Below are 57,671 nucleotides of genomic sequence, written 5' to 3'. Positions count from 1 at the left end.
ATTGCGGCAGGCGGATGGCACCGCAATGCCAGACTCGGCAGCCGCGCTGAGCAAATCCTGGGTCGGCGAGGCCGTGAACTCCAATCCCGAGGGTCGCAGGGTGATCCGCCGGCGGGCGTCGGCCATGTCAGGCGCCAGGCTCCGACACCGGGTCACCGTCGATACCCAGCTGTGCCCACAGCTCATCCACCCGTGAACGCACCGTCTCGGTCATAGCAATAGGCGTCCCCCACTCGCGATCGGTCTCACCGGGCCACTTGCTGGTGGCGTCGAGCCCCATCTTGGAGCCCAACCCGGCCACCGGCGAGGCAAAATCCAGGTAATCAATGGGCGTATTTTCCACCAGGGTGGTGTCCCGTGCCGGGTCCATCCGGGTGGTGATGGCCCAGATCACATCGTTCCAGTCCCGGGCATTGACATCATCGTCAGTGACAATGACGAACTTGGTGTACATGAACTGCCGCAGGAACGACCATACCCCCATCATCACCCGTTTGGCATGGCCAGCGTATTGCTTCTTCATGGTCACCACCGCCAGCCGATAGGAACACCCTTCCGGCGGCAGGTAGAAGTCGACCACTTCCGGGAACTGCTTTTGCAGGATCGGAACAAACACCTCATTGAGCGCCACGCCGAGAATCGCCGGCTCGTCCGGCGGCCGTCCGGTGTAGGTACTGTGGTAGATCGGATTCTTGCGGTGGGTGATACGCTCCACGGTAAACACCGGGAACTGCTCCACCTCATTGTAGTAACCGGTGTGGTCACCAAACGGCCCTTCCGGCGCCATATCGTCCGGATAGATGAAGCCTTCCAGCACGATCTCGGCGCTGGCCGGCACCTGCAGTTCGCTCAGGCCGGCCGTCACCAACTCGGTGCGACTGCCACGCAGCAGACCGGCGAAAGCGTATTCCGACAGCGTATCGGGAACCGGCGTCACCGCCCCAAGGATGGTGGCCGGATCGGCCCCGAGCGCTACCGCGACCGGGAACGGTTCGCCCGGATGGGCTTGCTGCCATTCCTGGAAATCCAGCGCCCCACCACGGTGACTCAGCCAGCGCATGATCAACCGGTTGCGACCGATCAGCTGCTGGCGATAGATGCCCAGGTTCTGGCGCTCCTTATGGGGCCCGCGGGTGATCACCAGCGGCCAGGTCACCAGCGGAGCGGCGTCGCCAGGCCAACAGTGCTGGATGGGAATCTGGTACAGGTCGACCTCGTCCTTCTCGACCACCACTGCCTGACAGGGCGCCGAGCGCAGCACTTTCGGGCTCATTCGCATGACCTGGCGAAACACCGGCAATTTTTCGAGGGCGTCCTTGAACCCCTTGGGGGGATCTGGCTCCTTGAGAAACGCCAGCAACTTGCCGATCTCCCGCAGCGCCTCGACGTTGTCCTGCCCCATGCCCATGGCGACACGTTTCGGCGTGCCAAACAGGTTAGCCAGCACCGGCATGGTGTGTCCCTTGGGGTTTTCAAACAGCAGCGCAGGACCACCGGCACGCAGGGTGCGGTCACAGATTTCCGTCATCTCGAGGTAGGGGTCGACTTCCACAGGAATTCGTTTCAGCTCACCCTGCTGTTCGAGTTGCTCGATAAAATCACGCAGATCGCGGTATTTCATACGAAGTGAACGCCTTTTACCTGTCCTGTTGAATCCGAAAGCAAGATGTTCGGATAGTGGCGAAGAACGAGTTGCGGAGCGGCCCTCATGCGGGCCTGCACAAAGTCAGGAGGTACCGCCGGGGACACCTTTCCCGGACCTGCCGTGGCCAGAGATGGCAACTGAGCGCCTACCTGGAGTATTCACAGCGTGTCCGGTGAAGTGTCCCCGACGGTGCCAGCCCCGGCGCTCGCGAGCCGACCGGGCTGGCCAAGAGCGTGCCGTTACCGACGCTTCATCGACAGGAAGAATTCGTCGTTGGTCTTGGTTTCCCGCAGCTTGTCGAGCAGGAATTCCAACGCGCCGGTGTCGTCGTCCATGGAGTGCAGCAGTTTGCGCAGAATCCACACCCGCTGGATATCGGCTTCCGCCATCAGCAGATCCTCGCGACGGGTGCCGGAGCGACGGATGTTGATGGCCGGGTAAACCCGTTTTTCGGCGATGCGGCGATCCAGATGGACCTCCATGTTGCCGGTGCCCTTGAATTCTTCGTAGATCACCTCGTCCATCTTCGAACCGGTGTCCACCAGAGCCGTGGCGAGGATGGTCAGACTGCCGCCCTCTTCCACATTACGGGCCGCGCCGAAAAAGCGCTTGGGTTTCTCCAGCGCATGGGCGTCGACACCACCGGTCAGCACCTTGCCGGAGGACGGGATCACCGTGTTGTAGGCACGGGCCAGACGGGTGATGGAATCCAGCAGGATCACCACGTCCTTTTTGTGCTCAACCAGACGCTTGGCTTTCTCGATCACCATCTCGGCCACCTGCACGTGACGGGCCGGCGGCTCATCGAAGGTGGACGCGATCACCTCGCCGCGCACGGTGCGCTGCATCTCGGTCACTTCCTCCGGCCGCTCATCGATCAGCAGCACCATCACATGGCATTCCGGATTGTTACGGGTGATGGACTGGGCGATGTTCTGCATCAGCAGCGTCTTACCGGCCTTGGGCGGTGATACGATCAGGCCACGCTGGCCCTTGCCGATGGGCGCCACCAGGTCCAGTACCCGCGAGGACAGATCCTCGGTACTGCCATTACCGGCTTCCAGCGCCAACCGCTCTTCGGGGAACAGCGGCGTCAGGTTTTCAAACAGAATTTTGTTGCGGGCGTTCTCCGGCTTGTCAAAGTTGATCTCATTGACCTTCAGCAGGGCAAAGTAACGCTCGCCATCTTTCGGGGGACGAATCTTACCGGCAATGGTATCGCCAGTACGGAGATTGAAACGACGAATCTGGCTCGGCGACACGTATATATCATCCGGGCCAGCCAGGTAGGACGCATCCGCCGAACGCAGAAAGCCGAAACCGTCCTGCAGGATTTCCAGCACACCGTCGCCGTAGATGTCTTCACCGCTTTTGGCGTGCTTCTTGAGAATCGAGAAAATGACGTCCTGCTTGCGGGAACGGGCGAGGTTATCGAGCCCCATTTCCTGCGCGATATCGAGCAGTTCGGGCACGGACTTCTGCTTGAGTTCAGTAAGATTCATAAGTTGTTAGACATTCAAGAATGGGAATAATCAGGGTTAGTTAGATAGGACAGGGGAATACACACTGGCCGACCGGGCCATGTTCTGGGGCCACGAAATCAAGAATAAGGAGCTAGGGCCAGAGGCTGAGAGAGTCATCAACCCTCGATTAAGAGTCATCAACCCTCGATCAAGAGTCATCAACCCTCGATTAAGAGTCATCAACTCTCGATCAAGAGTCTTCAACCTTCGAACAAGAGTCGTTAACTCGTGAACAAGAGTTATCAGCCGGTCAGACAGATTGATATTTCACCAGGTCATCGGACAATGTCAAGTACTGGCGACATCAAAGTGCTGATCATTATAGCAACAACCCGGGGCAATACCAGCCCTTCCAATCCCGCCCCGTGATCGGGATACTGAGAGCTTAAGCTAACAGAGCCGCCACGACAAGGCCATCTCCTGCCCGAGCCATACAACCTTTGGAGCACAACACCGGATGACCAGCACCACCCAGCCCGAGACAACTCCTCTTAACATTGCCCTGCTGACCGTTTCCGACAGTCGCGGCGAGGCCGAAGACAGCTCCGGCCACTACCTACAGGAACAGATTCTGGCGGCTGGCCACCGGCTGATCGCGCGTCGCATTCTACCCGACGATGTCTACCTGGTGCGGGCGCTGATTTCCGACTGGATAGCCGCGCCCGATATCCACGCGATCATCATCACCGGCGGCACCGGTTTCCACGAGCGGGACAGCACGCCAGAGGCGGTCACCCCGCTGCTGGACAAGACCATCGACGGCTTCGGCGAAGAGTTCCGACGCTTGTCCCAGAGCGACATCGGCAGTTCCACCATCCAGTCGCGGGCGTTCGGCGGGCTGGCCAATCACACCGTCATCTTCTGCCTGCCGGGCTCAACCGGTGCCTGCCAGACCGGCTGGGAAGGCATCCTGCGGGAGCAATTGACCAGCAGCCACAAGCCCTGCAACTTCAGCGGCCTGGTGCGACGCAAACCGGAACGGCCGGTGCACCGGCTCAACCAGACCATTGGCAAGGTGGCGGAGCGCTGATGGCCGACACCAGTCTAACCCCGGTGGATGAGGCGATCGCGCTGCTGCTGAATCAGGCCAAGCCGCTGACCGACACCGAAACCATTTCCCTGCAGCAAGCGCTGCATCGGGTACTGGCACAAGACATCCGCGTCCCCGCCGACGTCCCGCCTGCCGACAACAGCGCGGTGGACGGCTATGCGGTGCGGCTGGCCGATCTGGCAGCGGGTCAGCCACTGCCGGTGCGCACACGCATTGCCGCCGGCCAGGCGCCGGAGGCCCTGGCGACGGGCACTGCGGCGCGCATTTTTACCGGCTCGGAAGTGCCGGCGGGGGCGGACGCGGTCATCATGCAGGAACAGGCGATGCTGGAAGACGGCACCGTGTCCACCACTGCCAAACCCAGTGCGGGCCAGAATATCCGCCGCCGCGGCCAGGACCTGCGCCGGGGCGACACCGCCCTGGCCCGTGGCACCCGGCTTCGCCCCCAGGAACTGGGCCTGATCGGCTCCCTGGGCATGGCCCAGGTGCCGGTGATCCGACGCCTGCGGGTGGCGGTGCTGACCACCGGCGACGAGCTGGTGGAGCCGGGCCAGCCGCTGGCCGCCGGCCAGATCTACAATTCCAACCGCTTCACCCTGCTGGGCCTGCTGGCCGAAGCCGGCTGTGACGTAGTGCTGTGCCAGCGGGTCGCTGACAGCCGACTGCAAACCGAGCAGGCACTGACACAAGCGGCGCGAGACGCGGATCTGATCATCACCAGCGGTGGCGTCTCGGTGGGCGAGGAGGATCATGTCCGCGCGGTGCTGGAGCAACAGGGCGAGTTAACGCTCTGGCGCCTGGCCATCAAACCCGGCAAGCCGCTGGCGTTCGGGCAGTTCAACAACACGCCACTGCTCGGGCTGCCCGGCAATCCGGCCGCAGTGCTGGTCACCGGGCTGATGGTGGCCCTGCCCTACATCCAGCGCTGTCAGGGCCGCCACCGCCGCCCGCTCAATGGCCAGCCACTACCGGCAGGGTTCGACTCGCCGCGGCCGTCGATCCGCCGGGAATACGTGCGGGCCCGCCTGGAACACCGCGATGGCCTCACCCGAATAGCCGCCTACCCCAACCAGAGTTCCGGCATGCTCAGCTCGGCTTGCTGGGCGGACGGCCTGGCGGTGATCCCGGAGCACACCGCGATATCGACAGGTGATACCATTGTCTATTATTCGTTCGCCGAGCTGCTGGACTGACCATGACCAACCACGCTTCCACCGTGACCGTGAAATATTTTGCCCGCCTGCGGGAACATCTGGGCATCGATACGGAACAGCTCGCCATTGCCGAGCAGAGCCGGGTCAGCGATGTCCTCGCCACCCTGTCCAGGCGCGGCGGCCCCTGGCAGGAGCTGGACAGTGACCGGCCGCTGCTGGTGGCGGTCAACCAGGCAATGGCCAAGACCAGCACAACCCTGGCCGATGGCGACGAAGTTGCGTTCTTCCCGCCGGTAACCGGAGGCTGAGATGGTTATTATCCAGACCAATGACTTCGACCACGCCGCACAGTACCAGGCGCTGCGCGCCGCCGGCCCGACCACCGGCGCCGTCGCCACCTTCACCGGACTGGTGCGGGACTTCGGCGACCAGAGCCAGGTCAGCGGGTTGTTTCTGGAGCATTATCCGGGCATGACCGAACGGGTCATCGAAGATTTGATCCGGCAAGCCTCACAACGCTGGGACGTGCAGGCGGTGCGGGTGATCCATCGGGTGGGCGAACTGGCCCTGGGCGACCAGATCGTGTTCGTCGGCGTCAGCAGCGCCCATCGGGGCGACGCCTTCGCCGCCTGCCAATTCATCATGGACGCGCTGAAAACCACCGCGCCGTTCTGGAAAAAGGAACTGGCGGCAGACGGGGACCACTGGGTGGAGCAGAAGGACAGCGACCTGGAACAGGCGCAGCAGTGGCAAGACGACACCCCCTAGCGGGTCAGTCGCCCAAATTTTCCAGCCGGTTACGATTAACCAGCGCCTCGGCGAAGGCATCGCAGTCCACCGCCCTGGCGGCGGCGACTTTCGCAAAACCCATCACCCGCCGGTCACCGGCCCTCAGCTGCCGCTCCAGCGCCCGCTGCAGCGCCACCGGGTAAACCCCATGTAGCGGGTGACTGCGCCCCTTGCAGCAGGCAATCACCGGCCGCCCGGGCTCAGCCTGATAGGCCGCCAGCAGCGCCTGGAACAGCGCTGCCGAAACCGCCGGGGTATCGCACGGGCACACCAATACCGCCTCCAGACCCTTGGCGTCGGCCGCCCGCAACCCCGCCAGCAGCCCAGCCAGCGGCCCTTGACCGACAAACTCCGCCGGGTCCGCCACTAACTGCGGCGCCAGGGTCCGGTAGAACGCTTCGGAGCGCCCGGTACTGATCACCACCGCCGGCACCACCGCAGCCAGGGCGTCCACCACCCAGGCTGCCATCGGCCGGCCACGCCAGAGCTGACGCCCCTTGTCGAGCCCGCCCATGCGGTGGGCCTCGCCACCGGCCAACATCAACCCCGCAATCGACATGTGCTACTCCGGATCACAAAAAAGCCGCCGGTGACCTGGGTCAAGGGCGGCTTTTGACTTCGGGCGGTTCCAATCAGAGGTTGCTATCGAGGAACGCAGCCAGCTGGGATTTGGACAGTGCGCCAACCTTGGTGGCGTCCACGTTGCCGTTCTTGAACAGCATCAGGGTCGGAATACCACGGATGTTGAACTTGGGCGGAGTCTGCTCGTTCTCGTCGATATTGAGCTTGCACACCTTCAGCTTGCCCTCGTACTCTTCGGCAATTTCTTCCAGTACCGGCGCAATCATTTTGCAGGGACCACACCACTCGGCCCAGTAGTCCACCAGTACCGGAGTATCTGCCTGCAGTACGTCCTGCTCAAATGACGCATCGGTTACGTTTACGATATTTCCGCTCATTGCCTTTTCCTGATTCCGGCACACTCGCGACAACACAATGAAACCATCACATTGTCCGCCATGTGCGTTGACTGGGTTGACAGCATACCGGCCATGGCCGGTCACCGCCCATTCTCGTTACGCGTTACTTTACGCGATTGATCCGCCGAATGTGAAGAGCTTCCTGGCTGCCGCTCACCGACCCGGGATCTCTCGCGACGTTGATCCAGCGCTGTTTGGGCCGCCTTGCCGCACCGCCCTTACTGACAGCCCACCGATATTTCGCTTATAGTTAGCGCAAAGGACCGCCGGCCGGGGCTCTGTAAGCCCAAGCCGATATGTGTACGCTCAAGTCAATATATGGCCTGGCAAGAGGATTTCAAGACACGTGACGGAACCAGACACCGCCACCCCGCCCGAACTGCTTGCGGCAATTGACCTGGGCTCGAACAGCTTTCACATGGTGGTTGCCCGCCTGGTCCACGGCGAGATTCGCACCCTGGAAAAGATGGGTGAGAAGGTTCAGCTCGGTGCCGGCCTGGACGACCGCAACCGACTGACCGAAGAAGCCCAGCAACGAGCCCTGGCATGCCTGAGTCGATTCGCCCAGCGGCTGAGCGGTATGCCGTCCGCTGGCGTCCAGATTGTCGGTACCAACGCCCTGCGCGTTGCCCGCAACGCCGGTGAGTTCCTGCAGCGAGCCGAGCAAGTCCTCGGCTTCCCGGTGGAGGTGATCGCCGGCCGGGAAGAGGCTCGCCTGATTTACCTGGGCGTCTCCCATACCCTGGCGGACGACGCCGGCCGCCGCCTGGTCATCGACATCGGTGGCGGCAGCACCGAATTCATCATCGGCGAGCGCTTTGAAGCCCGGGAGCTGGAAAGCCTGCACATGGGCTGCGTGTCGTTCCGCAATCGCTATTTTCGGGATGGCCAAATCAGCCGTCGTCAGATGGACCGGGCCGTCACCCATGCGGCCCAGGAACTGCTGCACATTCGCCATCGCTATCGCAGGCTGGGCTGGCGCAGTGCCGTTGGCTCATCCGGCTCCATCAAGGCCATCGCCAACGCCCTGGCCGCGCTGAAGATCACCGACGGCACCCTGACCTACCCGGCCATGAAGGAATTGCGCAAGCGACTGGTGAACTTGGGCCACATCGACCGACTCTCGGAAATGGGCGTGCGCGTCGAACGTCACAGCATCTTCCCTGCCGGCTTCGCCATTCTGATGGCGGCCTTCGAATCCCTGGGTATCGAAGAAATGAGCTACGCCGACGGCGCACTGCGGGAAGGTTTGCTGTACGACATTGTCGGCCGCATTCGCCATGAAGATGTGCGGGAAAGGACCATCCAGGCGTTGCAAGAGCGCTACCGCCTCGACCAGGACCACGGTCGGGCGGTGGAGGAAACCGCCATCGCCGCCTGGCAGCAGGTGGCTAGCGACTGGAACATCAACACCCCCACGGACGAGGATGTGCTGCGCTGGGCCTGTCGTCTGCACGAAATCGGTCTGACCATTTCCCACAGCCAGTACCACAAGCACGGTGCTTACCTGCTGCAGTACTCCGACCTGCCCGGCTTCAGTCAACAGCTTCAGCACGACCTGGCCACCCTGGTCCGCGGACATCGGCGCAAGTTTTCCAGCACGGTGTTCGACGGCACCGACCCGGAAGACTACCTGCGGTTGCGCAACCTGTGTGCGCTGATCCGGCTGGCGGTATTGGTGCAGCATTCCCATAACCAGGAGCCACCACCGGAGTTTCGCCTTGCGGCCGAGCCGAACCGGCTGACACTCACCTTCCCCAAGGGCTGGCTAGAGGAGCGACCGCTGACGCTGGCAGACCTGAAAAATGAGCGTGACTACCTCGCCAGACAGGAGCTGGAGCTGATTATCCGTTAGCCCCGCAAGAGCCTAGCCCAGGTTGGCCGCCATCGATTCGACGGTTTCACTGACCTCCAGCCACTCCATCTCCACCGCCTCCAGCTGGCTTCTGTGCTCAGCCTGGCTGGCCAGTAACGACTTCAACCGATCCTTGCTGGCGACCTCGTACAGATCCGGTTCGGCCAAGGCCTGCTCCAGCTCCGTCAGCGCCTGCTGGATGGTCTCCATGTCACGCTCCAGGGCGGTCTGGCGCTTTCGGAACGGGCTTAGCTGCTGGCGCAACGCCGCTTCGGCCCGCTTTCGGGCCTTGCGTTCATCCGCACTCAAACCGCCGATCGCATTTGCCGCTGCAGGCTCACTAGCCACACCCGTTCCGGCGGGACGAGGCGCCTCGTCCTTGCGCCGCTCCGCAAGCCAGCGCTCGTAATCGTCGAGATCGCCGTCGTAGGGCTGAACCCGGCCCTCATGAACCAGCCAGAACTCGTCCACCGTGTTGCGTAGCAGGTGGCGATCGTGGGAAACCACCACAATGGCGCCGTCAAAGTTCTGCAAGGCCATGGTCAAGGCCTGACGCATTTCCAGGTCCAGGTGGTTGGTGGGCTCATCCAGCAACAGCAGGTTGGGTCGTTGCCAGGCAATGGTCGCCAGCGCCACCCGCGCCTTTTCGCCGCCGGAGAAGGCGCGAATCGGCGACAGTGCCTCGTCACCGTGGAAGTCGAAACCGCCCAGGAAATTGCGGATGCTCTGCTCCGACGCCCTGGGGGACAAACGCTGCAGATGCAGGAACGGGCTCGCGTCCAGATCCAGCGCCTCGAGCTGGTGCTGGGCGAAGTAGCCCACCGCCAGATTCTCACCGGCGGTACGTTCCCCGCCCAGTAGCCTAGCCTCGCCGCGCAGGGCGTCGATCAGCGTCGACTTACCGGCGCCATTGGGGCCCAGCAGACCAATTCGGCTGCCTGGCAGCAGGCTCAGGGTGAGCCCGGAAAGCACCTCACGACCACCATGGCCGGCCACCCCGTGACGAATCGACAACAATGGACTGGAGACTTTCTCGGCCGCCGGAAACTCAAACGTGAACGGCGAATCCACATGGGCCGGGGCGATCTGTTCCATCCGCTCCAGCGCCTTGACCCGACTCTGGGCCTGCCGGGCCTTGGTTGCCTTCGCCTTGAAACGATCGATAAAGCGCTGAATCTCGGCAATACGGGCCTGCTGGCGTTCGTAGCCGGCCTGTTGCTGGGCCAGCCGCTCACTGCGCTGACGCTCAAAGGCCGAATAGTTGCCGGTGTACTGCTCCAGCTTTTGCCGGTCGAAGTGCACCACATGGCTGGCAACCCGGTCCATGAAGTCACGGTCGTGGGAGATGAACAACAGGGTACCCGGATACTTGCGCAACCAGCCTTCCAGCCACAGGCAGGCATCCAGATCCAGGTGGTTGGTGGGCTCGTCCAACAGCAACAAGTCCGACGGGCACATCAACGCCTGGGCCAGGTTCAGGCGAATCCGCCAGCCGCCACTGAAGGCCGAAACCGGTCGATCGACGTCGCTGTCGGCAAACCCCAACCCCCGGATCAGCGCCTCCGCTCGACGGGGCGCAGCCCAGGCCTCGTGCAGATCCAGCTCTCCGTGCAGCCGCGCCTGGGCATGATCATCGCCGTCGGCCTCCGCCTGCCGAAGCTCGGCTTCCAGCCGGCGTAGCACCCGATCACCATCGAGTACGAAATCCCTGGCGCTGCGGCTCGACGCCTCCAGCTCCTGGGCCATATGGGCAATCCGACAGCCGCCGGGCAGACTGACGTCGCCCTGTTCCTGGGCGAGCTGGCCCAGCAGAAGCTGAAACAGGCTGGACTTGCCGGCACCGTTGGCTCCGACGATCGCCACCCGTTCGCCACTCTGAACGCTGATGGTGGCGCGCTCTAGCAACCACACACCACCCCGTTGTAAACTGAGATCTGTTATCGTAAGCATGCGGGCATTCTATCAGGGATTCAGCGCCATCGGTTATCGTCAGCTATCCGTGGCTACCCGGATACACGTCCCCCCTGATCGCTATGCAAGAATGACCGCTTGAGGTTGCCATGGATGCCGATCCGGCCAATGCAACAGTACCACCCGAGCTCGACAATCCGTTGTGGCAGTACGCGCTAGCGCTGTGGTCCGACTCGACCATTGAAGCCTTGTGCCTGGCACTGCAGCAACGGGGGTGGAGCGTCACCCGAATTCTCTGCGCCTGCTGGCTCGCCAGCCGAGGCAGGATGTACAGCCAGGAACCGGCACCGGTTAACCAGTGGCGACAGCGGATCACCCAGCCACTGCGTGCCCTGCGGCAACATTTGCCCCGCAACGATGCCACCGTCTCTCGCCTGCGCAGCCGGGTGGCCATGGCCGAACTGGAAGCCGAGCGGGTTGAACTTGCCCTCGCCTACGGCGCATTGCCGGAGGCCAGCGAAGCGGCAGATGCAGCGGCTGCGGATGCCGTGATCTGGTCAAACCTGCGGGCTGCAGCACCCCAACATGACATCGACGCGGACACCAGAGAACTGATGACAGCCCTGATTCAACATTTGTCGCTCCATTCAACAGCGCACAGCGTCGACGGGACAACTCCATGCGCTGGTTGATCCGCCTGGCTTTTCCCGCCCTCGCCCTGTTGCTGCTGCTGATCACCTTCGGCATCAACGATCCCGACGCGGTCCCCGAAACCGCAGAATCGCCGCAACGCATCCCCGCGTTCGAAGGCCTGGTGCCGCCACCAACCCCCCAAGCCGGCCCGGAAATCATTTTCAAATGGCAGGACAGCGACGGCGGCTGGCACTACGCCGACCGGCCGCCAGAACAAGGCCAGTGGAACGCCCTGGCCATCGAGCCGGAGCAGCAACTCTTTGGCCAACAGGACAACGCCGGCAACAGCAATTGGCAGGAGCCCTACCGCGCCCCTTTTTCTTTAACCCCCCGCAACGATAGCTAATCCCTATTGCCTGTACCCGCTCGTCGCAGCCTACTAGAACAGCTCAAGGCCCCTTCGGTCGTTTTCTTAACGCAAGTTCAGTGGCATCTAGACCTCGAACCGGTTACCTTTGCTGTCACGAACTCATTGATTCAAGACAACAATCGATTCAAGACAAGAAAGGATGATTCCATGAAGAAGACATTAATCGCCCTGGCGGCGGCCGGTGTGCTCGGCGGCTGCAGCGCCACCACTCAGACCACCCCAGAGCCCGCGCTGGATTCCAACAGCGAAAAAGTGAGCTACGGCATGGGCCTGGTGCTGGGCGAGCGCATGCGCAATGATCTCCCCGACCTCCAGATGGCGCAGTTCCTGCAGGGCATCGAACATGGCCACGGCGGCGACGAGACCGTTAACCGCATGAGCCGTGAAGAAATCCAGGAAGCCCTGATGGCTTACCAGCAGCAGATGCAGGAAGAGCAAGTTGCCCAGATGGAACAGTTGGCGGAAGAGAACAAGACGGCCGGCGAAACCTTCCTCGCCGAAAACCGCCAGCGTGACGGGGTCATGACCACCGAATCCGGACTGCAATACGAAGTTCTGGAGGAAGGTTCCGGCGACAAACCCAGTGCCGAGGATCAGGTGCAGGTGCACTACACTGGCGAGTTGATTTCAGGTGATGTTTTCGACAGCTCCCGCCAACGCGGCGAGCCGGTCACTTTCGGCCTCAGCCAGGTGATTCCGGGCTGGACCGAAGGCCTGCAGCTGATGCCGGAAGGCAGTCGCTACAAGCTGTACATCCCGTCTGACCTGGCCTACGGCCCAGGCGGCAGCCGCAGCATCGGTCCGAACGAGACCCTGATCTTTGACGTTGAATTGCTGGCCATCAATCCGGAGTAAGCTCCGGCCTGCAAGCAACTCCGGCGCGCTCGTCCAGGCGCCGGATGCCAAAACCGCTCCGAGACCTTGGGAGCGGAGGTCGTCCGCCGCCTAGACCGAGGACGACAAGACCTTCTCTGCATGAACGTTGTGCAACTGTTCGATCAGGAAATCTTCCATTTCGAACCGGCTTTCGAGGGTCTCACCCAGCCGTGACAGCTCCTGAAACAGCTCTCGAAGATCATCACTGGTGAGCTTGTTGCCATCCAGGCGGTCATTGAAGTTCAAAGCCACCTCGGTGGTTTGCGCTAACCGGGGATAAACCTTGGCCGCCAGTTCCAGACCGCCATCGTTGAACTCCTTGGCCTCGCGGATCAGCTGCTCGTAGACTTCGAAGTGGCCGGCGGACACGTAATCCACCAGGATCTCGCACAAACGAACGAACTTATCCACCAGCCCGTTTTCGCTGGTCTGGCTATCCGTGCCGGAGAGTTCGCAAAAGTGAACGATCAGTTCCTGTCGCTCCTTCAGCCAGCGATCAATCAGATCGCTAACCCCACCCCAACGCTCCTTGGCACTGCGGCAATTCTCTAACATGATGCCTCCCGATTGCGGCCTTTTCGGTTATTGTTCTCGGTGTCTTTCAAATTACCCCAAGCCAACCGTCACCCGCAACAGCCCCGACGGGATATTTTCCAGGCCGTCAGCGAGTACCACCTGGACGCAGCAGCATGACCAACCCAGCCACCACCAGAACGCTAAAGAACACCGCCGTCCAGCCCGGGATACTCAGCCCCAGGAAACGCCACACCACCTCGGCGCAATCGCCGGTACCCTGCAAGGCGGTCTTTAACACCTCCAGCCAGGGTAAAACCTCCAGCATGTATTCCACCGATGGTCCGCAGGCCGGCACCTGATCCGCCGGCAGGCTCTGCAGCCAGAGCTGACGCCCGGCCAGCCCCAGGCCGACAGCGGCAAACAGGGTCAGCAGCAGGCCATAGACTCTTCGACCCACCGCAACCGGGTTGTGCAGTATCGCCAACAGACTAACCACAGCCACCGCCAGGAAGGCGTACCGCTGCAGCCAGCACAGTGGACAGGGCTCCAGCCCCATCACATATTCCATGTAAAAGGCCGTACCCAACAGCGCGGCACAAACCACAAATATCAGGGTAAATACCAACCGCTCACTCAAACGTGCGCCCTCATCCCAAACCTCTCCCTCGTGACGATGCTGCAAGCCAGGCCGCAGCCTGTTATTCTGACGATGCCAGCCAGCTCCGACTGGTCACTAAACCTCAAACCTGCAAGAACATCAAGCCTATGAACGTAATGTCATTATTGCGCCTGCTGGCCCTGGTTTGCCTGCTGCCCATCATCGCTGTCCCCGCGCTCGCACAGGACGGTGACGAGCCGGACAGCGAAGCCCGGGTGACCGATTACATCGAAATGGAGCCCGCCTTTGTCACCCACGTCGGGATACCGGACCAGAAAATCCAATACCTGAAGGCGGCGGTGACGTTACGGGCCACTCGGGAAACCACCCGCGCCGTTCTGGAGGTCCACATGCCTCGACTACGGCATGAGCTGGTGATGCTGTTCGGGGAACAGACCGATATGGAGCAGCTAAGTTCGGTCGAGGGCAAGCAGGCGTTGCGGGACGAGGCCCTGAAGCGGATCAATGCCGTGCTGGCAGAACAGCAGACGGGAGAAACCGTGGCCGACGTGATCTTCACCACCTTCGTAGTACAGCGCTAGATAGTACAGCGATAAATAGTGCAGCAATAAATAGTGCAGTGATAAACAGCACCGCGTTAAGTAACACAACGCCAGGCCCAGCAAAGCCAGGCAGTGCAATGCTCAATAGCACAACGCCAGGTGGTGTCACCGCAACAGGCGGGAAGACTTAACAGGGGCCGGCCCGGGTCTGCGGAATCAGGCAATACGGGACAGCAGGTCGCGGTTGGCGACGGCCTCCCGCGCCGTCTCTCGGGCATCTTCCCAGCCGGCTTCCCAGGCCGCGATGACGACCGCGCCACGATAGGGACAACGATCACACCCCATCCCCATGGCTGCGGCCATATGGCCCTGCCGATAGGCCTTGTTGAGCGTCTCCACATCCCAACCCAGATTGATTTCCCTGGCCATGCCCCCTCCCTTTCCCTTTCCCTTTCCCTATCCCTGACCGCGGCCGCGGCCGCGACAACAGTGCCGACCCAGGCAACTTCGGGCCGGACAGGCAGTAACAAAAGCTAACAGTGGCTTCCTGACATGACAAGCCGCTGTTCATTATTTGTGCGACAGGTCCGTTTTCTGCGTGACCTGGGGCCTACGAACCTCACAACAGCGGCGGCACCAGGCCGGCCGGGTAAATGCTGGCGACCACATGCGAGGCAATGTGGTCAGGCCAGGGACTGCGGCCATGGGCGACGGCTCACCGATCCGCCAGGTATTGCTCCAGGAAGCGGTCGAACGGCAGCGAATCGCTCTGCTCCAGTTCCGCCTGGCCGACCAGCGACTCCCGACTCATGGTATCGAACGCCTGCTGCACGTCTGCGGGCAGCGGCCGGGCCCGGAACTCGGCTTGTTGCTGTTTAGCCTGGGCCAGCGCCCAGTCCCGATGCCCCAGACCACTGGCCGTCATGGCCTCCATGACGCGGGCCGAAGGCAGATGGCCAGGATGCGCCAGCTTGTCCAGCTGCACCGCCAGAGCCTTGCGATACCGCTCGTCGCCGGTCAAGCCGTCCAGCTGTTCGGCCAGCGGCGTCAATCGGTCCAGCAGTGCCCGGGCCGCCGCTAACACCGGCTGCGCGCCGGCGCAGGAGGTCAGCATCAGATCCTCGGCACGACCACGACTGACCACGTCTTTGTAGCAATCGTCCAAATGCGCACACTCTTCGTCATCGATGCGCGGGCTGTCGGCGAGCAGGCAGTCAAGCAGGAACAGGTCGAGGAAATCCAGCTGCTCGGCGGTGACGCCGACCGGCGAGAACGGATCAAGGTCGAGGCAGCGAACTTCCACATATTCCACGCCACGGGCGTTGAGCGCCTCGATGGGTTTCTCTTCCCGCTCGGTGGTGCGCTTCGGCCGGATGGCGCTGTAGTACTCGTTCTCGATCTGCAGAATGCTGGTGCTGATCTGGATAAACTGACCATCCCGGCGTACGCCGAGTTTCTCGTAGTCCGGCCACGGCGTACGCAAGGCCCCAGCCAGGGTGGCGGTGTAAGTCTGCAGTTCATTGAAACAGATATTGAGCGAAGCCTGAGCGTTGTTATGGTAGCCTAGGTCGCCCATACGCAGCGAAGTGGCGTCGGCCCCATACCAGGTGGCTTCGTCCAGCCGCTTGAGGCCATGCTTCACATCGGCAACGAAGCTGGCATCCAGTGCCGGCGAGGCGCCGAACAGCAACATCAGCAGCCAGCTGCGACGACGGAAGTTACGAACCAGCCAGAAGTATTGCTCGGAACGGAAGTCCCGCAGGCTCTGACCATCTCCCAACGCCTGCTGCCAGCCCTGCCAGAAGCTGTCCGGCAAGGACAGGTTGTAATGGGCGCCGGCAATGCTCTGCATGATTCGGCCGTAACGCACGGCCAGGCCCTGACGATAAACGTGCTTGAGGCGGCCAATGTTGGAGCTGCCGTACTCGGCAATGGGAATACTGGCGTCGCCATCCAGCGCACAGGGCATACTGGCAGGCCACAGCACCTCGTCCCCGAGATGCTGGTGAACGTAGTGATGAATATCGTACAGGGTGTCGAGCAGTTCCCCGGTGCTGTTGCACACCGGGGTGATCAGCTCCAGCAGGGCCTCGGAGTAATCGGTGGTAATGCGGGGATGGGTCAGGGTCGAGCCCAACGCCCGTGGATGCGGCGTCTGCGCAATGAAGCCGTTGCGATCGACGCGCAGACCTTCCTTCTCAACCCCTTTGCGAAATCCGCTCCAGTGATTAGCGGACAGTTGGCGAAAAAGCTGGTGACGGGATTCCCCCATGCCAGACTCCTGCTGCACCGCGACCGGCACCGACGGTGGTACGGCCACGTTGAATGAATGGATGAGGTCTCGCGGAGCCTCGGCATAGCGCCTCCTGCGCCCCTGCGGTCAAGGCAAGGGCGATACAGGGGCGTTACTCAGAGCGACCTTAACGCCCCTTGCGCGCGGCAGCCATGGCCTGCGCCAGGGCACCGGCCATGGCCCCCTTCGGTTCGGGCTGACGTCCCTGCTGGCCTGAACGCTGCCCGGTGCGCGCGCCGGCACGGCTGCTGCCACGCTTGTCCTCTGCGTTTTTCTCTCCGGGCTGGTCGTCCATCCGCATCGACAGCGCGATACGTTTGCGCGGGATGTCCACATCCATCACCTTGACCTTGACGATGTCGCCGGCCTTAACCACATCCCTCGGGTCCTTGACGAACTCGTGAGACAGGGCGGAGATATGCACCAGCCCGTCCTGATGGACGCCGATATCGACGAAGGCGCCAAAGTTGGTGACGTTGGTCACCGTGCCCTCCAGCACCATGCCGTCCTTCAGGTCGGCGAGGGTTTCAACGCCCTCCTCGAAGCTGGCAAAGCGGAATTCCGGACGTGGGTCCCGCCCCGGTTTCTCCAGTTCGGCAATGATGTCCTTCACCGTCGGCAAACCAAACTGCTCGGTCACGTAATCCTCGGCTTTCAGGCTTCTGAGGAACACCGCATCGCCGAGGATGTCGGCCAGTGCACGGCCATTCTTGACGGCAATCGCCTCCGCCACGCCATAGGCCTCTGGGTGCACCGAGGAACGGTCAAGCGGATTGTCGCCTCCGGCAATGCGCAGGAAGCCCGCGGCCTGCTCGAAGGTGCGGCCGCCCAGACGGGCGACATCCAGCAGCTGCTTGCGGTTATTGAATACGCCATTGCGGTTGCGATGGTCGACGATATTCTGGGCGATGGACTGGTTCAATCCGGACACCCGCGACAGCAACGGTACCGATGCGGTATTGAGGTCGACACCGACACCGTTTACGCAATCCTCCACCACGGCGTCCAGGCTGCGGGCCAGCTGCACCTGGGAGACGTCATGCTGGTACTGACCGACACCAATGGACTTGGGTTCAATTTTCACCAGCTCCGCCAGCGGGTCCTGCAACCGGCGGGCAATGGACACCGCGCCACGAATGGTGACGTCCAGATCCGGCAGCTCCTTGGCGGCAAATTCCGACGCCGAGTAGATGGAGGCTCCGGACTCGTTGACCACGATACGGGCAAGGTTCAATTCCGGGTAACGTTTGACCAGGTCGGCGACCAGCTTTTCGGTTTCCCGCGACGCAGTGCCGTTACCAATGGCCACCAGCTCGATCTTGAACTGCCGGCACCAGGTGGCCAGCTGCTCAATGGATCGGTCCCACTGGTTCTTGGGCGCATGAGGGAAGATGGCGCCGTGGCCGGCCACCGCGCCGGTGCCGTCGATCACCGCCACCTTCACCCCGGTGCGCAGCCCAGGGTCCAGTCCCAGGGTTGGACGGGGGCCGGCCGGGGCCAGCAACAACAGGTCTTTGAGGTTGGCGGCAAACACATTGATGGCTTCGGATTCCGCGGCCTCCCGCACCTGGGCCATCAGGTCGGTATCGATCTGGGTGGACAGCTTGACCCGCCAGGTCCAGCGCACCACCTCGGCCAGCCATTTATCGGCCGCGCGGCCGTTGTCGCGGATACGCCAATGGGCAGCAATGCGCTGCTCCGCCGGGTGAGGCTGGCGACGGTCGTCTTCGACCTCGCCCACCACCAGACTGTAGGTCAGAATACCCTCGTTGCGGCCACGCAGTATCGCCAGGGCCCGGTGCGAGGGCACCTTCTTCAAGGCTTCGCTGTGGTCGAAGTAATCGCGGAACTTGGCCCCTTCGCTTTCCCTGCCGTCCACCACCGTGACCTTGAGCTGGCCTTCCTGCCAGATAAAGTCCCGCAACTGGCCAAGCAGCTCGGCATCCTCGGCAAAGCGCTCCATCAGGATATAGCGGGCGCCATCCAGGGCGGCCTTGGTGTCCGCCACGCCGGCCTCGGCATTGAGATAGCCTTGTGCCAGGGTCTGGGGGTCTTGGGTAGGGTCGTTGTAGAGCGCATCCGCCAACGGCTCCAGCCCCGCCTCGCGGGCGATCTGGGCCTTGGTTCGACGCTTGGGCTTGTACGGCAGGTAGAGGTCTTCCAGGCGATTCTTGGTGTCCGCGCCGTCGATGGCCGCCTTCAGTTCCTCGGTCAGCTTGCCCTGCTCGTTGATGCTCTTGAGGATGGCGCCACGACGCTCTTCCAGCTCGCGCAGGTAACGCAATCGTTCTTCCAGGGTGCGCAACTGACCATCGTCGAGGGAGCCGGTGACTTCCTTGCGATAACGGGCGATAAAGGGAACGGTCGCGCCTTCATCCAACAGGCCCACGGTTGCGTTGACCTGCTCCTCACGGACCCCGAGTTCATCGGCAATGCGCCGGGAGATACTGTTCATGCCACCTCTACACTGATGCTTTTCAACTGAAGCGCAAAAGGTACAGTGCGTTATTGCTGCAAGCAAGCCGCTTGGCTGTGGTTATGGAGGAAATCGATCAACTCCTGCCAGGGCATGGGGCGGGCAAAGTAGTATCCCTGTATTTCATCGCAGTGCTCCTGGCGAAGAAATTCCAGCTGACCGTCGGTCTCGACGCCCTCCGCCACCACACTGATCTGCAGACTGTGGGCCAGGCTGATGATCGCTCGAATGATATGTTCGGCATCCGCCGACCGCCCCAGTTGCTGAACGAAGGATTTGTCGATCTTCAGCAGCGAGATCGGCAGGTTCTGCAGGTTGCTGAGGGAGGAAAAGCCGGTACCAAAATCGTCCAGGGCGAAACTGACACCCAGCTGGTTGAGCTCTCTCAAGCACCGGCGCGCATAATCCAGATCGTGCATCATGGCGCTTTCGGTCAGTTCCAGCTCAATCAGACTGGTATCGACGTTGGCGTTATAGATAATGCGGAAGATGGTCTCGGTCATCTTGCGATCATGGAACTGGCGAAACGACAGATTGACCGCAAACACCAAGCCCGGGTAGCCGAGATCGGCCATCTGCTGCAGGCGGGCACAGGCCTGCTCGATCACCCAGTAGCCAATGGGCACGATCAGGCCGCTGCGCTCGGCGGCGGGAATGAATTCGTCCGGGCTCACCAGCCCCCGTTCCGGGTGATTCCAGCGGATCAGGCACTCCACCCCGCGCACGTCCTCGGTGGCCAGATCGATCCGCGGCTGGTAATACAGTTCCAGCTCATGACCGCGCAGGGCATTGCGCAAGTCGGCCTCCAGCCGCAGCTGGTAACCGGCGTTGATGTGCAACTGCTGGTCGTAGAAGCGATAACTGGTACCGGCATCGCGCTTGGCTTCAAACATGGCGCGGTTGGCTCGCCGCATGAGCGTTTCCGGGGTATCGCCCGCCTCCGGGTAGCTCGCCACACCGAGGCTGGCACTGACCAGCAGATTCTGGCCGGCAACGACAAAGGGGTCGTCCAGGCTGGACACCACCTTGCGGATGATCTGGCTGATCGCCAGGGAGTCCTCCACCTTTTCCACGATCACCGCAAATTCGTCACCGCCAATGCGCATCAGCGAATCCACCCGCCGCAGGCTGGTGCGCAGGCGATCGGCCAGCTTCAGGATCAGCTGATCGCTCTCCTGATAGCCGATGGACTCGTTCAAGCTGCGGAAGTTGTCGAGGTTGAGGTGCAACAGGGCCAGCCGTTGTCGGCCGCGTTCCGCCCGTAACAGCGCCTGTTGCAGACGATCGAAAAACAGATCGCGATTGATGAAGCCGCTGGCCACCTCCCGACGAAGCTGGCCCTGCTCAGTCTCGCCCAGCTGGCCGCGATACCACAGACAGCGCACCGCCCGGCGCAGGCTCCACGGGTCGAGTCCGGCTTTGCTGAGGTAATCCGCAGCGCCCTGCCCCAATAATTCGTTGGCCAGCTCCGCTGGCGACTCGGCACTGACGGCGAGTACCGGCTTGTCGTTGCCGGAAACGGCCAGATAGTGCAGGAAGGCCTTTTCCGAACCGCCGTGAAACACACAATCCCACAGAATGACATCGAAATGGGCGTTGCGCAGCAGGTCTTCGCAGTCCACCAGATCCGGACACCAGGTCAGATCGGTCGACAGTTCGCCATCCTCCGCCAGCAAAGCCCGATACCAACAGAAGTCGGTATAGTCGGGGCTCAGGACAAGAATTCGAACGCTGCTACTGCTCACCGGTTGTTTGGCCAACATCATCGTGGACGATCCCTTCCGCAGGGCGTTTTTCCTTTCACTGTGTTCAAGAATAGCCGATTGCCTAACAAGGTACAGCAACGCCGGCTGGTGTAGAATACTCGATCCCATTTTCCCTTGGCAGGTAGACCGTGTCTCAGCTCAATCCCCGTCAGCGTGAAGCCGTCCATTATGTTGACGGCCCCCTGCTGGTACTGGCCGGCGCCGGCAGCGGCAAGACCAGTGTGATCACCCGCAAAATGGCCTATCTGATCGAACAGGTGGGTATCCCGGGCCGCCACATCGCCGCCGTCACCTTCACCAACAAGGCCGCCCGGGAGATGAAGGAACGGGTCAGTCGGTTGGTGGACCGCAAGTTGGCCCGCGGGCTCACCGTGTCGACGTTCCACAACCTGGGACTCAACATGATTCGCGAGGAGCATCCGCACCTGGGCTACCATCCCGGCTTCTCGCTGTTTGACGCCGAGGATGCCAAGGCGTTGCTGCAAGACCTGATGTTCACCGAGGGCGGTGCCGACTCGGGCGATGAAGTCTCCGACATCCAGATGACCATTTCCAACTGGAAGAACGGCCTGCGCGGACCGGCCGAGGCGCTGAGCAAGGCCGCCGACGAACGGGAGCAGCGCATTGCGCTGATCTACGCCAAGTACAACGAGTACCTCAAGGCCTACAACGCGGTCGACTTCGACGACCTGATCCTGCTGCCGGTGCAGCTGTTTCGCAGTTGTCCGGATGTGCTCGACAAGTGGCGCCGAAAGATTCGCTACATGCTGGTGGACGAGTATCAGGACACCAACGTGTGCCAGTACGAACTGGTCAAGCTGCTGGTAGCGGACCGTGCCGCCTTCACCGTGGTGGGCGATGATGACCAGTCGATCTACGCCTGGCGCGGCGCCCGACCGGAGAACCTGGCCCAGCTGAAGGAAGACTTCCCCAGCCTGAAAATCACCAAGCTGGAACAGAATTACCGCTCCACCAGCCGAATTCTGCGCTGCGCCAATACCGTCATCGCCAACAACCCCCACACGTTCGAAAAGGCGCTGTGGAGCGATCACACCATCGGCGAAGAAATCCGCATCCTGCGCTGTCGAAACGAAGACGCCGAGGTGGATCGGGTGGCGACCGAGATCATCGACCAGAAACTGAAGCAAGGGCTGTCCTGGCGGGACTTTGCCGTGCTCTACCGGGGCAATCACCAGGCCCGGTTACTGGAAATGAAGCTGCAGGCGTATCAGGTTCCCTACCGGATTTCCGGCGGCCAGTCGTTCTTCTCGAAGAATGAGATCAAGGACGCCATGTCCTACCTGCGCCTATTGATCAACCCAGACGACGACGCCGCGTTCCTGCGGGTGGTCAATGTGCCGCGGCGGGAGATCGGGCCACGCACCCTGGAACAGCTCAGTCACTACGCCCGCAGCCGCAACGTCAGCCTGTTTCGCGCCCTCGGGGATCTGGGCGCGGAGTCCCACGTCACCGAGAAGGGCCTGGACCGGCTGCGCCGCTTCGCCCACTGGGTGGAGAACACCTGTCGACGGCTGCATGAGGACGACCCCATTCCGGTGATCAAGCAGCTGTTCACCGACATCGAGTACGAGGAATGGCTGCACCAGCACGCCGGTTCGCCCAAGCAGGCAGAGCGGCGCATGGACAACATCTGGTATCTGGTGGAGTCGGTGCAGCGGATGCTGGACGACGGCAAGGGAACCGCGGATGAGATCGGCATTGAGGACGCCATCAGCAAACTGATCCTGCGGGACATGATGGAACAGCGGGAGGAAGAGGATGACAGCGACAAGGTACAGCTGCTGACCCTGCATGCCTCCAAGGGGCTGGAGTTTCCCCACGTGTTCATCATGGGTCTGGAGGAGGAGATCCTGCCCCACCGCACCAGCATCGAAGAAGGCAATATAGAGGAAGAGCGCCGCCTGATGTACGTGGGCATCACCCGCGCCCGGGAAACCCTGACCCTGACTTACGCCGGCCAGCGCAAGCAGTACGGCGAGAAGATCGAAACCATCCCCAGCCGTTTCCTCGACGAGCTGCCGGAAGAGGACATCATCTGGCAGGGGCTGGGCGAGACCGACGCCGAAGCCAACCAGAAGAAAGGCAAGGCGACGCTGAGCGCACTGCTGGGGGATCTGGGGGCATAAAAAAGCACTCAGCCGTTGAAGTCCGAGAAAGCACCAAAAAAAGGGGGTCAGAACCTAGGTTCTGACCCCCTTTTTTTGCTTTTTGGTGCTCGGTCGAGCAACCAGGCGGTTACTTGCTCTCGCTCACCATGTACTCCACCGCCGCCTGGATTTCTTCATCCGGGCAGTTGGCGCAGCCGCCTTTGGCGGGCATGGCATTGAAACCGTTGATGGCGTGGCTGATCAGGGTGTCGAGCCCCTTGTCGATGCGCGCACCCCAGGCTCCGGCATCCCCTACGATTGGGGCTCCGGCGGCACCGGTAGAATGACACGCCATACACACAGCGTTGTAGACCGCGTCGCCGGAGCGGGGGCCGGCACTGGCCGTGGCCGCAGGCGCTGCGGCGGCACCGCATTCGTCGTCGCCCTGCAGGCAGACTTCACCAATCGGCGCAATGCGTGCGCGGATTTCATCTTCTACGTTCGCCATTGCTGCGCCGGCAGACAAGCCGAAAGCAAGCAGCACAACAGCCAGGACTCTCTTCATCTTCAATGCACCTCGCATTAGAGCGTTATAATAATCTGCGCGCATTATAGCGGCTGCCGCCGGGCAAAAAAACCAACACACCCCAAAACATGGAGTCACTCGTGTCAACCCCATCATCCCCTAGTCATACCAGACCCGCACCCTCAGCCCAACGCTGGCGCAAGCCGCTACTGGCCCTGGAGTTCACCGCCCTGGCCATCCTGGTGGGTTCCATGGCCATCCTCAGCAACCTCGGCCAGAGCGGTGAGCCGGTCAGCCCGGGCTGGCTGCTGGTCCCGGCCCTGGCCAGCCTGGGGGTCTTCGCCAGCTTCATCGGCCTGATGTACCTGCGCTGGGTGGTGGCCGCCAGCGCCGAACGCCAGCTGCGCCACAAGATCATCTTCGGCTTGTTGGCGCTGACCCTGCTCGGAGTTTGGGGCTACGGCATCGTCCGCACCTGGCTCAGCCTGGGCGGCTAATACTCCCTCAGCAGGGGCAGCCTGGTGCGCCCCTGCGGCCTCAGCCGTTTAACCGATCCATTTCCGCCAACAGCTCGGCGGTTTTCGCCTCCATCAGGCCGCGGTCTCCACGGGCCTCCACATTCAGCCGCACCACCGGTTCGGTGTTGGACATCCGCAGGTTGAAGCGCCAGTGCTCGAACTCCACGCTGAGGCCGTCCACATGACTGACCGACTTGGCCTGACCGCCGTAGGTCTGCTCAATGGCGGCAATCACCTGCGGTGGGTTGGCTATGGTGCGGTTAATCTCGCCACTGGCCGGGTAAGCCTCGATGCGGGCATCGATCAACGACGACAGCGTCTGGCCAGACTGGCACAGGCGCTCGGCCACCAACAGCCAGGGGATCATGCCACTGTCGCAGTAGGCGAAGTCGCGGAAGTAGTGGTGGGCACTCATTTCCCCGCCATACACCGCATCCTCATCCCGCATGCGCTGCTTGATGAAGGCATGGCCGGTCTTGCTTTCTACCGCCTCACCGCCGGCGGCGGCCACCAGATCCAGGGTATTCCAGGTCAGGCGCGGGTCGTGAATCACCCGCCCGCCACCGGACTTGCGCAGGAACTGGTCCGCCAGCAGGCCCACGATGTAGTAGCCCTCGATGAAGCGACCGTTCTCGTCAAAGAAGAAACAGCGGTCGTAGTCGCCGTCCCAGGCGATACCCATGGCGGCCTGGTGCTCAACCACCGCCTCCGCAGTGGCGGCGCGATTTTCTTCCAGGATCGGGTTCGGCACCCCATTGGGGAAGCGGCCATCGGGCTGGTGATGAACCTTGATGAAGTCAAACGGCAGCGCCGCCTCCAGGGCATCGATCACCAGACCGGCACCGCCATTGCCGGCGTTGACCACGATCTTCATGGGGGCAAGGGCACCGCGATCCACATAACCGAGCAAGTGCTCGACGTAGGCCGCCGCCACGTCCAGGACCTGGCTCCGGCCCGGTTCGGCGGCATCCTCAAACGGCGCCAGCACCCGGTCGCGGATGTCGTTCAGGCCATTGTCCGAACTGATGGGACGGGATTCCGGGCCCACCATCTTCATGCCATTGTGGTCCTTGGGATTGTGACTGGCCGTCACCATGATACCGCCATCCATCTGATAATGACTGGTGGCAAAGTACACCTGCTCGGTTCCGCACAGGCCGATATCGTAGACATCGGCGCCGGCTGCCATCAGGCCAGCACTCAACGCCTTGGCGATGTCAGGACTGGACAGGCGGATGTCATAGCCGACGATGACCTTACGGGCACCAGTGACCGCCACGTAGGCGCGGCCGATCAGCTCGGCCAGTTCCGGGTTCAGCTGCTCGGGCACACGGCCGCGCAGGTCATAGGCTTTGAAGCAGGACAGGTCCATATTGAAGCAATCTCCCAGGGTTTGCCCGTCACGAACGGCGGGGCTCACGAAACAAAAGCGCTATTTTAGCGGCAACGGGTGACAACTTCAGGAAAGATTGACAGCAGGGCAAGAATCCGTGGCGGGATTAACCAGGACGCCCCAGCGGGCGCCCCGGCAGTAATGTCTTATTCGGCGGAGTCCGACTGCAGCTGGACGTAATTCTGGATGCCCATCTGACTGATCAGCTCCATCTGGGTTTCCAGCCAGTCGATATGCTCTTCCTCGCTGTCCAGAATGCTGCGGAACAGTTGGCGACTGGTGTAGTCCTTCACCTGCTCGCAATACAGGATGGCCTCCTGAAGATCCTTATGGGCCGCCATCTCCAGTTTGAGATCGCAGCTCAGCATCTCTTCGACATTCTCGCCCACCAGCAACTTGTTCAGATCCTGCAGGTTGGGCAGGCCTTCGAGGAACAGGATGCGCTCGATCAGCGTGTCGGCATGCTTCATTTCATCGATGGATTCTTCGTACTCCTTGGCCGCCAGCTTAGTGATGCCCCAGTCTTTGTACATCTTGGCATGGAGATAATACTGATTGATTGCAGTCAGTTCGTTGGTCAGTACTTTGTTCAGGAACTGGATGACTTTCTTGTCACCTTTCATTGCCGGGTCTCCTCTCTCATATCGGCCAGAGAATTAAGGATAGACCCAAACCGCAGTAAGAAAAAACCGCAGCGGAAAATACTTCTCAATCAGGAAGTTGGAGGGGCCAAGCAGGAACTTGAAGGACGCCGGCGCCTCAGGCAGGCTGGGCAAGCATGTTCGCCATGGCGAGGTAGTCGGAGGTTTTGGTTTCCCGCAGAATTTCTCGGGCAGTACAGGCACAGCGACCGCATTGACGACCCACGCCCAGCTCCTTGCCCAGCTGACGCATGGAGTTCACACCATTCTCAACGGCTTCACGGATATCGCGGTCGGTTACACCGTGGCACAAACAAACGTACATAGTGAAAAACTCTTGAGGTCGTCAAAGTTAGTGATAATTATTGTTATTTGCATATCGTATTGCAAGCCTTTTCAGGACAAAAATCGTGCAACTTTGACCACCAGAAACCAAGCCATTGCTACCAAAGGCTTTTTAAACGCGCGTTGCGACCGCTTCGGCTCGGCCAGCATCACTCAAGGCAGGTGGGCCCGAGTCAGATTACGGTGACCGCTCTCGCAGACCAGCACGTTATCCTCGATACGCACGCCGCCGCAGGGCATCAATTCGTCGAGCAGCGGCCGATTCAGATGCCCACCAAGCCCGTCCTGCAGTAACGACTGCAACAGCGCCGGTATGAAGTACAAGCCAGGCTCCACGGTCACCACCATACCCGGCTCCAGGGTTCGGGTGCAGCGCAGGAACGGCGCATCCGGCGGTGGCGGAGTGGGCTTGCCCGCCACATCGTGGACCTGAACCCCCAGCAAATGGCCCAGACCATGGGGAAAGAAGGCCCGGGTAATGCCCTCTGCCACCAGGGTTTCCTCGTCCAGGCCATGAACCAGATCGGCGGCCTGCAACAGTGCCGCCAGCCCCAGGTGCGCGATCCGGTGCAACTCAACAAACGCCGTCCCCGGCGACACCGCCTCGCACAACCGTCGCTGCAGCGACTCCAACCCGGCCACCAGGGCCTGAAACCGGCCCTGCCCCACGCCGGCGGTGGTACGGGTGATATCGGAACCGTAGCCCCGATAGCGGTAACCGGCATCAATCAGCAGGCTGCGACTGCGCTCCGGCGGCGCGTTGTCGGCCTGCTGGTAGTGAAGAATTGCGGCGTGCTCATTCAGCCCGACGATGCTGGGATACGGTGCCAGCGGTTCCGGCTGACGGGTGGCCGCCTGGTACGCCAGACGGATGTCGAATTCACTGCCGCCATTGTGGAAGGCGCCGATGGCCGCCCGATGCCCTGGCGCGGCGCGGGCGTTGGCGATGTCCAGACACTGCACTTCGTAGGGCGTCTTGCGAACCCGGGCCTCCTCCAAATTGGCCAACAACTGCGGCGGGTTATGGTCGCCCGCGATCCCCGCCAGGGTGACGGGATCCCCCACCACCGCCAACCGGCCACAGTGATCCAGCGTCGGCGTGCCCGGTGTTGAGGTGAGATAGATGTCCATGGCCTCGAGCCAGGGATCATCCGGCAGCTCGGCGCGGGCATGCCAGAAATCATCCGGCGCATAGACCCACAGGGTCGGCCTGGCGTTCGGCCGCACCAGCAGCCAACTGTGCTCCAGCTGGGGCCAACCGGTCCAGTGCACAAAAGGGCCGAAGCCCTGGTAGGGATAAGCCTGATCGTCGGCGTAGCGCATCGGCGCCGCCCCGGAGCTGATCAGCAGGGCGTCGTACTGGTGCGCCTCCAGCGCCTGACTGTAGCGTTGTTGCAGAATGTCTATGTGATCGCACTGCAGCGATTGCAGGTTTTCGTTATTCACAGCACCCTCAAACCTTGTAAACTTCCCGCCTCCACACCGAACCATTCAGTGTAAACTGTTAAAAACTATAGCTGGATTCCCCCCATGGCGCTCAAGGCAACCATTTACAAGGCCCAACTCAATATTGCCGACATGGATCGGTCCCATTATGCCGACCACCATTTGACGCTGGCCCTGCACCCCTCGGAAACCGAAGAGCGCATGATGCTGCGACTGATAGCCTTTGCTCTTCACGCCACCGACACCCTGGAATTCACCAAAGGCATCAGCACCGACAACGAACCGGATCTTTGGCAGAAGGACCTCAGTGACGACATCGAGCTGTGGATTGATCTCGGTCTACCGGAAGAAAGCCGAATCCGAAAGGCCTGCAATCGGGCCCGACAGGTGGTGCTATACACCTACGGCGGCCGCGCCGTGCCCCTGTGGTGGGACAAGATCCACGGCAAGCTTACCCGTTTCGACAATCTCTCGGTGGTGAATTTCCCCCAGGAAGCCTGCGCCGGTCTGGCGGAACTGGCTCACCGCTCCATGCAGCTGCAAATCACCATCCAGGATGGCGAGGTGGGCATCAGCGACGGCGAGCGGCACGTGCAGATTGAACCGGAGCCAATCCCGTTGCGCTAAATCCCTCCCGGGGGCTGGACAGAGCCATTCTTCGCACGTAAGATTGCGGGCTCGAAATCAACGCCACCGGCTTGATTTCATTCCGCCCGTAGCTCAGCTGGGCGGAATCAACGGAAGCGTAGCTTTCGTCCGCTGAAGCGGCCCTTGCGATGCAACGCAAGGGACTGGACCCCGAAGGGGGAGCGCGTCGCGCGCTATCCAGTACTCCGAAGCCTGAGCCAGGCTCCCAATGTTCGGAGCTTGCAGTATCCAGATAACCGCCCGTAGCTCAGCTGGATAGAGCGCTGCCCTCCGGAGGCAGAGGTCAGAGGTTCGAATCCTCTCGGGCGGGCCATATTCCACAAAGGAGCCCCGCCAAGTGCGGGGCTTTTTTGTGGAATACGGTTTGTCGGAGGGCTTTGATGAGAACCTCCGGTTCGACAAACGGCGCCAGCCGTTTGGACGTCGGAGCATAGCGACGACGGGGCAAAGCCCCGAAGATCGCCCTAAGGCGAGCTGAGTCTATCCTCTGTTCGCCAGCAAGCCCCAATTGCGAGTTCACGCCCACCTCCAGTTCGCCCGGAGCAACCCGCCATCGGCACCGAGGCCGCGTTCCGAAAATCGGTTCTGCAATCGTTGGCCTGGCACCAACCAATCATTAATGTAGATCCGACCCCGATTATTCGATCCGACCCCGATTATTCCGACCCCGATTATTCTCAGAGCGCCTGATACCCGAGCGCACTCTTCGGCGAGCGCCCCCAGCGCAAAAGTGATACCGTAGCCCGGCTTAACGTACCAACGGATCGGGAACTGATGGCTTTATCGAATCACCTTCGCCGCTTGCTTTTGTTACTGCCCCTGGCATCTTCCTCGGTATCCGCAGATTCACTCCAACTCGGTACCAACTGGCTGTATTTTGATTTCCGGGAAGAGAGCCCATCGGGGGCGACCCTGAATCAGGAGCAGGGTGATTTGCCGGGTGTTTATCTCAACTGGCATCGGGATCTCGGACGCCGGTTCTGGCTGGAACTGGACGCTGGCTATAACCGGGGCCAGGTTCAATATGATGGCCAGACCCAGGCCGGCGTGCCTCTGACCACCTCTACCCGTCAACGGTTGATCCACTACGATGGTCGCCTGGGGGTCCACCTTGAGAGCCCGACGCTGACCTGGCGGCCGTACCTGATGGCCCGATACCAACGCTGGGATCGCTCCATCCAGTCTTCGGGGTTGTCGCTGCAGCTGGATGAGTTCTATCGCTGGTGGGAAATCGGTGCCGGCGTGGCGGCCTGTGCGCCGGCGCAAACGTGGTTTTCAAACTTTTGCGTCGATGTTGCAGCGTTCCTCACCCATTCCGGGAATGTCAGGGTGGCCGCGGCGGCTCTCCCGGGCGGCGAGCCGGAATTGTCGTTGGGCGACGGCGAGGGCTATCGGCTACAGCTCCACTGGTCACCGCCGCCCTGGCCGGAGGTCAACGTGTCGCTTTTTCGGGAGGCCTGGGATTTCGGTGATGGCGACGAGGAACTCACACGCCTGGGGCGCTTGCTGGTGCGTATTCGGGAACCGGCCAGTGAGAGCGTGCGCCAGGGCATTCGCGTCGGGCTGAAATTCTGACGCCGGGGCGCGGGACCCCGGCGTGTGGTGGTTTACATTTGAGGAAGCAGCGTTGCACTGCCTTTGAAGGTCACGGTGTAGTCCGCACAGCCACTGAAGGTCAGAGTGGCCACCAATCCGGTCGAGTCACTGACGTCGATGGTACCCGCAGAGAAGCCGCCTCCGGAACACAGCATCAGACCGCTGCCATTGAAATCGACATACCCCAGCTCCTGATCATATACCCGAGCGCTGAGCTGGTAGCCGGAAAACTCGTCGCCAGAAACGGACACGTTGGTCACCCGGTACAGCTTACCATTGCTGCCGGTGAACTCGGAGCTGTAGCTGCAGTCGTCCAGGTACTCTCCGGTGCAGGAGAGTGAGCCCTTCTCAATATAGGTTTCGCCGTCGGACTGGATGTTCAGGTCGAAATCGGCCGCGTAGGCAGTGACCGTGTCACCACTGACCGTCAGCTGCAGATTGACGATGCCGTTGATGACCATGTTGGCGCCGTTTTCCAGCGGCTCACAAAAATCGTTATAGGTGACTACGAAGTCGGTATCGCTGTTGGCCTTGCCGGTGGCTGTCCCGCCACAGCTTCCTTCGACGGTTTCCGTCATGAAGGCCGTCGCGGTGGCATTGGCCAGCGCCAGTTCGAGGGCGTGTTCGACCACGTATTGAGTGACGGAGTTGTCGTTCACGTCCGCCGCGAGAGGTAAAGCGAGCGCGGCGTTGGCATAAATTGACTGGCTCGATGCCTGGCGCGTGGCTTCGGCGGCGGATTCCGCCTCGGCCTCGGTGGTTAAGGTTGCTGCTGTGGTTTTAAAAGTGGCGTCGTTATCATCCGAGTCGCCACCACCGCCTCCGCAGGCGGTCAGCCCGAGGGTGGCGGTCAGTAACAGCAGGTAACCGAACCTCTGCAATCCTGCGGCGGTTTGTCGCGTATATTCCATTGAACCTCTCTCCCATGTGTACAGTACACCCCCGGCGGAGGGCGAGCGTGCCTGATCCACCCTCAACCTCAGGGGCGGGTCGTCACTGAGTATAATCGGGCCGTCGGCACTCTGCCCCCACGGGTTACAAAAGTACTAAACACTGCCAGCAACCATCTGCAAATCACCTGACAACTGTCACCAATGCGCCCGAAGCACTCGCCGGTGTGCTTCAATCATTGGCCCTCAGACAACCGCCGCGGTCAACGCGCCCAGGCCACGTCATGCGGCCGCCGCAGCTGACTGCCCACAGCCGCCAGGCAGAGTGGTTACCGATGCCAAAAGGGCAACCCTTTCATCCAGCTACAGGACAGCAAGCGAATCTACGACTACGCTTCCCCCTGTGTCGCAAGCCAAAACGTCATCCATACTCCGTAGGAGGTTACTGCGCCACACTCGCTTCACCGACCGACTGTCAGGTCGATACCGGTACGGAGCCTTGGATCAACGCCATCAGCGCATTCGACGGTACCTGACTATGCAATGGGACTCTGCACAAGGGGCTGGATCGTGATACTAGGCATTCCAAGAGAAATCCACGAGCACGAACACCGGGTGGCGGCAACGCCCAAGTCCGTCCGCAAGCTGATCGGCCTCGGGCACGAGGTAGTGGTGGAATGCGGCGCCGGGGCCTCGGCCCAATTTTCCGATGCTGCGTACAAGGAGGCCGGGGCAACCATTGCGGAATCTCCCAAGGACCTGTACCAGGTCGCCGATTGCGTCCTGAAGGTGCGGGCGCCGGAGATTCATCCGGAGTACGGCGTCGACGAATCCCAGTGGCTCAAACAGGACAGCCATCTGCTGGGTTACCTGTGGCCGGCGCAGAACCCCGAGCTGCTGGAGAAACTGTCCGCCCGTGGCGTCACCGCCTTTGCCATCGACAGCCTGCCACGAATCAGCCGCGCCCAGCGCATGGATGCCCTCAGTTCGATGGCAAACATTGCCGGCTACCGGGCGGTGGTTGAGGCCGCCCAGCACTTTGGCCGCTTTTTCACCGGCCAGGTGACCGCCGCCGGCAAGGTGCCACCGGCCAAGGTGCTGGTGATCGGTGCCGGGGTCGCGGGACTGGCCGCAGTTGGCGCCGCCCGCGGCATGGGGGCGATTGTCCGCGCCTTCGACACCCGGCCGGAAGTGCGCGAGCAAGTGGAAAGTATGGGCGCCGATTTCCTCGAAGTGGAAATGGAAGAGGAAGGCGCCGGCGCCGGCGGCTACGCCAAGGAGATGAGCGACGAGTTCATTCGCAAGGAAATGGCGCTGTTCCTGGAGCAGGCCGCCGAGGTGGACATCATCATCACCACCGCGTTGATCCCGGGGAAGCCGGCACCCAAGCTGATCACCGAAGACATGGTCAAGGCGATGAAGCCCGGCAGTGTGATCGTCGATCTGGCGTCGGAAAGGGGCGGTAACTGCGAACTGACCGTCCCCGGCGAGATTGCCTGCAAGCACCAGGTCACCCTCATCGGCTACACCGATCTGCCCAGCCGGATGGCCACGGTGGCCAGCGAACTCTACGCCACCAACCTGCTCAACCTGATCACCGAACTGACCCCAGAGAAAGATGGCCAGTTCAACGTCGATATGGACGACGACGTAATCCGTGGGGTCACTGTGGTGCACCAGGGCGAGATCAGCTGGCCACCGCCCAAGCCCAAGACGCCCACCAGCACCCAGCCTCCTCCAGGTACGGAAGAGCCTCCATCCAGGCAGCAGCCGCTGGCGGCGCCCTCCCCGCTGTTCCGGTCGCTGCGGCAAATCGGCTGGCTGCTGATCGCGGTGGGTGTCCTGTATGGTGTCGGCGCTCATGCACCACAGAGTTTCCTCACCCATTTCACGGTGTTTGTACTGGCCTGCTTTATCGGCTGGCAGGTCATCTGGAACGTGACCCCGGCGCTGCACACCCCCCTGATGAGCGTGACCAATGCCATCAGCGGCATCATTGTCATTGGCGCCATCCTGCACCTGGCCCAGAGCGAAAGCATCATCATTGGGGTGGCGTCGTTCTTCGCGGTGCTGATCGCCAGCATTAACGTGGCCGGCGGGTTCCGGGTCACCCATCGCATGCTCAATATGTTCCGCAAATAGGAAGGCGACACCATGTATTCAGGACTGGTTAGCGTAGCGTACGTAGTGGCGAGCATTCTGTTCATCCTCAGCCTGGGCGGGCTGTCGCACCAGGAAACCGCCCGCCGCGGCAACTGGTGCGGTATCGCCGGCATTAGCATCGCGATGGTGGCCACGCTTTACCACATTGGGGCCGACAACCTGATCGCAACCCTGGTGGCCATTGCCCTGGGCGGTATCGCCGGCTTGATCGTCGCCCAACGAGTGGTGATGACCCAGATGCCGCAACTGGTGGCCATCCTGCACAGTTTTGTCGGGCTGGCCGCGGTGCTGGTGGGTTTTGCGGGGTATCTGGAGCCGCTGGTATCGACCGTTGGCGCCGAACACACCATCAAACTGGTGGAAGTGTACGTGGGCATCTTTGTCGGCGGCATTACCTTCACCGGCTCGGTGGTGGCCTGCGGCAAGCTTCACGGCGTCATCTCCAGCAAGCCGGTCATGCTGCCGGGACGGCACTGGCTCAACCTGGGCATCATCATTGCCACCCTGGTATTGGGGGGCAGTTTTCTGTCCACCGACAACAGTGCCCTCGGCGTGACCATTCTGATCGTCATGACCGGCCTGGCACTGCTGTTGGGTACACACCTGATCATGGCCATTGGCGGCGCCGATATGCCGGTGGTGGTGTCGATGCTGAACAGCTATTCCGGCTGGGCGGCGGCGGCCATCGGCTTCCTACTGCGTAATGACCTGCTGATTGTAACCGGCGCCCTGGTGGGCAGCAGCGGCGCGATCCTCAGCTACATTATGTGCAAGGCCATGAACCGTTCCTTTGTCAGCGTGATCCTGGGCGGCTTCGGCCAATCGACCGAGAGTACCGGCGTAGCCTCCGATGAACCGGTTCAGGAAACCACCGTGGAGGAAGTCTGCGAGGAGCTGCTGAGTGCCCAGGCGGTGATCATCACCCCGGGTTACGGCATGGCCGTGGCCCAGGCCCAGAATCCAGTCAGCGATATCACCCGCTTTCTGCGAGACAAAGGCGTCGAAGTCCGCTTCGGCATCCATCCGGTGGCGGGCCGTCTGCCGGGCCACATGAACGTGCTGCTGGCGGAAGCCAAGGTGCCCTACGACATCGTGCTGGAGATGGACGAAATCAACGACGACTTCCCGCAGACCGATGTGGTGCTGGTGATAGGCGCCAACGACACCGTAAACCCCAGTGCCGCGGAAGATCCCGGCAGCCCCATTTCCGGCATGCCGGTACTGGAAGTCTGGAAGGCCCACCGGGTGGTCGTCCTCAAACGCGGCATGTCCGCCGGTTATTCCGGGGTGGAGAACCCGCTGTTCTACAAACCCAATACCCGCATGCTGTTTGGCGATGCCAAGGACATGACCGAGCAGATCCTGATGCGACTGAAAGGCTGATTGAGGTTGCCGGTTTGTTGGCGTGGGTTTCGGGCAGCCCGTCACTCGCCCACAAACACCCAGTTGGTGCCGACATCGTCGCAGACAATGATGTCCAGGCCTACGCCCTCGCAATCGTCCAGCGTCTGTGGCAAGGCGTCGGTCAACCGGGCCTGCACCGCCATGGATTGTTTGTCCCGCTTCAACAGCTGGAAGGTGGCCTCCAGCCGCTGGGGGTAGTCAACGCCGCTGGCCTGATGGCGTTGGTAGCCATGGTAAAACTGGGTGAAGCTCATGGTGGCGCCGCCCAGGCCGATGTCCAGCATCTTGCGGATATAAAGGTCATAGGCCTGGGACAGATAACGGCGCAGTTCGGTCTCGTTGTTGGGGTCGCCCTGATAAGCCTCCAGCCCCAGCCGGTTGGTGTCATCCAGCACCCCTTCGGCGAGAGCGCTGTTGGACTGGTTTGCCGCCAGACGGTAGCGTTGCCGGGGACAGGCGATGATTTCGCCCTCAAGCCGGCAGTCACGGAAGGCGAAAGCCGGACTTTGGCTCAAGTCCGGTTCCTGTTCCGACTCTGCCGCAGGCGATGGCAAGGGATCGTTGACCGGGACCTGTTGTGGCCGGACGCGGGTCGGCTCCGGCGAGGAGTCCGGCATGTCCATGCCGTATCGGGCCGCGTGACGCTTCAGCAGCAGCGCCTGAACCTGCGGGGTGTTACGCCGGAAATCGTCGAAGGATGGCAGACGGTTGCCACCGCCCTTTTCCCAGACCTGGCAGTACACCTGCTCATACGCCGTCTGGGGCTGCATCGGGCAAGCCATCGCCGACGCGCTCATCGGCACCAAGGTCGCCATCATCAGCACCCCCCATGGCAGCGTTCGCAGATTCCGCATCGTTCACCCGATCAGTTGTTGGGACATCCCCAGACTCTACCGGATTTTCCTGCGCCTCGCGTCAACGGCGTCGAAACACTGCGCCACCGGGACCGGGGTTAGTGTGCTAACGTAGAACCCTCCCCCGCGAGAACGGAGTCTCCCATGAAGCTGATCGTCATCTCAGACACCCACGGCATGTACCGGCAGATTGGGCACATTCCCGACGGTGACGTGCTGATTCATGCCGGCGACAGCCTGGGCCGGGGCACCCTGGAAGAGCTGGCAGAGTTGGATGCCTGGCTCGGCACCCTGCCCCATCGCCACAAGCTCCTGATAGCCGGAAACCACGACTGGTGCTTCCAGAACGAACCCGAGCAGGCCAGGTGTTTGATCACCCAGGCCACGTACCTGGAGGACAGCGGTATCGAGATCGACGGCGTCCGCTTCTGGGGAAGTCCCTGGACTCCTGAGTTCTTCAACTGGGCCTTCAACCTGCCTCGGGGCGCAGCCCTGGCCGAGCGCTGGGCGCAGATTCCCGACGACACCGATGTGCTGATCACCCACGGACCGCCCATGAACATCCTCGATCAGGTTGGCGAGCGCTTCGGCGGGGGCCATGTCGGCTGTGAAGCCCTGGCCGAGCGCCTGGCCGGCCTGCGGCTCAAGGCGCACCTGTTCGGTCATATTCACGAGAGCTACGGCCAGCAGGAGCACGGCCACTGCCTGTTCGTGAATGCCGCCACCTGCAACGGTCAGTTCAAGCCGGACAACCCGCCAGTGGTGCTGGAGATCCATGTCTGAAACCGGTCACGTTCGCCAGTAGCCCGCCCACCATCAGCACAGCGACGCCCATCCACACCTCCCGGCCGAAGGTCTCGCCGAGAAACAGGTAGCCCAGCGGCAACATCAACGCGATAAGGAACCCGACCACCACCAGCAACAGGTAGGACAGAGGCTCCTTAATCCTGCGCAGGACCGTTATCATAAGCTTGGGCTATCGGGACGTCGCACAGGACAGCCTGGCTGGCCTACCCAAGGTACGCTGGCCGCAGTCTAGCTTCTGCCCGCAACTGGGCTGACCGGCTTACGCCATGGCAGCGAGGATGGCACAGACCTCCTCATCGGATACCTGGGCAAAATCGACGTACCAGCAGCCAACACCACCCAGGTCTTCCGGCTCCAGCACGCAAACGAATTCATCCGCCAGCCGCCGGAATTCATCTGCGGTGTCCCTTGCCGCCACCGGCACGGCGACGGTGACCCGGTCCGGATGCTGATGTCGAACCGCGTTCAGGGCCGCATGCATGGTGGCCCCGGTGGCGAGGCCGTCGTCCACCAGGATGATATGGCGATCGGTAATGCGCGGTTTGGCGCGCTCGCCCCGATAACGCAGGGCGCGCTGCGCCAGGGTGTCCTGCTCCCGCAGCTGAACCTGTTGGATATCCTGCTGCGTCAAACCCAACATGTCGATCAGGTGGCTATTGAGGAAACGGGTGCCGTCTTCGGCGATCGCACCCATGGCCAATTCCGGCTGGTAGGGGACGCCCAGCTTGCGCACATTAAAGGCATCCAGCCGTAGCCCTAACCTGCGCGCTACCTCCGCCGCAATGGGCAGGCCGCCTCGCGGCAACCCCAGCACCAAGGCATCGCTTCCAATAGCCACCCCCTCCAACCGATCAGCCAGCTGCTCGCCGGCATCCCGCCGGTTCTGAAAGACTCTGCTCATCGTCAGCCCTCCCGCAGCTCACGCTGCCAAGGTGATTGCCGGATAAGGCCCTCCTTTAAGTTTACCAGCCTTCAGCCGGATAGCGGATGTCGTGATACCGACTGGGGTTGCTGCACGCCCCTCAGTTGGTGGTCACCCGCCAACAACCGGGTAAATCCGAAAAAAGTCGGAAATTTATAATTTTTTTGGGAACCATTTCACAAATGCCAGCGTGTAGATACTGTGATTGTCGTCACCGTCTGACCCTGACGACAAGCCACGCTGTCTTATTGCGCAGATCCCGGTTTGCGGGTATGGAACCCCCACAAACCAGCGCGGCTCCTCTAGCAAGTGGGAGTGAATTGACAGGCCTTTCGGCTGGCTTTTGAAGGCCAGGTCAGCCGAAATAGATTCGCCCGCCCCTCCCCAGGGCGGGCTTTTTTATGCCCGCAAGCTGCCGAAGGCATGGGCGGGTTCAGAAGCTCAGCTCAAGGCCGAGTAAGGCGTACTGGTTGGTGTATTCGTAACGGTCGATGCTGCTCAGGTTGGCCTTGTAGTCGTATTCGGTAAACACCGCAAAACCCGCCGGCAGTTCAACCTTGGCCCGGAGCCCCGCTCGCCATCGATGGTCCTCGCGACGTACTGCCAGGGTCCCACCATCACCGCTATTAAGACGGTGCCGATCCCGGTAATAGCTGTAGCGATAGCCGGTGCGCAGTTCCAACTCCAACCGTTGCCACACTGGGTGGGCAATCGACAGCTCCAGCCCGTGTCGTTGCGGCGAAACACTGTAAAACTCGGCGCCGGTGGTCAGATCCTCACGGGCGTTGTAGTCGCCACGGTATTTGAGCTCGCCGGTCCACGCCTGCCAGCGCGCGCGGTAGCGGGCATCCAGCTGGTACAGTTGGCCTTCGTAGGCATCAAACCCGGCTTCGGCACTGACATCGGTTGCAGTCAGCTTGAGCAGACAGGACTCGGAATCGAACCAGTTGCCGCAACCAGCCAACCGGTAACTCAGCATTGCCCGACTATGACGCTCCTGGGGCTCGCCTCCGCGGCGGACCCAGGCACCCCCTGCGCCGAACCCCAGCCGACCAGGGCCAATGAGCTGACGCCATTGCAGATTCACCTGCGCCAACTCGCTGTCAAAATCGTCCTCGCTGGCGTAATGACGCAGATATAACCCCACGTCTCCGCGAAGACCGCGATTGCGGTCGCCGTACAGAAAACCTGAGCCCGCAGCCACCGCCTCGGCGAATCCGCCTTCGAGGTCTGAGCGGGCGCTGTCCGGAAACAGGGCGATATTATCTTCATAGCCACCGGCCACGGAGATAAAGCCGTACCAGTCTTTCGGCGCCGCCACCGGCACTTCCGCCGCCCCCGCCAATCTGTCCAGTTGGCGTTGCGCCAAAGTAGCCAGATTCTCGGGTGGGGTTTGCTGGAGCACCGATTCGAACGCCGTCCGGGCAGTATCGGACTGCTCCTGCTTGAGCGCAATAAGACCGAGGTTATAGGTGGCGAGGGCCTGATGCCTGGTGCCGAGCAGCTGGCCAAACTCAATTTTGGCCAACTCATACTCGGCCAACTGATAATACAGCACGCCCAGGTTATAGCTCAGGGAAGCCGATTGCAGGCCTTGCTTACGGGCGTGTTCCAGGTAAAGGCGAGCCTCTTGCAATTGGCCGCGCTCAAAGGCCTCGACCCCATAACGGAACAGCGTTTGGGCGTCGGTCGCCTGACTGTAAGCCTGGGAACTGATCAGAACCAGAAAAAGGCTAAAAATGAGAGGTAATTTGGATAACGACTGCAAGAAAACTCCCCCGACATCGGCCGATCCGCACCAAGCAACCACACTCAGCAGAGGATCAGGGAAAATTCAGGGAATGAGTATAACAGCGAAACGCCCCACATCACCCGCCAAATTGACAGGATGTCAGGACTAATCAGTCAATTGACTGACAAAGAGAGCGGGGAGCGCTTATGGATTCAGCACTTGTCCGGCGCCGTCGAGCAGTTTGTCGGTGGTGTCGAGCAGCTTATCCTCGTCCACCAACGGCAAATCTGGATCCTCCAAGCCAGGAAGATCCAGCACCGGCCCGTCTTGATCCGGCCCCTCGGGTAGCGGCAACAGATCCAGAAGCTCGCCCGGCAACTCCGTACTCAGAGCGTCACGGGACTCCCGACCCTGCTCGGCCAGGGTTTCAGTCACTTCGCGCCCGGCCTCCCGCATCAATTCAACGTTGGAAGGTACCGAATCCAAGTCCCCGGTCTCCAAGCTGGGCACCGGCTCAGGCAACTGAAGCTCCTGTACAAAGGAATTCCCCAGGGCCTCGTCATCCGTGACCATGCGCATGGTCACGTCAAGGTCATCCTGAGCATGAGCCACCATCGAGGCGGCCATCAGCAACGCGCAGCTACCCGAGATCAGCCATCGGATAACGCCATTGATAGGTTTCATGATGCAGGCTCCGTTTTATCATGAATGGGTGCCCGAAACGTCTTCTGCCGCGTGCCGTCGTCCAGGTGAGCGACCAAAGCACCATCCCCGGGGAACAGCACCTTCAGGGGCAATGCCAATACGTTGTCGCCTTCTTTCAAACTGACCTGCCAGCTCAAGCGTTGCCGACCCGGATACGACGCCAACTCCACGTTAGCGGGCAACTCCAAAGTCAGGGTGACATCATCCAATGCCCGTCCGGAATGAAATGCGAGCTTTACCGTTTGTTCCCGGGGCTCAAATTCCGGAAGCGCTGCTGACGCTTCAACCACCGTTGTTTCGCCCGCTCCAGCCGAATCCGCCACCAGCGTCTGTTCCGGCTGGTCGGACTGCCATTGCAGACCAATAAACACGCCGAGCGCCAGTACCGCTGCGACCGCGCTACCCGCCATCGGGTGTTGCCAGGAACGGCGTGCCGCCGCTCCCCGAGTGGCCGCCGTCAGAATCCGGGATTCGAAATCAACGCTGGGCACAGGTACGGACTGCGACCGAAGCGCGCCCAGCAATTTCCGTTCCGCGTTCAGTCGACCTGTACAAGCCGAACACTCAGCCAAGTGCGTTTCCAGCGACTGCTCCATCGCCGGCGACAGTTCACCTCGAGCGTAATGTTCCAGTTGTTTACTAAACAGATCACATGACATGGCATCCACCTCAGTTATCTACACGCTCGGGGCGGCCAAAAGGTTCCAAATCTTTTTGCAGCAATTCACGAAGCTTGGCGCGGCAGCGGTGAAGTCGAGATTTGATGGTGCCGACCGGCACTTCAAGCACTTGCGCAATGTCTTCCTGGCGCCAGCCATCGGCATCGTGCAGCAGCAGCAACGCACGCTGGTCCGGCGTTAACCGGGCCAGCACCTGTCGGACCCGGTCGCTCATCTGCTCCTGACTGATGCACTCCACGGCATCGGCCGTGTCGGCACTGAAACTGTCAAAAAAAGCATCCTGATCCGATGCCTCGGCCAGATTACTGACGGAGACTTCGCCCTGACGGCCTTTTTTCCGGGTTTGGTCAATAAAATGACGATACAGAACCCGATTCAGCCAGGGACGCAGCTGCTCCACCGACTCGACCTCCTCCAGCCGCGGATACAGCTTGACCATCACGTCCTGCACCAGATCCTCAGCATCATCCCGCTGACCGGTGAGACGGAAGGCGAAGGCGTACATACTCTGAAAATGCGGCTGCACTCGCTGTTCGAAACGCTTGGCCTTCGAGGGACGAAATGGAAGCAAGCTCAAAAAGTCACCCTTACTGAGCGCCCCCGGGAACAATCCACGGCCCGGACATACCCAGTCTTTCTTCTAGTATCAAACATGCTTATACCAAAAAACCGGACCACAATTCAGTAGTCCAGGTCCGATTCCTGCAGGTTGGTTCTGGCGAACCCGCCATGCTAGCAGTGCCAGCTCAGGAAACCCACCGTTTCTGCATGAAAATAAAAGGGGAACAGAGAGGGCCGCAAAATGCGACCGTCTCTGCTGGGGAAGGAGCGACTAGCGCGTTTCCAGTAGGCGGTAGTTCACTAACGCCGGATCGTTGCGAATCTGCGCTTCGGTATAAGGGAAGTGAATCCAGTGCTTGCCGGAATAGGCCTCGGTCATATCCTGGTGGTAGGGCGAGGCCGGATCCGTGGACTGGGAATAGGTGACGAACCCTTCCGCCAAGGGATTTCCGGTCTCATCCCAGGTGACCGTCTGGATGTAGCTGTTGCCGAAGGTGACCTGATATCCGTTTGCCAGGTCGCTGGCGCGGGAGCTGGCGATGGTAAAGGCACCCTCAAAGCTCTCGCCGCCAAACACCGGAATGGGTGACTGGTGAACACCGGACTGCTGCAGCTCTGCGGTGGAGGCAGCCAGGTCGATGCCGGCATCCACCAGGGCCTGGACCCCGTCCGCAAAGGCCGCTTCCACCAGCGGGTCAGCGAGATTGAGGTTGGCGGGGGTATGCACCGGATCCGCCGGATCGAAGGGCGTCAGCCACTTGCCCGGCGACGCTACCGGCAAGGCATCGATACGGCGCCAGAACTCGCGCCAGATATGACCGCCCACCGCATCGAGGTTATGACTGCCGTCCCAGGCCGCCAACACGGTGCAGGCCTCGGCAATCGCCACCGGGCCGGAACTGCCCAGCGCTGTTGGCAGCTGACAGTAGTTATCCAGCACCGACTGGCGCGCCAGCTGCTCGGACAGCACGGTACTGTCGAGCACCAGCTGTTGCAGGTTGCCCAGGTCGAAGCCGGTACTGCCGCCCAGACCGTCGCTGCCATCCAGCCGTTGTTCCACCTGCTGGATACATTTGCGGGTGCGCAGGGTTCGAGCGGTTTGCTCATCGCCGACGATGGACGGGTAGCCGGTCAGCGGCTGGTCGGGGTGAGTCAACCAATAGCTGTCGTTGCAGTTATGGACCCAGTCGGTGCGTTCCAGCGTGGGCAGATTGCCCGGCCCCAGAATACCCGGCGCCGGTGCGTCGGCGTCGGTATCCCACGCACACTCGGCGCGGGCACCGTCCAGCACCGGCAGGCCCGGGGCCAGCTGGGCGAACACCGGCGTCAGCGCCGTCGGGCAGGCGGTCACTTTGCTGTCGGGGACATTGGGCACCACGGTGACATCGCCATAATAAACCGGCTTGCCAGGGCCGGTGGCCACGGTATTGACCCAGGGCACCCCCAGGACGCTGGCATGGAGATCAACAAACTCCTCGTAACTTTGGGCCTGATTCCAGCGGAAAAACTGATTCAACAGGCGGTCATTCTCAGCATTGGCGTCCCTCAGGGTGTAAGCCTTGGCGCCACTCCACTGCAGCACTGGCACCCCGGACACCTCGAAATTAAGCATCGGCCCGTAGTGGGAACGGTACAGGGTCCGGGTCTCTTCCCCAATCGAACCGTCTTCGTTCAGGAATTCCACGGTCAGCTCACGCTGCTCCATATCCACAAACTCGCCCTCAAACAGGTATTGAGTCGGGTCTGCGGGGTTCAGGGTCAGCTCATAGAAGGTGAAGCGGTAGGCGGTAGAGACGGTGTGGCTCCAGGCAAAATGCTCGTTGAAGCCAATCAGCACCGCTGGCAGCCCATACAGGGCAGCCCCCATGATTTCGGTGTCGGCCCCGACTTTCAAATGCGCCAGATACAGGCGCTCGGTCTTTTGCCAGGGAAAATGGGGATTACCGAACAGCAGTGACTCGCCACTGCGGCTGGCCTCCCCGCTGATGCCATACATATTGCTACCGATGGGCAGCTCGTCGCCGAACGGGAAGGGCAAGTCCCCATTACCGCCCTCAAGCTCGGACAACTGGGTCAGAATCGTGTCCGCCGCCAGGGCCTCGGCACCGGGCAGCGCGGGAGGGGCCGCGGTGGCGATGCCATCGACGAACACCGAGGAACTGGCCAGCACCGCCAGGCGGAAGTAGCGCCGGTACATGTCGTCCTCTTCCAACGGCAGCAACCAGTCCGCGTTACGACAGGACTGATGACGCCCCGGATGTTCGCCCTGACGGATTTCCGCCAAATACCGATTGTAACCAGCGACGAAGCCCGTCGACGCCGCCAGCACCTCCGGGTCACTGGCGGCCTTGAACGGGGCAATGGCCGCGTCGGTGGCCACACTGCGCCAGAAGAAATCGGCGTTCAGGTTGCTGGTGTCGGTACCATTGGCGGGAATGGTGTAGTTGCCACTCTGCCCCAGATAACGGGCACGCAGGCCACGCAGGGTCAGGGTGTCTTCGGCCAGCAGACAGAGGTTGTCCTCCGCTTGCAGGTAGCCATAGGCGTAGCCCATGTCGGCGAAACTGTCCGCCTCGATGTGGGGAATGCCAAATTCGGTACGGCGCACGCTGGCGCGATAAGGTGCCTGGTCCACCGCTTGATCGCCACGGACCACCGGCGAAGCCGCGACATCGTCGCTTCCGTCACCACCGCCGCCACCAAAACAGCCCGCCAATAAGAAAACGGAAAGGGCGCCTGGTACCAGGCGCATCGGGTTGATCATTGCTCTGATTCCCTTGTTGTATGGATTGTTTGGGAAATAGTCCTGGGCAGGCAAAACTCGCCTACTACCAAAGTAGCAACGATGGCAACCGGAGGAAGGTTCCAATATCACCGAACCTGTCAGCGACCGGATCTTTTTAGAGCGGACAGGAATTAAAACAAAAGCGTTTGGCAACAGACTGTTACGAACGCGGTTAGCACATTTTTCAGTTTTTAACAGCAAATTTTTGGAACCGAGTCTCTACGACTTACGTGTTAACCTCAAATTGGCAAAATTGGCCCAATACAACAACAAAGGTATAGAGGCATGATCAGTAACAAGCAGTCGCTGCTGGCATTGGCTATCGCTTCGGTTGGTTTGAGCGGTTGTCTGGACAACGGTGGTCGTACCGGCAAGAACGCCAACCCTGTCTACGATGTCGAGTTTTCCGCCATAGAGGAAGGCACCAGCCCGGTGTTCGCACCGCTGGACACCGCCTTCCCCATTCCCAGCGATGCGCTGTTCTTCCTCAGTGAGGTGGACGACGGCACCATGCTGAACGGCACAGACCCCGCCAACCCGGTCACCACCGGCATTGGCTTTATGGACGGCAACTCCATCCTGGCGCCAGTGGACATTAAGATCGAAGCCAGTCTGGATGCCAATCAAACGTTTGATGCCCGTGAGTTTATCGACGTCGATGGCGAGATCGTCCCCAACCCGGACCAGAACGTTTTTTTCATCGAGCTGGAATACCCGTCCGGGGATAGCCTGAAGCACGCCGACGGCGAGGTCGCCGGCCTGCGCTCCGCCAACCGCTACCGCCAGGCCCAGGCCCTGCGCGCCGCCGGCGATGACGCCGGTGCCGATGAGATCCTGGCGGACCTGGTCGACCCTGGGTTCCGGGTCGAACTGCTGGACATTGACGGCGGCCAGGACAACATGCTGCGCATCGCGCCGATCAAGCCACTGAATCCCAAGGCCCGCTACGCAGTGGCCATCAGCAACGCCATCGTCGACGCCCAGGGCGAGCCGCTGGTGGGTTCCGTCACCTACCAGAGCGTCTCCAATCCGGCCCGAGTCCTGTCCAACGCGGCCCTGCAGCCATTCCGCGACGCCATGGTACCGGCGCGGGTACTGACTGCGGAATACTTTGACTTCAAACGGGAAGTGCTTGGTAACGGCGCCACCAACAAAGCCTTCGCCGATATTCCCATGGCGACCACGGTCACCATGACTGCCGTCGACGACGTGCTGCTGGCCAACGCGGCCCCGGTGACCTTCTTCGAGCGCTCGCTGTTGATCGACGCCAAACAGACGGGCATCGGCCAGCTCCGCAGCGGCGAGTACAACCTGACGGAACAGCCGGTGGCTGGCGACACCCGCCAGGATATCAATGACGAAATTTTCCGGCTGTTGACCGATGAGAGCTTCCGCCTCTACGACGCCGATCTGGCCGCCATCCTGACCACCGCCCGCGATCAAGGCCTCACCCTGATCTACGGCGACCTGGTCAACGATGCCGACGCCGATCGCCAGCTGGCGTTCCTGTTGCAGACCGCCACCACCACCGCGATCGAGACCCTGCAGGATCTGTCGGCGGACGCCGCGGCCCTGGCAGCCGAAGCCGACGGGTTGCTGGATACGCCCAAGCCCCGAACCGTTCGCTTCTACCGTCAGCAGGAAGGTGGCGACGTCAACCCGGCGCTGCAGCAGACCGCCGCCGACCTGGGCATTACCGAAGTGAACGTCAACGTTCAGGTGTACGAGGGCGAGATCACCGTGCCCTACTACCAGAGCCTGGCGGTGGATGGCGACGGCAGCCTGCTGCAGTCGAGCAACTGGACCGCCGCGGACTTCTCCGCCAGCGACACCCTGGCGGACGCCCCATCAGACCGGATCACCTACCGCTTCCCGTTCCCGGTAAAAACCACGGACACCAAGATTCCGGTGCTGGTGGCCACCCCGGATGAGAATTTCGGGACGCCACCGGCCGCCGGCTACCCGGTGATCATCTACCAGCACGCCGCCACCACCGACCGCTCGGCGACCCTGCCGATGGCCACCGCCGCCGCGTTGCTGTGCCTGACCGATGACAGTACCCCGAACAACGACGACACCTGCTTCGTCACCGTGGCCATCGACCAGCCGCTGCACGGCATCTTCGACAGCGGCCTGGTGGGCCTGAGCGCCATCACCTCCGACGACAGCCAGAGTGCCGGCGCCTCCACCGATGCGGTGGAGCGTCACTTCGGCTTTGCCGCCGACGCCGATCTGGCGGCGGTGCCGGCCAGCCAGCTTGCGGCACCGGAGTCCGGCGGTCTGTTCCTGAACTTCGCCAACTACGCCAACACCCGCGACAACATGCGCCAGGCCACCCTCGACCTGCTCAACGTGAACGCCTCGCTGCAGGCCATCGAAGACGCCATCAATGCCTGTCAGCTTGCAGGCGATTGCACCAACGGCATCGACCTGAACCTGAACCGGGTCTACTTCCTCAGCCACTCCCTGAGCGGCATGGGCGGCGTGCCCTTCCCCCACGTCAATAACGCAGCCATCGCTGCAGACGAGGAATCATTCCTGAACCCAATCCAGGCGGCCAACTTCCTCAACACCGGCGGCCAGTTCACCCGCCTGATTGAGAACTCGCCGGCGGTGGCGCCGCGGCTGCTGCCGGGTCTGGATGCCGCCTCCGACGGCCTGCTGGCCCAGGGTCGCACCGAGCTGAACATCTACTTCAATGTGTTCCAGGCGTTGCTGGACAGCACCGACCCCACCGCCTTTGCGCCTTACTACCAGGACAATGGCATTCCCACCCTGCTGACTGCCATCGCCGGGGTTGAGGGTGATGCGGACCGGCCTACGGACAGCACCATTCCCAACGCCGCCGACGATGAACTCTACGACCAGGCACCGCTGGAATTCGTCGACCCGGAGACCGGCTTTGTGATCGCCAGCGAGCGCGCTGCGCTGGCCGGCACCGATCCGATGGCCGCGGCCATGGGCGCGGAATCCACACCGCTGGCCACCGGCCTGCCGGTTATCACCCGCTACCTGGAAGGTTCCCACGGCAACCCGATTTCGGCGGGTCAGAAGGACTCCGATGCCTTCAGCTCCGGCGCGGTGTTCAATGAAATGGCGTTCCAGCTGCGGTCACTGTTCAACAGCGGCACCGTGACCGTCGACAACCCCTGCGTGGTCAAGGACGCCGATCAGTCCGGGACCGACTGCTCCGAGGGTGGCGGCAACACCGACCCCGGCGCCGGCGGCGACGGCGGTGATGGTGGTGACGGCGGCGGTGATGGTGGCGACGACGGCGGCCTGCTCGGCGGCATCCTGTAGCCAAGCCATAGCGCTATCAGCTCCGGGGCGGGCCTAAGTGCCCGCTCCACCGGAACCGAATTATCCCGATAACAACAATGCTCGCGGCGACGGCCTCACGCGCCCTCGCCCACGGTTTGCCCAAAATGGAGTGACCGACTCATGAAAAAAACAAAGTTCACCCGAACGTCCCGGCTGGCAACGGCTTTGCTGGTGGCGGCACTGGCGCCACAGGCGCAAGGCTTCGATTTCGAGATTTACGACATTGATGCGTCCTTCTCCACCACCCTCACCGCCGGTGTCGGCGTGCGTCTGGAAGACCAGGACGAGGACCTGATTTCCCAGGGTAACCTGGGCCCTGAGTTTGCTTTCTCCAACACCGGCGCCTCGTCCAACAACTTTGACGACGGCAACCTGAATTTCGAGAAGGGCGACTTTTACTCCCAGATCCTCCGCGGCCGTTCCGAACTGTTCCTCGATTACGCGCCGGACAGCGATGTACTCACCCGGGTCGGCGCGCTGATACGCGCCAGCTACTACTACGATCACGTTCTCCGTGAGAACGACTTCGCCACCGACCCGGTGGGTCAGAAGCGCAAGCTCAATGACGAGGCCCACGACAACGCCGCCGGCGCCGACCTGCTGGACGCTTATGTGTTCTCCGACTGGTACTTCGGCGAAACCCCGGTGTCCGCACGTTACGGTCGCCAGGTGGTGAACTGGGGTGAGAGCACCTTTATTTTGGGCGGCATCAATGCGGTCAACCCCATCGACGTGCCGGCATTTCGGGCACCGGGTGCCGAGCTCAAGGATGTACTGCTGCCGGTGGAAATGTTCTACACCTCGGTGGGCATCACCCCGGACCTCAATCTGGAAGCCTTCGTCCAGACCGACTGGCAGAGTTTCAAGATCGATGACTGTGGCACCTTCTTCTCCACCAACGACGTGGCCGCCGACGGTTGTGGCCCGGTCCTGCTGGCCGGCCAGGTACCGGACGCCCAGGCCTTCGCCGAAGGCTTCGTTGCACAGCGGGCCGGCGACAAGGAGCCGGGTGAACAGGATCAGTTTGGTGTTGCCCTGCGCTGGTTCATCGCCGAACTCGACGCCGAGCTGGGCTTCTTCTACACCAAGTACAACAGCCGTCTGCCCTACTTCAGCGTGATTGGCAACAACCCGGCAGACGCCGATGCGACCCAGGTCAACGACCCCAGCCAGCCGTTCTCCCGGTTCCCGCAATATTTCATTGACTACCCCAAGGGCATCAACCTGTACGGTGTCAGTATCAACACCACCCTGCCGACCGGTACCTCACTGGGTGCGGAGTACAGTTTCCGCGACAACATGCCAATCCAGTGGAACACCCTGGAGATGCTCTTTGCCGGCCTGCAGCAGCGCGGTCCGGACGGCCAGGTCCTCAGCACCCGGGAGCAACAGCTGCAGGCTGAGAATCCCGGCGTCAACTACGCCGGCCAGGAGATCGATGGCTATGACCGCTTCAAGGTGTCCCAGGCCCAGGCCACGGTGATCCACTTCATCGACCGGGTCATGGGCGCGGCCCGCTTCATCATCGTCGGTGAGGTTGGCGCGACCTACATCCACGACTTCCCAGACAGCGATGAGGCCCGCTTCGGTCGCTCCACCATCTACGGCGCCGGCCCGATGCCGCTGGAGGGCGAAAGCTTCACCGGCGACTTCTGTACCGAGAGCACCAACATCAACCCATCCAACTGTGTGGACGATGGCTTCACCACGGACTTCTCCTGGGGTTACCGCGCCCTGTTCGTGTGGGACTACCCCAACGCCGTTGCCGGCATCAATCTGCGGCCCAAGCTGTTCCTGGCCCATGACGTCGAAGGCTATGCCCCGGACCCTGGCGGCAACTTCAACGAAGGACGCAAGTCCGTGGCGGTAGGCATTGACGCCGACTACCAGAACGCCTACAAGCTGTCGCTGAGCTACACCAGTTACTTCGGGGGTGACTTCAACACCATCAATGACCGTGACTTTGCGGCGGCCAGCTTTTCCTACTCATTCTGACGACACTAAAAACCAAAGGAGACACCGTCATGTTCAGACGCAACCTGCTATCCAGCAGCTTACTGGCTTGCTCCCTGGCCCTCAGTGGCCAGGCCCTGGCAGCGGTATCGGCGGAAGAAGCCGCCAAGCTGGGCGATACCCTCACCCCGATTGGCGCTGAGCAAGCCGGCAACGGTGGCGCCATTCCGGCCTGGACCGGTGGCCTGACCACCCCGCCGGCAGGCTATAAAGGCGACGGTCGTTACGTCGACCCGTTCCCGGGTGACCAGATGCTGTTCAAGATCGATCGCAGCAACGTCGATCAGTACGCCGACAACCTGTCACCGGGCCAGATTGCCACCATCAAGGCCTACAGCGATTACTTCATTCCGGTTTATGAGACCCGTCGTACCGCCAGCTACCCACAAGCGGTGCAACAGCAAACCATCGAAAACGCCACTCAGGTGTCACTGGTGGAAAGCGGCAACGGCCTGACTAACTACCAGACCGCCACGCCGTTCCCGATGCCGCAAAATGGCCTCGAGGTGATCTTCAACCATCTCACCCGCTACCGCGGCGGCTCCTTCACCCGCAACGTCGCCCAGGTGACTCCGCAGCCGAACGGCGACTTCAGCCCGGTGCGTTTCACCGAGTACTTCACCGAGCGGGTCGCACTGGGCGACTACGAGCCCAGCGAAGATCCCAACGTGATGTTCTACTTCAAGCAGGCGATCACCGCCCCCAGCCGGCTGGCGGGCAACGTGCTGCTGGTGCACGAGACCATCGACCAGGTTGCAGAGCCACGCCGCGCCTGGCTGTACAACTCCGGTCAGCGTCGAGTCCGCCGGGCGCCGAACGTGGCCTACGACGGCCCGGGTACCGCCGCCGACGGTCAGCGTACCTCTGACAACCTGGACCTCTTTAACGGTGCGCCGGACCGCTACAACTGGGAACTGCACGGCAAGAAGGAACTGTACATCCCATACAACTCCTACCGCCTGACCGATCCCGCCCTGAGCTACGACGACATCGTCAAGCCGGGTCACATCGACCAGAGCAAGGCCCGCTACGAGCTGCACCGGGTCTGGCACGTGACCGCTACCCTGAAGGACGGCGAGCGTCACATCTATGGCAAGCGTGATTTCTACATCGATGAGGACACCTGGCAAGTAGCCGTGGTTGACCACTACGACGGCCGTGGCAACCTGTGGCGGGTGGCTGAGGCGCACTCCATGCAGATTTACGACGCCAACATTCCGGCTTACGCCTTCGAAACCCTGTACGACCTGCTGTCCGGTCGCTACTTGGTTATGGGTCTGACCAACGAGGAAAGCGACCCCTACACCTACGGTACCGAACGTAAGTCCAACGAGTACACGCCGGCCGCCCTGCGCCGCGCGGGCGTTCGCTAACGGCGAGCGTTGCAAGCCTGCCCGCCCGGTGTGAGCCGGGCAGGCAGGGTTCCGTCATGGGGATGTCATCGATTCCGGCGCCCCGCCTAGCGTATTGAACGAGGCCCTCCGATCTCAGGAGCGGTTGGAAAGCTGGCGATACAGCTGGTCTTTCAGATGTGCCCGTTCCACTTTCATCTCATTGAAGTGTTGGTCATCGGTGGGCACCTCCCGCACCTCCAGGCCACGGATTTTCTTGTCGAGCTTGTCGTACTGATCACTGAGTTCACGGAAGGCGGTATTGGATTTGCGCAGTTCGAGAATGACGTGTTGGAAATCAGGAAAATCGACATTCAGGGCATGATCACTGATAGACATACAGAACTCCCTCGCTGGTAGATGACTTTCAGGTTGCATCCGCACCCGCACTCCACCACGACTGACCGGCAACCCACCATCCCTATATAAAAGATAGCCGATGTGGTGATTTTTTAAACAACCACAAGCGGGTCACTGTGGCAATTCCGAGAACCACTGCCGGCGCAGTTGTTGCAGACTCTCCTGATAGAGGCGTTGCCAGGCGGCCTCGTCCATGGTGCTGCGACGCGCGTTCAACGACTGTTGCAGCTCAATTCGGGCCTGCCGGTAACCCTCCCGCTGCTGCTGTTGCAGGCTGATTTCCTCCTCCCGAAGTGCGATCACCCGGGCTTCTTCCTCACCGTAGTGTTTAACCCGCAGCTCGGCCGTCATTGCCGCCCGCTGGTCGTGGTCGGTCACGTCCCGCAACAGCAGTTCCTTGTCCCGGCGATAGCCGCCGTGAGCCCCCTCCAGGCTGGCCAAGGCCTCAAAATGGCCCTGCCAGCTTTGTCGGCGCAGCCGTTCCAGCGCCTGCAACCGCGCAGCCGGGGTCATGGCCGACGCCTGGTTGAGCAGCGCCTCATAGCCAAACTGATACGCCGCCCAGGCCCGCTCCTGGCCAAACAGCAGTTCCGCCCCGGCCTCGCCCAGCAGTTCAACCCGTAAGTCGTCGATCCGCTGGTAGCGGTCACCGGGCGGCAGCTCCCCAGACATCACCAGCGCCGACATCGCCTGTTCGTAGCCAAGATACCGGGGTAACAGGGCCCGCAGCTGATCGACAAAATCCGCGTCGGGGTAGCCCTCCAACTCTTGCCCCAGCAAGGCATGACAGGCGACCACCTCAGCGCCGCAGCGTTGCCGTAACTCGTTGAACCACTGTTGCAGATTGCCCCCCGCCGTCTGCAACTGCTGGAGATACCGGAACCGCCGGTCCCGGGCGAGGTCGTGGCGGCCCTGCTGGCCCTGTTCGGCTTCGGTGCCGGCGTTGCGTGCCGGCACCGAGGCAGGCGAATCCAGCCCAGACACCGTGGGTGCAACGGTCAGCGCAACGTGGGCTCCCACTGTGACCACGTCCGGGTGTACCGGTGACTCTGACTGGGAGGGAATCAGCACGTACCCGAGCCCGGCGATCAGCGTCGCCGAGCCCAGTATCAGGATGAGCGACTTCATCAGAACTGGAAATCGCCAAGCACCGGGAAGTGGTCGGACAGATCCCAGATGCCCCAGAGGTCATCGGAGTCCGAACGGGGAACCCGGACATCGTTACGGGACCGCTGGGGCTGACGATGGCTGTTGCTGACCACCACATAATCCAGATACTCCACCCCCAGGGACAGCTCACCATCGGCATTCTGGTTGACCGTAGGGTCGTAGGTGGAACGGCTGTAGCCAGTGGGTTCCGGGGCGGAGGCCACCAGGTTGGCCAGCATTTGCTGGTAGTCGCCGGGGAACTTCAGCTTGTTCACATTGAAGTCGCCGCCCATCATCACCGCATCGAAGGCCGGGATGCCCTTGCCATCGATCAGACCGCGGATCTGCTGGAACTGTTGTTGACGCAAGGCACGGGCCTCGTCACTGTCGAACGAGGCGGTGTGGGTGGCTGTCACGTGATAGGCCTTGCCATCCCGGATCACCTCCGCATACACCACGCCCTTGTCGGCAAAGCAGTCGGTACCGGTACAGTCCTGGAACACCAGGTAGTCGGTCGCCGCAATCGGGTAGCGGCTGACAATCACCACGCCGCCGTTGTAGAGATTGAAGCCCGGCTCATCCAGGATCTCGGTCTGGTAGGGATAGTCACTGGACAGGGCCTGCAGCAGATCCTCGCTGGCGGAGGCAAAGGCCTCCTGTAACAGCAGCACGTCATAGCCCTGCAGCACCGAAGGCATTTCCTCCAGCCGATCGCCGATGTTGCTGGCCAGCATCGGCAGCGCCCAGATGTTGTACGTCAGCACCTTGAGGGCATCGTCGCCGGACTGAGGCTCCGGTTGGTTACCATTGCGGATGGTGTAGTAGAAGTCGTCGTAGCCACCGGTATAGTCGGCTTTGAAAGCCACCCGGCTGGCCAGGCCATCGTAAGTGCTGTCGTGGCGGTGGATGTCGCGATCATCCTGCCAGGGCGCATTGAAATCACTGCCGCTGGCGCTGTGCTCGATGGTGCTGCCATACCAGGTGCCCTGCATTTTCTGCTGCAACGTCACGGTGGAGGATTGGCCGGTAACCTGAGTCTCAAAGTGGTAGGTCTTGCCACTTTTCAAACCCTCGTAGCGATTGAACGCCAACACACGGGCGGTGGCGTAGGGGGCAATCTCGGTGGCCTCCTGTCGCCACTCGCTGCCCTCAACCAGGGTGTCGTCGCCGAAGTGGTAGCTACGCACCTGCACCGTTTCGCTGGTGGAGTTGGTCAGGTAAACGTAGCTGTCGGCCTGGGCCGACATCATGCCCAACAAGCAAGGCAGGGCCAGGCACCATGGCAGGGGGTGCCGAAAGACTCGATGAAACATGCAGCTGTCCTTTTTATTGTCTTATTGTCGTTAGTTGGCGTGTTTGCTGTCACAAACAGAGCGGCAATCAGGACCGGACCCGACGTCGTTCGGGACGCCCCATTGTCGCTTTATTAGACAACCACGAATCAGAACGTGACAGAACGTTTCGTTATTGGATTTATGAATCAAGTCTCATTTTTTGCTGCGCCCGGGCGACCGGCCTCAACGGCCAACCAGCAGGCTCTGCAGCCAGGAGGCGACGCCAGGGTAATCGGCCAGGTCGAGCACAAACTCCTGGCCACGGGCGGCGCAGCGCAAGCGGCAGCGGTCTTCCTCCAGAGTCCAGCGGTCACGGTTGTGATGGTAGCTGAGCGGACGTTGCTGGGGACCGGGGAAGAAGGCGGCGGGCAGTTGCCAGTGGGTTGGCGAGGGGGCGTCCGCAGCGGTCAGCCTGTGTTCGCTCGCCAGGGCCGGGAAGGTGCCGGCACCGGCCAGGCCAGTGTCCTGCCCCGCCAGCGTTAGGTGCGGCGACGCCAAATAGAGGGTGTTGTTGGGGTCCGCTGTACCATGCAGGTGCGGATGGTAACGCACCCAGGGCAGCTCGGCCGCGGCCAGGTCATCCACCGTGATGATGTCACCGATCTGCAGCCAGCCCCACAGCCCGTGGAACGGCTTGGCAGCCCTGACGAAGCGCCAGCGGCCACCGACCGGCTCCGCCGCCCGCAACAGACCAAAAAACAGAAACACATCTCCGGTGGTCACGCCCTGGTTGCGGAGGTGGCTTTGGGCCGTGCCGGTTTGCCCCAGCAGCGGTCGCCACCCCGGCCGACGGGGGTAGCTGTCGGCGATCAGGTCCGGGTCCAGGTGCGCGCCAGCGTCAGCGCGGGTTGCGTCGCCGGTCAGCCCGACCAGCAACTCCCCCACGTTGAGACCCTGATGCCGAATATCCCGGTAGCGGATGCGGGATCGTTGATCGGGAATGGGCAGCGCATACACGCTGCCATCGGGAAACAGGGGGCTGGGGCCGCCCCCGGCAGAGGAATCAAAGCCCTTTCGACTGAGGATCAATCGCACCGGTACGTCTCATTGGCCGGGTCATCGGCTGTGCGGTCAGTAACTCAGGGCAGCGGGGGCAACGTCTGGCCCTCAGGCACCCTCACCTCAAAGCCCGCCGTCAGGGTAATGGTGCGGCCGGGCGCGATCACCCGGTCCCAGGCGATGATGCCGGGCTTGTCGTCCACGTGTTCCTGGTAGGGGGTGGTGATGTCCTGATAGCTCACCTCGATGTCGTCATGGCGAGACACCGGCAACCGGTCCAGGACCCGGATATCGATGGGCCGGTCGTGGGCGTTGCTGATTTCGAATCGGTTGACCCGCTCCAGATAGGGCTCTTCGCTGATCAGCCCCTTCTCGCCGCGCTGATCCTGATCGCGGATTACCTTGACCGTTACCCGGTCATCGACACCGAAGGACAGCGCGATCGGGGTTCCCGGCTCGGTTTGTTGCAGCCAGGCCTGACCGACGTACTGGCCATCCTGGAACAGTGACGCCTGCGCCGGCGGCAGCGTGCTTTCGCCCTGATAGGTGGCTTCGCCATAGACATATCCCAGGCTGGCAAGCGCCGGCACCATGCGTCGGCTGACCTTGGCGGGTAACTCGTAACTGCTCACGGTCAGACGCTTGTCGCGGGTACCGTCGCCCAGGCTGAGCGCGCCGGGCACCTGATAATGTTGGGTCAAGCCGTTGGTCACCAGGGTCGCCTGCTGGACCTGGGCCCGACTGCGCTCCTCCCGCGCCGGGGCGGCACTCAGGCTGATCTCATCGGCCTCCATGGCCTTGCCCATCAGCGGTTGTGGCGGCGGCAGGAGAATCCAGGGCGGCGGGTCGGGCAGACGTCCACCCACGTCCGGATTGGCGGTGGACAGGGCCAGTTGCACCTCGCGCCAGTCCTCGCCGGTATTCTGGTGTACCACCGCCTGATGCACCAGCCGCAACTCGCTGCTGTCGGTATCCAGGCGAGCCTCGTAGGCACTGGCCCAGCCGGCGTGGCGGGTCTGGTACTGAATCTGGAGGGTCACATCGACTGCCCGCTCGGCGCTGTAACCGACGCTCAGGTGCTTAACCACTCTGGGTACGTCCTGGAGGGCATCCAGCTCCCGTTGAATCCGGTCCTGCTCTTCCACCAGGGTGCGCTTGTCCTGCTCGATCCGGCGGATATTACTCAGGGACTGTTCCGCCTGCTGGAACAGGCTGTCCGCCGTCGCGTCTATGTCGTCTGGCAACGGCGCCTCGCCATTGCCGGTGGTGAGCCGATCCAGCAGATCGAGTCGGTAGCGCCAGGCCCGGATGGCGTCATCCTGGGCCCGGATGTCGTCGGTGACCGCCTGCAGCGCCGTGCGCAGCTCTTTGAGCTTACTGGCCTGGGCCTCGGTGGTTTGCTCACTCACCAGGTTCACTTCCCGCACCAGGGCGCTCGGGTCACCCAGCACCGCCACCCGCAGGGTGCGGTCAATCAGCCCGGCCGGCAGGTTGCGGATCTCGACCGTGCCCGCCCCTGCGACGAGCTGAGCCGGCTCTTCCCGGGTGATGGCGGCCTGATTTGGATACAGCGTCACCGCAGTGACTTCGGCCAGCGTTGGCAGCGGCAGCCAGGCCGCCAGTAATACGTAAAGCCGCGTCCTTTGCATAGGGCTCCCTTGCGTCTCGGTTGGATGTCATTCGGAACGAAGCCGAAGTCCGCCCGCTACACCGGGTGACCGCAGCTCCTCATTGAGCATAGCTGCAACATACCGCGAGACAGGACATTTGTGGATTACAGAATTGTCAGTCACGTTTTGGAGCTTTCCTGCTGCTGGCGATACGAGCGAGGCGACGCTCCGGTCCAACGCCGAAACGCACGGCTGAAGTTGGTGACGTCGCCATACCCCAGCAGGTCCGCCACCTGACCGACGCTGTGACTGCCGGCCAGGATCAGCCTCAGAGCCTTGTCCCGGCGGATCTGCTCCACCAGCTCACGATAGGTCACACCCTCGACCCCCAGCCGTCGCTGCAGCGTCCTGGGGGACTGGTGCAGCTTGGCGGCCACGTCTTCCAGCGTGGCAAATCCCTGCACCTCATCGAACGCCAGGTCCCGCACCAGCTGCGCCATGGACGGCTCGGCCATCAACCGGTTCAGTTCCTGCTTGCACTGTTCCCGGGCCAGCCGGGCAGCGATAGGATCGGCCATCACCAGCGGTCGCTCCATCAGTTCGGCCGGAAACACCAAGCCGTTGAAGGGCTGATTGAAACGCACCTTGCCCGGCAACAGGTGCTGGTAACGATCGAAGTAGTCGGGGCGGGAAAAACGAACGTAGCCCTCGCCGGTCATTGGCTGCCCGGTCAGACTCTCGCCCATGGTGGCAAACCCCAGCATCAGGAACTGAGCGCCCACCCTTCCGAGTGGGTACTGTAAATCGTTCTCCTCGAAGACCAGGGTGACCCGGTCTTCCTGCCGCTCAAGACTGATGGAAAGAATCGAGGACTGCAGCTGGTAATACTGCCGCAGGATATCCACCGCCTCCCCGATGGTCTGGGCCACCATCGCCGCCTGACCGATCAGGCCGTGGTAAGACACCTTCATCTGCAGGCCGAGATGGTAACCGAGCCCCGGCTCCCCGGTCAGTTCCACGGCGCGTTTGATCAGAGCGGAAAAGCGCGGCAGCTCAATCCGACAGTCACTGCGCAGCAGCTGATCGGGATGGATCTGGGAGCCTTCCAGCAGGGTGTCCATGGAAAAATGCCAGCGTGAGACCACATCCGCCAACAACAACACGTAGGAGCCGGGCACCGTGGGAATGGCACCGGACTTGGACAAATTCGACATCGGGGCGTCTCGCAGACAATTTGGCGTCAAATGATCACTTTCTGACATCGAATCATAGCCGCTCGGCGCCCACCCGGCCATACAATTACCCCATCACAGTTTCCCCATCGAAAAAATACTGAAAACAACGGAGGAAAGGGAATGATCACGCCCTCAGACGTCGCCACCATGACCGACACCCAGAAAACCGAGCACATCCGCAAGACGGTACTGAGCGCTGGCCAGGAACTCCGCCAGCGCCACCCCTGGCTGCGGCACCAGAACGTGATTGGCGCCACCATCATGATCGTGTCCGTACTGGGTATGATCGGCAGCGGCTGGCTCTATGTCGCCGACCTGATTCCCTGGTGGCTCTGCGTGCCGGTCACCGCCATTTTCGCGTCGTTCATCCATGAACTGGAGCACGACCTGATCCACCTGATGTATTTCAAAAACCGCCCCTGGATCAACAACCTGATGCTGGCGGTGGGCTGGGTGGCCCGAGCCAGTACCATCAA

General features: G+C 61.7%; 52 protein-coding genes and 1 tRNA gene (2 of these 53 only partly in view). 21 read left to right on the top strand and 32 right to left on the bottom strand.

The features are described 5' to 3' along the window. The 3 genes from N6L25_RS02050 to rho all read right to left on the bottom strand — a co-directional run. Positions 1-126: the beginning of a 2Fe-2S iron-sulfur cluster-binding protein gene (locus tag N6L25_RS02050; protein ID WP_271977366.1), read on the bottom strand. The gene continues 876 nt to the left of window position 1, outside the view; the window shows 126 of its 1,002 coding nt (coding positions 1-126); the start codon lies at positions 124-126; the stop codon falls past the left edge of the window. A gap of 1 nt (position 127) precedes the next feature. Continuing rightward, positions 128-1,621, bottom strand: a complete 1,494-nt coding sequence (gene ubiD, locus N6L25_RS02045; protein ID WP_271977365.1) for a 4-hydroxy-3-polyprenylbenzoate decarboxylase — start codon at positions 1,619-1,621, stop codon at positions 128-130. Positions 1,622-1,884: 263 nt separating this feature from the next. Continuing rightward, positions 1,885-3,147 carry a transcription termination factor Rho gene (gene rho, locus N6L25_RS02040; protein ID WP_271977364.1) on the bottom strand — a complete coding sequence of 421 codons (1,263 nt, stop codon included), beginning with the start codon at positions 3,145-3,147 and terminating at the stop codon, positions 1,885-1,887. A gap of 478 nt (positions 3,148-3,625) precedes the next feature. Between rho and moaB the strand changes: the two genes are divergently transcribed. Genes moaB through moaE form a run of 4 tightly spaced genes read left to right on the top strand, consistent with a single transcriptional unit; the run spans position 3,626 to position 6,141 of the window. Continuing rightward, positions 3,626-4,198 carry a molybdenum cofactor biosynthesis protein B gene (moaB, locus tag N6L25_RS02035; protein ID WP_271977363.1) on the top strand — a complete coding sequence of 191 codons (573 nt, stop codon included), beginning with the start codon at positions 3,626-3,628 and terminating at the stop codon, positions 4,196-4,198. Beyond that, positions 4,198-5,412: a molybdopterin molybdotransferase MoeA gene (locus N6L25_RS02030; RefSeq protein ID WP_271977362.1), complete on the top strand. Its 1,215-nt coding sequence runs from the start codon at positions 4,198-4,200 to the stop codon at positions 5,410-5,412. Before moaB ends, N6L25_RS02030 begins: the two co-directional genes overlap by 1 nt. A 2-nt stretch (positions 5,413-5,414) precedes the next feature. Then, positions 5,415-5,681 carry a molybdopterin converting factor subunit 1 gene (moaD, locus tag N6L25_RS02025; protein WP_271977361.1) on the top strand — a complete coding sequence of 89 codons (267 nt, stop codon included), beginning with the start codon at positions 5,415-5,417 and terminating at the stop codon, positions 5,679-5,681. 1 nt (position 5,682) lies between these two features. Then, the gene (gene moaE, locus N6L25_RS02020) at positions 5,683-6,141 is read left to right on the top strand and encodes a molybdopterin synthase catalytic subunit MoaE (protein WP_271977360.1); all 459 of its coding nucleotides are present in this window, start codon (positions 5,683-5,685) and stop codon (positions 6,139-6,141) included. Positions 6,142-6,145: 4 nt separating this feature from the next. Here moaE and mobA read toward each other — a convergent pair whose 3' ends face one another. Together mobA and trxA are read right to left on the bottom strand one after the other, a co-directional pair. After that, positions 6,146-6,721 (bottom strand): molybdenum cofactor guanylyltransferase MobA, encoded by a 576-nt coding sequence (gene mobA / locus N6L25_RS02015; protein ID WP_271977359.1) that lies wholly within the window; start codon positions 6,719-6,721, stop codon positions 6,146-6,148. A gap of 73 nt (positions 6,722-6,794) precedes the next feature. Then, a complete protein-coding gene (trxA, locus tag N6L25_RS02010; RefSeq protein ID WP_091812847.1) occupies positions 6,795-7,121 on the bottom strand; it encodes a thioredoxin TrxA in 327 nt (108 codons plus the stop codon). Between the two features lie 367 nt (positions 7,122-7,488). Between trxA and ppx the strand changes: the two genes are divergently transcribed. Continuing rightward, positions 7,489-8,997 (top strand): exopolyphosphatase, encoded by a 1,509-nt coding sequence (gene ppx / locus N6L25_RS02005; RefSeq protein ID WP_271977358.1) that lies wholly within the window; start codon positions 7,489-7,491, stop codon positions 8,995-8,997. Positions 8,998-9,009: 12 nt separating this feature from the next. On the opposite strand, the gene N6L25_RS02000 is transcribed toward ppx, so the two are convergent. Beyond that, the gene (locus tag N6L25_RS02000) at positions 9,010-10,947 is read right to left on the bottom strand and encodes an ATP-binding cassette domain-containing protein (RefSeq protein WP_271977357.1); all 1,938 of its coding nucleotides are present in this window, start codon (positions 10,945-10,947) and stop codon (positions 9,010-9,012) included. A 110-nt stretch (positions 10,948-11,057) separates the two neighbouring features. Between N6L25_RS02000 and N6L25_RS01995 the strand changes: the two genes are divergently transcribed. The 3 genes from N6L25_RS01995 to N6L25_RS01985 all read left to right on the top strand — a co-directional run bounded on the left by N6L25_RS01995 (position 11,058) and on the right by N6L25_RS01985 (position 12,826). Beyond that, complete coding sequence (locus tag N6L25_RS01995) at positions 11,058-11,600, top strand: TIGR02444 family protein (RefSeq protein WP_271977356.1); 543 nt, start codon at positions 11,058-11,060, stop codon at positions 11,598-11,600. Beyond that, entirely contained in the window at positions 11,588-11,947 is a 360-nt protein-coding gene (locus N6L25_RS01990) for a DUF4124 domain-containing protein (protein ID WP_271977355.1), read from the top strand. Before N6L25_RS01995 ends, N6L25_RS01990 begins: the two co-directional genes overlap by 13 nt. Positions 11,948-12,118: 171 nt before the next feature. After that, complete coding sequence (locus N6L25_RS01985; RefSeq protein WP_271977354.1) at positions 12,119-12,826, top strand: FKBP-type peptidyl-prolyl cis-trans isomerase; 708 nt, start codon at positions 12,119-12,121, stop codon at positions 12,824-12,826. A 90-nt stretch (positions 12,827-12,916) separates the two neighbouring features. Here N6L25_RS01985 and rsd read toward each other — a convergent pair whose 3' ends face one another. Both rsd and N6L25_RS01975 read right to left on the bottom strand, forming a co-directional pair. Then, positions 12,917-13,402 (bottom strand): sigma D regulator, encoded by a 486-nt coding sequence (gene rsd / locus N6L25_RS01980; protein ID WP_271977353.1) that lies wholly within the window; start codon positions 13,400-13,402, stop codon positions 12,917-12,919. Positions 13,403-13,508: 106 nt separating this feature from the next. Continuing rightward, positions 13,509-14,000 (bottom strand): disulfide bond formation protein B, encoded by a 492-nt coding sequence (locus tag N6L25_RS01975; RefSeq protein WP_271977352.1) that lies wholly within the window; start codon positions 13,998-14,000, stop codon positions 13,509-13,511. Positions 14,001-14,128: 128 nt separating this feature from the next. On the opposite strand from N6L25_RS01975, the gene N6L25_RS01970 reads away from it, so the two are divergent. Next, the gene (locus tag N6L25_RS01970) at positions 14,129-14,563 is read left to right on the top strand and encodes a flagellar basal body-associated FliL family protein (RefSeq protein ID WP_271977351.1); all 435 of its coding nucleotides are present in this window, start codon (positions 14,129-14,131) and stop codon (positions 14,561-14,563) included. 177 nt (positions 14,564-14,740) lie between these two features. Here the strand turns inward: N6L25_RS01970 and rmf are convergent, their stop codons facing one another. The 4 genes from rmf to N6L25_RS01950 all read right to left on the bottom strand — a co-directional run bounded on the left by rmf (position 14,741) and on the right by N6L25_RS01950 (position 21,056). Beyond that, positions 14,741-14,953, bottom strand: coding sequence for a ribosome modulation factor (rmf, locus tag N6L25_RS01965; protein ID WP_271977350.1), 213 nt, complete (start codon positions 14,951-14,953; stop codon positions 14,741-14,743). A 286-nt stretch (positions 14,954-15,239) separates the two neighbouring features. After that, on the bottom strand, positions 15,240-16,796 hold the full coding sequence (gshA, locus tag N6L25_RS01960; protein WP_271977349.1) for a glutamate--cysteine ligase: 1,557 nt from the start codon (positions 16,794-16,796) through the stop codon (positions 15,240-15,242). Between the two features lie 148 nt (positions 16,797-16,944). Next, positions 16,945-19,272 carry a Tex family protein gene (locus tag N6L25_RS01955; protein WP_271977348.1) on the bottom strand — a complete coding sequence of 776 codons (2,328 nt, stop codon included), beginning with the start codon at positions 19,270-19,272 and terminating at the stop codon, positions 16,945-16,947. Between the two features lie 50 nt (positions 19,273-19,322). Further along, entirely contained in the window at positions 19,323-21,056 is a 1,734-nt protein-coding gene (locus N6L25_RS01950; RefSeq protein WP_334312376.1) for a GGDEF domain-containing response regulator, read from the bottom strand. Between the two features lie 131 nt (positions 21,057-21,187). Between N6L25_RS01950 and rep the strand changes: the two genes are divergently transcribed. Continuing rightward, the gene (gene rep, locus N6L25_RS01945; protein WP_271977346.1) at positions 21,188-23,206 is read left to right on the top strand and encodes a DNA helicase Rep; all 2,019 of its coding nucleotides are present in this window, start codon (positions 21,188-21,190) and stop codon (positions 23,204-23,206) included. A 109-nt stretch (positions 23,207-23,315) separates the two neighbouring features. On the opposite strand, the gene N6L25_RS01940 is transcribed toward rep, so the two are convergent. Beyond that, entirely contained in the window at positions 23,316-23,732 is a 417-nt protein-coding gene (locus N6L25_RS01940; RefSeq protein ID WP_271977345.1) for a c-type cytochrome, read from the bottom strand. A 101-nt stretch (positions 23,733-23,833) separates the two neighbouring features. Between N6L25_RS01940 and N6L25_RS01935 the strand changes: the two genes are divergently transcribed. Continuing rightward, a complete protein-coding gene (locus tag N6L25_RS01935; protein ID WP_442915195.1) occupies positions 23,834-24,190 on the top strand; it encodes a hypothetical protein in 357 nt (118 codons plus the stop codon). Between the two features lie 40 nt (positions 24,191-24,230). On the opposite strand, the gene N6L25_RS01930 is transcribed toward N6L25_RS01935, so the two are convergent. From N6L25_RS01930 to pepQ, 4 genes are all read right to left on the bottom strand, one after another. Next, complete coding sequence (locus N6L25_RS01930; RefSeq protein WP_271977344.1) at positions 24,231-25,583, bottom strand: phosphomannomutase; 1,353 nt, start codon at positions 25,581-25,583, stop codon at positions 24,231-24,233. Between the two features lie 167 nt (positions 25,584-25,750). Continuing rightward, the gene (gene bfr, locus N6L25_RS01925; RefSeq protein ID WP_271977343.1) at positions 25,751-26,227 is read right to left on the bottom strand and encodes a bacterioferritin; all 477 of its coding nucleotides are present in this window, start codon (positions 26,225-26,227) and stop codon (positions 25,751-25,753) included. 136 nt (positions 26,228-26,363) lie between these two features. Beyond that, on the bottom strand, positions 26,364-26,570 hold the full coding sequence (locus N6L25_RS01920) for a bacterioferritin-associated ferredoxin (RefSeq protein WP_271977342.1): 207 nt from the start codon (positions 26,568-26,570) through the stop codon (positions 26,364-26,366). Between the two features lie 173 nt (positions 26,571-26,743). Then, complete coding sequence (pepQ, locus tag N6L25_RS01915) at positions 26,744-28,081, bottom strand: Xaa-Pro dipeptidase (protein ID WP_442915194.1); 1,338 nt, start codon at positions 28,079-28,081, stop codon at positions 26,744-26,746. Positions 28,082-28,120: 39 nt separating this feature from the next. On the opposite strand from pepQ, the gene N6L25_RS01910 reads away from it, so the two are divergent. The 3 genes from N6L25_RS01910 to N6L25_RS01900 all read left to right on the top strand — a co-directional run bounded on the left by N6L25_RS01910 (position 28,121) and on the right by N6L25_RS01900 (position 30,259). Then, a complete protein-coding gene (locus tag N6L25_RS01910) occupies positions 28,121-28,663 on the top strand; it encodes a YaeQ family protein (RefSeq protein ID WP_271977340.1) in 543 nt (180 codons plus the stop codon). Positions 28,664-28,920: 257 nt separating this feature from the next. After that, positions 28,921-28,997 (top strand) — tRNA-Arg (locus N6L25_RS01905). 461 nt (positions 28,998-29,458) lie between these two features. After that, positions 29,459-30,259, top strand: coding sequence for a hypothetical protein (locus tag N6L25_RS01900; protein WP_271977339.1), 801 nt, complete (start codon positions 29,459-29,461; stop codon positions 30,257-30,259). Positions 30,260-30,291: 32 nt separating this feature from the next. On the opposite strand, the gene N6L25_RS01895 is transcribed toward N6L25_RS01900, so the two are convergent. Next, the gene (locus tag N6L25_RS01895) at positions 30,292-31,191 is read right to left on the bottom strand and encodes a hypothetical protein (protein WP_271977338.1); all 900 of its coding nucleotides are present in this window, start codon (positions 31,189-31,191) and stop codon (positions 30,292-30,294) included. 522 nt (positions 31,192-31,713) lie between these two features. On the opposite strand from N6L25_RS01895, the gene N6L25_RS01890 reads away from it, so the two are divergent. Together N6L25_RS01890 and pntB are read left to right on the top strand one after the other, a co-directional pair. Beyond that, complete coding sequence (locus tag N6L25_RS01890) at positions 31,714-33,312, top strand: Re/Si-specific NAD(P)(+) transhydrogenase subunit alpha (RefSeq protein ID WP_271977337.1); 1,599 nt, start codon at positions 31,714-31,716, stop codon at positions 33,310-33,312. A gap of 12 nt (positions 33,313-33,324) precedes the next feature. Further along, positions 33,325-34,716: a Re/Si-specific NAD(P)(+) transhydrogenase subunit beta gene (gene pntB / locus N6L25_RS01885; protein ID WP_271977336.1), complete on the top strand. Its 1,392-nt coding sequence runs from the start codon at positions 33,325-33,327 to the stop codon at positions 34,714-34,716. A 41-nt stretch (positions 34,717-34,757) separates the two neighbouring features. Here the strand turns inward: pntB and N6L25_RS01880 are convergent, their stop codons facing one another. Further along, positions 34,758-35,591, bottom strand: coding sequence for a hypothetical protein (locus N6L25_RS01880; RefSeq protein ID WP_271977335.1), 834 nt, complete (start codon positions 35,589-35,591; stop codon positions 34,758-34,760). A 144-nt stretch (positions 35,592-35,735) separates the two neighbouring features. Between N6L25_RS01880 and N6L25_RS01875 the strand changes: the two genes are divergently transcribed. Continuing rightward, positions 35,736-36,374 carry a metallophosphatase domain-containing protein gene (locus N6L25_RS01875; protein ID WP_271977334.1) on the top strand — a complete coding sequence of 213 codons (639 nt, stop codon included), beginning with the start codon at positions 35,736-35,738 and terminating at the stop codon, positions 36,372-36,374. Here the strand turns inward: N6L25_RS01875 and N6L25_RS01870 are convergent. The 7 genes from N6L25_RS01870 to N6L25_RS01840 all read right to left on the bottom strand — a co-directional run bounded on the left by N6L25_RS01870 (position 36,331) and on the right by N6L25_RS01840 (position 43,762). Next, positions 36,331-36,558: a hypothetical protein gene (locus N6L25_RS01870; protein ID WP_271977333.1), complete on the bottom strand. Its 228-nt coding sequence runs from the start codon at positions 36,556-36,558 to the stop codon at positions 36,331-36,333. The genes N6L25_RS01875 and N6L25_RS01870 overlap by 44 nt on opposite strands. A 99-nt stretch (positions 36,559-36,657) precedes the next feature. Continuing rightward, positions 36,658-37,299: a phosphoribosyltransferase gene (locus N6L25_RS01865; protein WP_271977332.1), complete on the bottom strand. Its 642-nt coding sequence runs from the start codon at positions 37,297-37,299 to the stop codon at positions 36,658-36,660. A 454-nt stretch (positions 37,300-37,753) separates the two neighbouring features. Continuing rightward, positions 37,754-39,088: a tetratricopeptide repeat protein gene (locus tag N6L25_RS01860; protein ID WP_271977331.1), complete on the bottom strand. Its 1,335-nt coding sequence runs from the start codon at positions 39,086-39,088 to the stop codon at positions 37,754-37,756. A 168-nt stretch (positions 39,089-39,256) separates the two neighbouring features. Next, the gene (locus N6L25_RS01855) at positions 39,257-39,736 is read right to left on the bottom strand and encodes a hypothetical protein (protein WP_271977330.1); all 480 of its coding nucleotides are present in this window, start codon (positions 39,734-39,736) and stop codon (positions 39,257-39,259) included. Next, positions 39,733-40,416, bottom strand: a complete 684-nt coding sequence (locus tag N6L25_RS01850; protein ID WP_271977329.1) for an anti-sigma factor family protein — start codon at positions 40,414-40,416, stop codon at positions 39,733-39,735. Before N6L25_RS01850 ends, N6L25_RS01855 begins: the two co-directional genes overlap by 4 nt. A gap of 10 nt (positions 40,417-40,426) precedes the next feature. After that, the gene (locus tag N6L25_RS01845; RefSeq protein WP_271977328.1) at positions 40,427-41,014 is read right to left on the bottom strand and encodes an RNA polymerase sigma factor; all 588 of its coding nucleotides are present in this window, start codon (positions 41,012-41,014) and stop codon (positions 40,427-40,429) included. Positions 41,015-41,269: 255 nt separating this feature from the next. Further along, positions 41,270-43,762, bottom strand: coding sequence for a penicillin acylase family protein (locus N6L25_RS01840; protein WP_271977327.1), 2,493 nt, complete (start codon positions 43,760-43,762; stop codon positions 41,270-41,272). Positions 43,763-44,068: 306 nt separating this feature from the next. Between N6L25_RS01840 and N6L25_RS01835 the strand changes: the two genes are divergently transcribed. The 3 genes from N6L25_RS01835 (at position 44,069) to N6L25_RS01825 (ending at position 50,490) form a co-directional block, all read left to right on the top strand. Continuing rightward, entirely contained in the window at positions 44,069-47,083 is a 3,015-nt protein-coding gene (locus N6L25_RS01835) for a hypothetical protein (RefSeq protein ID WP_271977326.1), read from the top strand. Between the two features lie 141 nt (positions 47,084-47,224). Next, a complete protein-coding gene (locus N6L25_RS01830; RefSeq protein WP_271977325.1) occupies positions 47,225-49,099 on the top strand; it encodes a DUF1302 domain-containing protein in 1,875 nt (624 codons plus the stop codon). Between the two features lie 29 nt (positions 49,100-49,128). Then, entirely contained in the window at positions 49,129-50,490 is a 1,362-nt protein-coding gene (locus tag N6L25_RS01825) for a DUF1329 domain-containing protein (protein ID WP_271977324.1), read from the top strand. A 114-nt stretch (positions 50,491-50,604) separates the two neighbouring features. Here the strand turns inward: N6L25_RS01825 and N6L25_RS01820 are convergent, their stop codons facing one another. The 6 genes from N6L25_RS01820 to N6L25_RS01795 all read right to left on the bottom strand — a co-directional run bounded on the left by N6L25_RS01820 (position 50,605) and on the right by N6L25_RS01795 (position 57,174). Beyond that, positions 50,605-50,847: a YdcH family protein gene (locus N6L25_RS01820; RefSeq protein WP_271977323.1), complete on the bottom strand. Its 243-nt coding sequence runs from the start codon at positions 50,845-50,847 to the stop codon at positions 50,605-50,607. Between the two features lie 132 nt (positions 50,848-50,979). Then, the gene (locus tag N6L25_RS01815; RefSeq protein WP_271977322.1) at positions 50,980-51,996 is read right to left on the bottom strand and encodes a lipase secretion chaperone; all 1,017 of its coding nucleotides are present in this window, start codon (positions 51,994-51,996) and stop codon (positions 50,980-50,982) included. After that, positions 51,996-53,330: a sphingomyelin phosphodiesterase gene (locus N6L25_RS01810; protein WP_271977321.1), complete on the bottom strand. Its 1,335-nt coding sequence runs from the start codon at positions 53,328-53,330 to the stop codon at positions 51,996-51,998. The genes N6L25_RS01815 and N6L25_RS01810 overlap by 1 nt, the downstream gene beginning before the upstream one ends. Before the next feature lie 204 nt (positions 53,331-53,534). Further along, complete coding sequence (locus N6L25_RS01805; protein WP_271977320.1) at positions 53,535-54,386, bottom strand: hypothetical protein; 852 nt, start codon at positions 54,384-54,386, stop codon at positions 53,535-53,537. Positions 54,387-54,430: 44 nt separating this feature from the next. Next, entirely contained in the window at positions 54,431-55,999 is a 1,569-nt protein-coding gene (locus N6L25_RS01800; RefSeq protein ID WP_271977319.1) for a mucoidy inhibitor MuiA family protein, read from the bottom strand. A gap of 140 nt (positions 56,000-56,139) precedes the next feature. After that, complete coding sequence (locus N6L25_RS01795) at positions 56,140-57,174, bottom strand: AraC family transcriptional regulator (RefSeq protein ID WP_271977318.1); 1,035 nt, start codon at positions 57,172-57,174, stop codon at positions 56,140-56,142. A gap of 141 nt (positions 57,175-57,315) precedes the next feature. On the opposite strand from N6L25_RS01795, the gene N6L25_RS01790 reads away from it, so the two are divergent. Next, positions 57,316-57,671, top strand: the 5' portion of a protein-coding gene (locus tag N6L25_RS01790) for a fatty acid desaturase (protein ID WP_271977317.1). The gene runs 724 nt beyond the window's last position; only the first 356 of its 1,080 coding nucleotides appear in the window; its start codon is at positions 57,316-57,318; the stop codon falls past the right edge of the window.

This window comes from Marinobacter sp. SS21, assembly GCF_028369065.1.
GTDB lineage: Bacteria > Pseudomonadota > Gammaproteobacteria > Pseudomonadales > Oleiphilaceae > Marinobacter.
The sequence above is the reverse complement of the archived record's forward strand: the minus strand, read 5'-3'. Positions and strand labels throughout refer to the sequence as shown.

Coding starts and splice junctions, on each gene's coding strand:
- ubiD (WP_271977365.1), bottom strand. CDS start 1,621: ATGAAATACCGCGATCTGCGTGATTTTATCGAGCAACTCGAACAGCAG.
- rho (WP_271977364.1), bottom strand. CDS start 3,147: ATGAATCTTACTGAACTCAAGCAGAAGTCCGTGCCCGAACTGCTCGAT.
- moaB (WP_271977363.1), top strand. CDS start 3,626: ATGACCAGCACCACCCAGCCCGAGACAACTCCTCTTAACATTGCCCTG.
- N6L25_RS02030 (WP_271977362.1), top strand. CDS start 4,198: ATGGCCGACACCAGTCTAACCCCGGTGGATGAGGCGATCGCGCTGCTG.
- moaD (WP_271977361.1), top strand. CDS start 5,415: ATGACCAACCACGCTTCCACCGTGACCGTGAAATATTTTGCCCGCCTG.
- moaE (WP_271977360.1), top strand. CDS start 5,683: ATGGTTATTATCCAGACCAATGACTTCGACCACGCCGCACAGTACCAG.
- mobA (WP_271977359.1), bottom strand. CDS start 6,721: ATGTCGATTGCGGGGTTGATGTTGGCCGGTGGCGAGGCCCACCGCATG.
- trxA (WP_091812847.1), bottom strand. CDS start 7,121: ATGAGCGGAAATATCGTAAACGTAACCGATGCGTCATTTGAGCAGGAC.
- N6L25_RS02000 (WP_271977357.1), bottom strand. CDS start 10,947: ATGCTTACGATAACAGATCTCAGTTTACAACGGGGTGGTGTGTGGTTG.
- N6L25_RS01995 (WP_271977356.1), top strand. CDS start 11,058: ATGGATGCCGATCCGGCCAATGCAACAGTACCACCCGAGCTCGACAAT.
- N6L25_RS01990 (WP_271977355.1), top strand. CDS start 11,588: ATGCGCTGGTTGATCCGCCTGGCTTTTCCCGCCCTCGCCCTGTTGCTG.
- N6L25_RS01985 (WP_271977354.1), top strand. CDS start 12,119: ATGAAGAAGACATTAATCGCCCTGGCGGCGGCCGGTGTGCTCGGCGGC.
- rsd (WP_271977353.1), bottom strand. CDS start 13,402: ATGTTAGAGAATTGCCGCAGTGCCAAGGAGCGTTGGGGTGGGGTTAGC.
- N6L25_RS01970 (WP_271977351.1), top strand. CDS start 14,129: ATGAACGTAATGTCATTATTGCGCCTGCTGGCCCTGGTTTGCCTGCTG.
- rmf (WP_271977350.1), bottom strand. CDS start 14,953: ATGGCCAGGGAAATCAATCTGGGTTGGGATGTGGAGACGCTCAACAAG.
- gshA (WP_271977349.1), bottom strand. CDS start 16,796: ATGGGGGAATCCCGTCACCAGCTTTTTCGCCAACTGTCCGCTAATCAC.
- N6L25_RS01955 (WP_271977348.1), bottom strand. CDS start 19,272: ATGAACAGTATCTCCCGGCGCATTGCCGATGAACTCGGGGTCCGTGAG.
- N6L25_RS01950 (WP_334312376.1), bottom strand. CDS start 21,056: ATGTTGGCCAAACAACCGGTGAGCAGTAGCAGCGTTCGAATTCTTGTC.
- N6L25_RS01940 (WP_271977345.1), bottom strand. CDS start 23,732: ATGAAGAGAGTCCTGGCTGTTGTGCTGCTTGCTTTCGGCTTGTCTGCC.
- N6L25_RS01930 (WP_271977344.1), bottom strand. CDS start 25,583: ATGGACCTGTCCTGCTTCAAAGCCTATGACCTGCGCGGCCGTGTGCCC.
- bfr (WP_271977343.1), bottom strand. CDS start 26,227: ATGAAAGGTGACAAGAAAGTCATCCAGTTCCTGAACAAAGTACTGACC.
- N6L25_RS01920 (WP_271977342.1), bottom strand. CDS start 26,570: ATGTACGTTTGTTTGTGCCACGGTGTAACCGACCGCGATATCCGTGAA.
- pepQ (WP_442915194.1), bottom strand. CDS start 28,081: ATGGTTCGGTGTGGAGGCGGGAAGTTTACAAGGTTTGAGGGTGCTGTG.
- N6L25_RS01910 (WP_271977340.1), top strand. CDS start 28,121: ATGGCGCTCAAGGCAACCATTTACAAGGCCCAACTCAATATTGCCGAC.
- N6L25_RS01900 (WP_271977339.1), top strand. CDS start 29,459: ATGGCTTTATCGAATCACCTTCGCCGCTTGCTTTTGTTACTGCCCCTG.
- N6L25_RS01895 (WP_271977338.1), bottom strand. CDS start 31,191: ATGGAATATACGCGACAAACCGCCGCAGGATTGCAGAGGTTCGGTTAC.
- N6L25_RS01890 (WP_271977337.1), top strand. CDS start 31,714: ATGGGACTCTGCACAAGGGGCTGGATCGTGATACTAGGCATTCCAAGA.
- pntB (WP_271977336.1), top strand. CDS start 33,325: ATGTATTCAGGACTGGTTAGCGTAGCGTACGTAGTGGCGAGCATTCTG.
- N6L25_RS01880 (WP_271977335.1), bottom strand. CDS start 35,591: ATGCGGAATCTGCGAACGCTGCCATGGGGGGTGCTGATGATGGCGACC.
- N6L25_RS01875 (WP_271977334.1), top strand. CDS start 35,736: ATGAAGCTGATCGTCATCTCAGACACCCACGGCATGTACCGGCAGATT.
- N6L25_RS01870 (WP_271977333.1), bottom strand. CDS start 36,558: ATGATAACGGTCCTGCGCAGGATTAAGGAGCCTCTGTCCTACCTGTTG.
- N6L25_RS01865 (WP_271977332.1), bottom strand. CDS start 37,299: ATGAGCAGAGTCTTTCAGAACCGGCGGGATGCCGGCGAGCAGCTGGCT.
- N6L25_RS01855 (WP_271977330.1), bottom strand. CDS start 39,736: ATGAAACCTATCAATGGCGTTATCCGATGGCTGATCTCGGGTAGCTGC.
- N6L25_RS01850 (WP_271977329.1), bottom strand. CDS start 40,416: ATGTCATGTGATCTGTTTAGTAAACAACTGGAACATTACGCTCGAGGT.
- N6L25_RS01840 (WP_271977327.1), bottom strand. CDS start 43,762: ATGATCAACCCGATGCGCCTGGTACCAGGCGCCCTTTCCGTTTTCTTA.
- N6L25_RS01835 (WP_271977326.1), top strand. CDS start 44,069: ATGATCAGTAACAAGCAGTCGCTGCTGGCATTGGCTATCGCTTCGGTT.
- N6L25_RS01830 (WP_271977325.1), top strand. CDS start 47,225: ATGAAAAAAACAAAGTTCACCCGAACGTCCCGGCTGGCAACGGCTTTG.
- N6L25_RS01825 (WP_271977324.1), top strand. CDS start 49,129: ATGTTCAGACGCAACCTGCTATCCAGCAGCTTACTGGCTTGCTCCCTG.
- N6L25_RS01820 (WP_271977323.1), bottom strand. CDS start 50,847: ATGTCTATCAGTGATCATGCCCTGAATGTCGATTTTCCTGATTTCCAA.
- N6L25_RS01815 (WP_271977322.1), bottom strand. CDS start 51,996: ATGAAGTCGCTCATCCTGATACTGGGCTCGGCGACGCTGATCGCCGGG.
- N6L25_RS01810 (WP_271977321.1), bottom strand. CDS start 53,330: ATGTTTCATCGAGTCTTTCGGCACCCCCTGCCATGGTGCCTGGCCCTG.
- N6L25_RS01800 (WP_271977319.1), bottom strand. CDS start 55,999: ATGCAAAGGACGCGGCTTTACGTATTACTGGCGGCCTGGCTGCCGCTG.
- N6L25_RS01795 (WP_271977318.1), bottom strand. CDS start 57,174: ATGTCGAATTTGTCCAAGTCCGGTGCCATTCCCACGGTGCCCGGCTCC.